This is a genomic window from Proteiniclasticum sp., assembly GCF_032054185.1.
Taxonomy (GTDB): domain Bacteria; phylum Bacillota; class Clostridia; order Clostridiales; family Clostridiaceae; genus Proteiniclasticum.
In genome coordinates this window covers 1-57,671 of record NZ_DAMBTF010000003.1, presented here as the reverse complement: position 1 = coordinate 57,671, position 57,671 = coordinate 1, and the positions used below count along the sequence as shown (strand labels likewise).

Here is a 57,671-nt window from a genome sequence, read left to right as displayed (position 1 = left end):
GATTAACTGCTCTCATTTCCACTAGAAAACTTCGTTTTTCATCGTCGAACATGGCTCTTCCAAAACCTGTCATGCTTTTAATCATCATAAGCCTCCAATTTATTACTCTTCATTATATGCTTTAAACCCGAATCTAATCAAGCATTATCGGTATCTTCAAGATACAGGTCCTTTTCGAACCATTCTCTTACATCAAGCGGATCCTTATAGATGGATAATGCAACCATAAGCTTGATCCTTGCTTTCTGTCCGGGAAGACTGTCGCCGAAGATTACACCCATATTGCGCAGGTGCTTTCCTCCACCTTCATACCCGTAGCTGCCATAAACCCTTCCTTCGTAGCATCTTGAAACAATCACCACATGGATATTTCTTGATAGTGCGTAACGGATTCCTTCCACCATCTGCGGCGGCACATTTCCGCGCCCGAAAGCTTCGATGACGATACCCTTGGAGCCTTTGTCAACAAGGAACTTAAGGTAGGACGAGTCCATACCGGCAACCGTCTTGATGAGATCCACATCAGTGACCAGCTGCTCGATGTTGTGCACCTGCCTGACATCATTGCTCCTGTAATAGATGACACGGTTGTTGTCGACTATACCCAGCGGTCCGAAGGATGGCGTGCGGAAAGCGTTGAGGGATAACGAATTTGTTTTTGTGACTTCCTGAGCGGCATTGAGTTCACCATTGAGGCATACAAGAACGCCTCTGTTCCTGGATTCAGCTGACGAAGCCGTTACTATGGACTGTGCAAGATTTGAAGGCCCGTCATAGCCGAGTTCGGAACCTGAACGCATGGCTCCTGTAAAAACGATGGGAATCTGGGTATCTATGGTGAGATCAAAAAGAAATGCGGTTTCCTCCAGTGTATCGGTACCATGAGTAATGACTACACCATCAGGTTTATCCTCTTTTATGATATTCAACGTGAACTTCCTAAGATCCATCATTTTTTCCATGGTCATGTGAGGACTTGGAAAGGAGCTGAAGTTATACGAAATGACCTCCGCATGTTTCTCGATTCCAGTGACCATGTGCATGATTTCTTCGCCTGTGAGTGAAGGAACTGCCGCTTTGATTTTGGGATCCACTTTCATGGAAATGGTTCCACCATTGAAAATAACTACAATTTTTTTCATTGCATCTATCCTTAATCCTCTTTCTTTTTTTCTGCAAAATACTGATAAAGATAAGTCAGGATCCTTCCGTTATAGAGCTTCCTGTTCTTATGCGATTTTCTGCCGAACGCTTTTTCAAATCCTTCAACAGCAGATAAGACATACATATCAAAATCTTCATGTACCGCCTTGTCACGCCCCATCTTCTCCATGAGCATTCTTATGGTTTCAAGCTCTCCAAGACGCTCACCATAAGGCGGGTTCGTGATGATGGTGACATTTTTCTCCGTATATTTCAGATCCATAAAATCAGAATGCTTGAAAAAGATGTTATTGAAAACTCCAGCTTTCTTTGCATTCATCTTTGCGGTTGACAGAACATAGGTGTCATTGTCATATCCGGTAATAGAAGTGTTCAGGGATTTCACCTGATTTCTTGCACCGTCTCTGACCTGGGGATAGATGTCCTTAGGAAAGCTTGGCCAGGATTCCGAAACAAACTCTCTGTCCGCATTTGGTGCGATATTTCTGGCAATCATTGCCGCCTCGATAAGAATTGTACCTGAACCGCAGAATGGATCGATAAGCGGTCTAGAACCGTCATATCCCGAAATGAGCACAAGTGCCGCGGCCAGTGTTTCCTTGAGAGGTGCAGCACCTGAATGCTCTCTATAGCCTCTTCTGTGGAGACCTGCTCCAGAAGTATCTACCGTAATCGTGGCGATATCTTTAAGCAGAGCGATTTCGATCTTGTACACTGCACCGGTTTCCGCGAAAATTTCACGGTCATAGGTTTTTTTCATGGATTCGACTACCGCTTTCTTTACGATACTCTGGCAGTCGGGTACACTGTGCAGCTGACTTTTCACGGATTTTCCCACTACGTGCATCTTTCCGCTTATGGGAATCAGCTCTCCGAAATTAATAGCCTTTGTACCTTGAAAGAGTTCTTCGAATGATAACGCTTTAAATTCTCCAAGTTTTATGAGTACTCTTTCTGCTGTTCGAAGATGAATATTGCATATGGCGATATCCATCTCATCCCCATCAAACTCCACTTTACCATTTTCCACTTTCAGGTCTTCATATCCCAGTTCTTTCAGTTCATTGGATAAGATTTTCTCTATACCGAATGCACAGGTGGCGATGAGTCTGTAATCCATTTAAACTTCTCCTTTGAGTGTCAGTGAGAGAGGACAGTGGTCCGAACCCATGATTTCGTTGTATATGGCAGCATCTTCGATGTCTCCCAGCACATTCTCGGAAACCACAAAGTAGTCGATTCTCCAGCCCACATTCCGGTCACGTGCACGGAATCTCTGATCCCAGTATGTGTAGATCACCTTTTCGGGATTGGCAGCTCGATATACATCGACAAATCCATGACTCAGAAGTTTCGAGAACCAGTTTCTTTCTATATCCAGAAATCCGGAGGTCTTTCTGTTGCTTTCAGGATTCGCAAGGTCTATCTCATTATGCGCCACATTGAAATCTCCGGTGATGATCACCTTTCTGCCTGCTTCTTTCAGTTCATTGAACTTCAGAAGAAGATCATCATAGAACTTCATTTTATAGGCGAGTCTTTCTTCTCCTCTTCCGCCGTTGGGGAAGTAGATACCGAATATCGCATAGTCACCCACATTCACCTGAAGGACTCTGCCTTCCACATCATAGATTTCGATTCCGCAGCCCTTTATGATTTCATCCACAGCGATGCGGCTGTAGACCGCAACAGAGGAATAGCCTTTTCTAATGCCTGAGTGCATGGTCAGGGTATATCCCAGCTCCTTCAGCAGAATCTCCTCTACGAGCTGGTCCTCCTGCATTTTTGTTTCCTGTATAAAAAGGATGTCCGGATCAAGTGCGATCACACTCTCTTTGAATCCCTTCTTCATTATTGCTCTTAGTCCATTTACATTCCATGATACGATCTTCATTCGTTACCTTCCTTTGTATAGATATCCACTGCATTTCTACCATCGATCTCTTCAAGCATCACTTTAACCAGTTCGTTTCTGGAAGTGGGTACATTCTTCCCGACATAATCTGCTCGGATAGGCAGTTCACGATGTCCTCTGTCGATCAGGACCGCCAGCTGTATGCTTTTGGGTCTTCCGTTTTTGGTGACAGCATCCAGTGCAGCTCTTACTGTACGTCCGGTATAGAGCACATCATCGACCAGAATCACCTTCTTATCTTTGATCGGCACTTCAATCAGCGCATTCCGGATAAATGGCGTATCATAGTCCTCTTCCAGATCATCACGATAAAGTGTAATGTCGACACTAGCGACAGGAAGCAGAACGTCTTCAAACTTCAGTATGTTCTCTCTGATTCTTTCTGCAAGAGGTACACCTCTTCTTTTGATTCCTATAAGTACGAGATCCTCAACACCTTTGTTTTTCTCTACAATTTCATGTGAGATTCTGACCAGAGCTCTTTCAATTGCTTTTTCATCTAAAAGTCCAGCTTTAAAATCCATAAACACCATAGAAACGCAGTTTCTATGTTATGACACCACCTTTCCATTTTTTATATAATCACTGATATTTATTGAAAACACTATTCTGATATCATTTTATTATACTAAATAATCCTAGCCATGGGCTAGGATGTGTTCATTATTTGTTAATATTATTCATTTATTGTTCTTATTCTTCTCCATACGATGCAGCTTTATCAGGAACTCTCTGAACTCATCATGCACCGGTGCGGAAAACTGAAGGTAACCCTTCAAAGGTGTCTCAAACCCCAGAGTTGCTGCATGCAGAAGCTGCCCTTTTATGCTTTCCTTCTTATGACCGTAAACATAATCTCCTGCAAGCGGGTGATGTAAAGAGGCCATATGCACTCTGATCTGGTGGGTTCTTCCCGTTTCTAGCTTTGCTTTAATCAGGGTATAATCCTTATATCTTCGGACGACCTCATAATGTGTAACAGCTCTTTTACCGTCTTCACTGATTGCCATCTTCAACCTGTCCTTTTTCGATCTTGCAAGAGGTGCATCCACTGTACCTCTGTCTTTTTTTACATTTCCATGGACTAGAGCATAGTACTCCCTCTTCATGGAATGATCTCTCAGCTGGCAGGAAAGATAACCGTGTGCCAGGTCATTTTTAGCCACAACCAGAATCCCAGTAGTGTCCTTGTCAATTCGATGAACGATTCCCGGTCTTAAGATACCATTGATTCCGGATAGGTCCGAAATATGATAGAGAAGCGCGTTCACAAGCGTATTATGGTAATTTCCTTGAGCAGGATGAACAACCATACCTTTATTTTTATTGACCACAACGACATCCTCATCCTCATAGAGAATATTGATGGGAATATCTGTCGCAGTGACTTCAAGTTCTTCAAGTTCGGGAAGTTCCAGAAGAATGCTGTCCTCTTCATGAACTTTAAAAGAGGGCTTTCTGACTTTCCCTTCAACCGTGATGCATTCCCTGTCGATGAGCTTTTGTATGTAAGAGCGGGAGAGGTCAGGCAGATTCTCGCTGAGATATACATCCAGCCTTTTCCCGTCCGCTTCTTTTTCTACCAGATACTGCAGTTCTTCCAAATTAATCCACTTCCTTCAGGATATAAATAATGAGCAGGCCCGTTCCGACAGTCACGCAGATATCCGCTACGTTGAATGTCGGGAAATAGTATGCCTCTTTCCAGTGCCATGAAATGAAATCAACAACAAATCCATAGCGCAGACGGTCAATGAGATTTCCGACGGCTCCTGTAAGAATCAGTGCATTACTTAGCGTAAACAGCAGTGTTTTCTTTTTTGTCTTGACGTAATTGACAAAGAGGACAACAAGAACGAGGAGTGTAACAGCGGCTAGAAGATATACTCTGCCCTGAAAGATTCCGAAAGCTGCTCCCCTGTTTTCCAGATAGGATAAATCAAAGAAACCTTTAATCACCGTAATATCCGGTTTCCCCTTTAAGGTGTCTATCGCCCAGATCTTTGTAAGATAATCTAGTATCAGTCCGATGATGAATATGATGTATATCATGTTAGCCTCCATATTTCACTGGTATTTTTCATAATCTCTCTCAGGGTATCCATATTTATGGTCTGCTGACTGTCGGAGCAGGCGCTGTCCGGATCAACATGGGTTTCGATCAGCAGGCCGTCAGCTCCTGCCATGATCCCTGCAAGGGCCATGGGCTTGACGAGTTCCCTGACGCCGGTTCCATGACTTGGGTCCACAATGACAGGTAAGCGGCAGTTCCTGTCAAGATAAGCCACTGAATTCAGATCCAACGTATTTCTTGTGGTGGTTTCAAACGTTCTGATTCCTCTTTCGCATAAAATCACCTGATCATTTCCGATGTTCAGGATATACTCCGCGGCATTTATCCATTCATTGACTGTAGCGCTGAAACCGCGTTTCAGGATGACGGGTTTGCCAAGCTTCCCCACCTCTTCAAGCAGTACATAGTTATACATGTTTCTGGAACCGATCTGGATGATGTCCACGATATCAGCTGCCTTTTCGATATCTCTCAGATCAAGGATTTCCGTGGAGATAACCATATCAAATTCTTTTTTGATAATTGAGAGTATCTCGAGACCTTCATCTTTCAGGCCCTGAAATGCGTAGGGTGAGGTTCTTGGCTTGAAGGCTCCACCTCTAAGCACATCCACGCCCATTTCTTTGAGATCACAGGCAATCTTTCTCATGGTGTCCAGATTTTCCACCGAGCAGGGTCCCGCAAAGAAAACAGGATCCTCCATAAGTGTCTTGTTACCGATTTTTATTTTTACTTTCCCGAGGGAAAGATCCATTGTCTTCTGTATCATTTAATTACTCCAATATACTGGTCAGAGCCTGCAGAATCTCTTCTTCCGCAACCTGTACCTTTATTACGGGTTCACCGATCTTCTGAAGCAGTGTGAACCGCATATGTTCATCATTTTTTTTATCTTTTTTCAATGCATCCATCAGCTTTTCTCTGCTGACGCCGCTCAGCTTTTCTTTCATTTCATATTTCTTCAGAATCGCTATAACCTGCTTTCTCACAAAAGGGTCGAGATCATTCTTCATTTCGCTTAATGCAAGCTCAGCGATCAGCCCAAGCCCCACAGCTTCACCATGGGTGATTCCACCGGAAAGCACACTTTCCACGGCATGGCCGACATTATGACCAAGATTGAGGATGTTTCTTATCCCTGTATCTCTGAAATCTTCTTCCACAACCTTTATCTTGATGCTCAGTCCGCGTCTTATGAAGGATTCAAGAGGAAGCTCAGTAATCTCATTATTGTATGCGCTCAGTTCTTCTAAAATAGAACCTGTCTCATCCAGAAGCCCATACTTGATGATTTCACCCAGACCGCTTTTCAGATCTTCATCTTTCAGAGTATCCAGAAAATCCGTACAGATCAGGATTACATCAGGCTTTCTGAAGGTACCGATGTAGTTTTTGATTCCCTGGTAATTCACACCGCACTTGCCACCCGCCGAACTGTCACACATGGAAAGAAGTGTGGTGGGCACAAGTATGAACGGAATGCCTCTTTTAAACGTCGCGGCTGCAAAACCTGCGACATCTCCAGTGATTCCTCCTCCGATTCCGATCAGCGTTTCTATTTTCTGGTGTTCCCAAAGAAATGCATAGATTTTTTCCACTTCACTGAGTGTTTTATTTTCTTCAGTGGCTTCGTATAGATAAACGTTTTTGCTTTTCAGTAAACCACAAAGCTGAGGAGAAATTCCGAAGAGTTTTTTATCCACGACAAAAAGCGCATCTTCAGGCAGTATTTCAAAAATGCGGTGAATCTTGTCTATAAAACTGATATTCTCTTTTTTGAACCTAATATCATCCATATCATTTCCCTCATCAGATATCTTATCATATGCACACTGGCTTCACAAGAAAAGAGACTCTCAATAGAAAGCCTCTTCGATCCGTCACGACTATCCCTTAATCTCCAGCTCATCATCCAGATAGTCATCCAATTTGATTATTTCTTCGTCGGTTTCTTCACCCTTAATATCACTCATCTGATTCAGCCCGGAAACCTGAAGTGAACGAGTGCCTAAAGTTCCTCTTTCGATTTCGTCAGACGATGATGTGAATGAACTCATCTGACTTTCCATGAAGTTCAGCACTCTCATCTTGAAGTTCATGAATTCCATTCTGTACTTTTCATATTCCCGTTTGATTCTCTCATTCTCCTTATTGGAGTTTTCAATGATCCCCTGGGCTTTGGCATGGGCATTTTCAAGGATATGTTCCGCTTCCTTCTCCGCCTGATTCTTAGTCGCGTCAGCGGTATTCTGTGCGAGAACCAGTGTGCTCTGGAGTGTTTTTTCAAGGCTCGCATAATGCTCGAGCTTTTCGTTGAAGCTTTCAATTTTATCCCTAAGGCTAGCATTTTCACGATATAACGCTTCGAAGTCCTCAACAATTTCATCTAAGAATTCATCTACCTCGTCTGTGCTGTAGCCTCTCATTGTTCTTTTGAAATCTTTGTTTGTAATCTCTACTGGTGTTATCTTCATGAACTCTACCTCCTACACTAAATTGAACCTACTCGAACTGATAGAATGCGATCCTCAGGTTTCCCTTCTGAGTTGTTCCTACGATCTGCCCTATCTTGAATTTACCTTTTTTCCTGATGGTGACGGTATCACCGTCTTTTATTTCCTTAGCCTTATCCCTTGTTTCGTGATAGTTTAGAAGAACCAGTCCTCTCTGGATCATTTCAAGGGCCTTGGTCCTTGAAGTTTTAGCCAGTTCCGCCACGACCACATCAAGTCTCAGTGAAGCAATAACGGCTTCTCTTCTGATCAGATTGGGCTGAAGAAACAATACTTTTTCGTCATAATCAAATTTTGTCACACTGACACTTGTCCGTCCGATCTGACTGAGGTTGTCCCTGATATAGTCCGCCATGGAATCAAGAACAATGAGATATGCTTTTCCGTCTTTCAGAAAAATATCCCCGAATTTCTCTCTTAAGATGCCGAGACTCATCACTGCACCCAGATAGTCTCTATGGGTGAGCACAATGTGAGTGTCCAGACCCTCTATTTCAAGAATGGACAGCGGATTGTTTCCATCGAAGTTCACAGCAAAAATCTTCCGTTCAAAAAAATCTTCTCCCAGAATATCAATGTCTCTGTACTCTTTCATCTGTGCGATTCTATTCCATACGCCCGGTGTATAGAACTCATCTGTATAATAGAAATAGCTGAAGCTCTTTGCTCTTTCAAGGGATTCAAAGAGCTTTGCCATTCTATAGGAATCTTCATCGTGAAAGGTTTTGATAAAACCTGCTTTATCCATTATTTCCAGTTCAGAAAACCTTTGAGTGTGTTTTCTTCCTTAGTTTCTCTTGTCACTTCAACGATTGAAGGTGAAAGGACGTATACACCATGCTCAACCTCCTGCAGATCACCTGAAAGTGCATAGGTGGCTCCGGCAATAAAATCAAGAAGTCTCTGAGCTGTTCTAGGCTCCAGTGCAGAAGTATTGACCACAACGATCATATTTGCTTTCAGACTCTCACAGATTTGAGGTGCTTCATCAAAAGTGCTGGGCTTGATGATATGAACTTTAGTATTATTCCCATGAAGATTAACGATTTTATTCTGTTCTTTCGCTTCTTTTCTTCTGCTCAGGATACTGTAGTTTTCCTTGGGTTCCATTGTTTCTTCCTCTTCCATTTCTTCCACTTCATAGTCATCGTAGATGTCCTCATCTTCAAATCCCATCATATTCTTGAACGATGTCATTATTTTACCCATTGTCTGTTCCTCCTCATATATTATTTGTTTCTTGATCCGAAAATCCCGGTTCCGATCCTGACCATATTGGAGCCTTCCTCCATAGCGGTGATATAATCCGTCGACATGCCCATGCTAAGAATCTCCATCGTCAGTCTTTCCCTTTCCTGCTCTTTTAACTCTGCAAACACTCCTTTCATTTTCCTGAAGTAGAATCTGTTTTCATCTTCATTCCCTTGGGGGATGATGGCCATGAGTCCTCTTATATTGATGTTTTTCAGCGGCTTCAGAAACTCGATGAATTCCGGAAGGTTCTTCAGCAGTATTCCAGCTTTCTGCTCTTCTTCACCGATATTGATTTCGATCAGTGCATCTACTGTGATATTCGCCTTCTCAGCCCGTTTGTCTATTTCCAGTGCAAGGGCTTCTCTGTCGAGAGATTGAATAAGGTAAGTCTTGCCGATGATCTTCCGGACCTTATTGGTCTGGAGACCGCCGATAAGATGCCATCTGATATCTTTTGGCAGCGCATCGAATTTCACTTCGAGCTCCTGAACTTTATTTTCACCGAAGTCTCGTATTCCGGAAGCATAGGCTTCCATGATTGCTTCATGAGGCTTTGTCTTTGATACAGCAATGAGGGTCACCCCATCAAGCAGCGTATCATTTACCTTTTCGAGATTATCTTTTATTGTGTTCAAAAAAGTCACGACTCCTATTTCTCTATTTCCTGAAGATAGCGTGGTGTTATCGGCTCTATGGAACCTTCGAGGATAATGATCGGCATTTTTTCCAGTTCCATTCTGATGCCTCTGTTTTTCATATTCCTCAGCTGATTGAACTCGCTTTCCACATAAGCTTCAAGCTTTTCATGATTGCCTACAGCCTTTATGACAAACGGGGCCGGCAGTTTTTTCCTGTTTATGGAAATGAATGCCCAGCTGCAGTAGATCTCAGAGGTCTCTGTAACTCTCTCTCCATTGATGGATATGGCATCGGCACCGTTCTGTTTAAGTTCGTTCAGGATCTTCAGCATATCTTCATTATGGATGATTCTAAGCCAGCTGTCTATGGAGTTTTCAGTTTCATCGACCTTCGGTTCTCCATCTGACATGGTTATGATATAACCCGAACCTCTGACTTCTTTATAGCCGAGGAGTTTCTCATTCCTCTTTAACTCATTGTCCAGCTCTTCCATGATGGATTTTGTGTCACTGCTTTTTTCTTCATAATCTTTGAGTTTCTCTTTCAGTTCATCCTGTGTTTTGCCAAGCCCTGCAATATCTGTCTTCAGTTTTTCATGATAGTTGACTGCATCCTGATAATCGCTCTGAATGAGGATGACATTGATTTTTCCGGTGGCCAGCTGAGCCCCCGTTGCAAGACCGATCCCCATGATCACCGATCCCATTAATACCATGATTTTATTAAATCGTATCATTTCTCTTTCCCTTATAGTATTTCTCAATGGCCAGTCTTCTGATCACCGCAAAGTTATTGAATATTCTTCCTCCGAAAACCACGACCGCTGCCAGATACATCGGCAGACCGAGTCTGTCGCCTAGAAAGGTCAGGGCTACCGCAATGATGGCATTCCCGAAAAACCCGGATATAAACACTATGTTGTCAAAAGTCTTACCCATATGAGCCTTCAGTGCACCAAGTACCGAATCCAGGCAGGTGAGAATGGCTACGGTCAGATAGGTGGTATAGGCATCAGGAATTCTGATATCAAGAAACAGCCCAAGAAGAATACCGACAAGTAATCCGATTACGATAATCATATGCTATTCTCCCTCCTCGATAAATGATGATGAAAAAGCCTTGTCATATCTCCCGATAATCAGATCATCAACCGGCTGAAACCGGATATCATAATACTCTAGTGCGCCATAGGACATGGCACCATGAAAAGCCACTGCACCGGACAGCTTTGCCTTATCACCGATCGCTTTGATCGTGATCTCTTCTCTTGGAGAGACTTTTTCATCATTGACCAGTATGAAGCTGTTGTTGGAACTTGATTTGATTCCAGTCTGTATGGAAATCCGCTTATCATTGATACTGATGGCTTCAGCACCTGCGAACTTCAGTTCATTAACGATATACACCAGTTCCGCATCTGTCATATAGTTGAAATTCTGAGGATCAAGTAGAGGATCCGTAGGTTTGAGACTGATGGTCAGTCCCTGCCCCTTGACATCTACGAGTCCCAGAAGCATTCTGGACTTGTCCAGTTCATCCTTGAGGAGAAGATTGGCCTCATCTGTTGATGAAGCGAAAGTCTCATAGTTTTTCAGATCCGCAGTCAGCTTGTCGTTCAGTTCGATCATGGCAGCTTTCTCTTCCTTGAGCATTTCTATTTCCTGTAGAAGATCTTCAGTTTCCTGAACCGTCAGTTTCTTCACCGGGTTCTGAATCTGTTTGTACTGGTATGCCAAGAGGAATCCCAGAACAACAAAGACCAGTGCCAGTACCCATTGTTTGCTTCGGCTATTCTTATTTCTTTCCATCTTTATCCTTTTCTTTAACCATCACCGTTAACAGGTGATTCCACATCTTCGGTAGGCTCAGCCAGCTTGGTTTCATCAAATACAACAGGTTCATCTACATAGGAAATATCCACATACCCTTTTACTGTCGAAAGATTCCCTTCAGAAATGATATTTATTGCCGCATTAAGTTTTTCTTTCAATGAATCCGTGTAACCCAACCGGATTTCCAGATCATTGTAATAGGTTCTGATGTTTGTCATATCACTCAGATCAATCTTTGTAAAAATGATTTCACTGATGTTTCTTTCCTGCAGATACCGGAACTCTTCAAGAACCTTTATCTTATCCTGTGATTCCGGATACAGGTTTTCACCGAGTTTCGGCAGCTCCACCTGATCAATCAGTGTCACACCTTCCACCGGGTTTGTCCCAGTTTCCAGAAGCACCCCTTCACGGGTCAGAAGACTTGTGATGCCATCCTTGTAATAATTGACTTCAGCTTTCTTTTCACTGATCTTCACAACTAACGTAGAAGGAAACTTCCTTGTTATTCGCATATCTTCAAGATAGGGCTGCTTCCCGATACTCTCTTCCATCTCATCCGAGGAAAAAAGAAAAATGTTCTCACCGGTCAGCTTCTTCCCTTCTTCTTCGATAAGTGAGGAAGGAATCTTTTCATTCCCTTCGATGATGATACCGCTGATGTTGAAATATGGTGCATTGGTGACAAATATCCCCAGCGAAATCATGACTATAATCAGAAGTAATAAGGTTATCCTTCTTCTTCTTTTTTTCTTTCTCTTTCTGATTCGTTCCTGAACTTCTTGTAAGCCCATTGTTATCACTTCCCTCAGGTATCACTATCTTCTGTTTCCGTTATGATTCATTTTCTCAGTCCGAGGATCAGATTCCTCTCTGGACTGTCTTGAGATATTCAGGAGAACACCGACAGCGGCAAGATTAACCACAAGCGATGTGCCTCCAGCACTGATAAATGGCAGTGTGACACCTGTTACAGGAAATGCACCGATAACAACTGCAATATTGATGAGAGACTGCAGAGCAAAGACCGCTGTAATCCCTATGGCTAGAAGCTTTCCGAAACTGTCCTTGGCATTGAGTGCGATTCTGATGCCTCTCCAGATGAGTACCATGATCATCAGGATGAGCATCATCCCCCCAATCAGTCCCAGTTCTTCAACTACTACTGCAAAGATAAAGTCGTTCTGAGCTTCAGGAAGCCAGAATGCCTTTAGTCTTGACATTCCGATCCCCTGGCCGAATACACCTCCGCTGGTCAGTGCGTAGAGTGACTGAACCAGCTGATGTCCAGCACCCTGAGCATCTGCAAAGGGATCGCCGAAGTTCAGAAATCTTCTCATTCTATAGGGTTCCAGCACCATTGCACCGATAAGGCCTGCAGCACTCAGTGAAATGTAGGCGGCATTCTGGAGAAGAGTGGCTCCTGAAAGGAAAATCATAATCAATGAGGTGATCATAAGAATCGCGGCAATGGAAAGGTTACTCTGTATGAGTATGATAACGCCGACAAAAACCACCGCCATGATAAACACTTTCCTTGAAGGAGCAACAGGCTTCTTTGGATGGGTTTCGAGTCTTTTCAGTGTATTCGCAGCATAGAGCACCATAACGAACTTGGCGAGTTCTGAAGGCTGAAGTGACATCGGTCCAAGTCTGATCCATCTGCTCGCACCTTTGGTCGGGTCAAACAGAATAACAGCTACATTCAGGATGAGTATTACAAAAACAGCAAGTTTTGTGAGCTGCATGGAATACCTGTGATAGTTGAAATTACTGAACCCTACGATCATCAGTGAAAGTCCCAAAGCAGCAAAGAAGCCCTGTCTCATGACATCACGATATGCAGCGAATCCCTTGGCGACATTCTCATAGCTTGAAGCACTGTAGACCATAAGCAGTCCGAAAAGCACGAGGGCAATGGTCACAGCAAGCAGAACGAAGTCTACTTCCCTATATTTCACTTTGTTTTTTTTACGTCTCTTGCTCTTAGAGGGCAAGTCATTTCTTTTTGTCATCTGCTTTGCATTATTCATGACTTCCTCCTACTAACATTCTGTACTGACCCTACATGAGCAGATAAGTTATGATGACCATCATCAGCGTCACGAGTCCAAATACCAATACTACTTTATTCTCTTTCCATCCTACCGCTTCAAAATGATGATGTATGGGCGCTATTCTGAAGAATCGCTTTCCAGTTTTCTTGAAGTAAAGGACCTGTATAATCACCGACAAGGTTTCCACTACATAGATGAGCCCTACAAGAATGAGCAGCAGTTCAGTTCTTGTCATAAGTGCCATAATCCCTACAGCACCACCAAGCGCAAGGGATCCCGTATCACCCATGAATACTTTTGCAGGGTATCTGTTGAAGTAGAGAAACCCTAGAAGCCCTCCGATGAGTGTCAGAGCAAAGAAGAATACTTCCTGGTCCCCTGACCTCCACGAGATGAGTGCATAAAAAATCACTACAATAATCGTCACTGTTGAGGAAAGACCATCTATACCATCCGTCAGATTAACCGCATTGGTTGCAGCTGCAAAGAAAATGACAACGAACAGGATATACAGTAGGCCCAGATGAATCTCATATCCGAGGAACGGAATCATAAGACTTTTATAATCAAACCCAAAATAAAGAGTGCTTCCCGCAAGAAGTCCGAAAACGAGCAAATAGAGCATCTTATGCTTTGCACTGAGCCCGTCGGATGATTTCTTCTTCACTTTGAGATAGTCATCCAGAAAGCCGATGAGTGAAAAACTTAAAGTGACAAGAATCATAAACATGACCTTGGGATTGAATCCCGAAAGCACAAAGCCCATAAGTGTAAGAACACTTAAAAATATGAACCCGCCCATACTGGGAATACCCTGCTTTGTCAGATGAGATTTTGGTCCGTCCAGTCTGACATTCTGACCGAACTTGAAGCTTCTCAGCTTCTCGATGATATAGGGTCCGATCATCAGGGCAGCGACCATACTTAAAACCAGAGAAATCAGTGCAGTCTCCATCAGTTTCTACCTCCAAGTTTTTCTAGGACTGGTATAAAACGCTCAAAGTACATTCCCCTTGATGCTTTGATCAGAACTGTATCATCTGCTCTTAGAAGTTCTCCGATTTTTTCTTCTGCTTCTTCGTATGTTCTGAATCCAACCGCATCACTGCCATAGGTTGAAACCATCTCATCCATATATTCACCTACTGCAACAAAAAGATCGATATGCTTGGACTTCGCATGATAGGCAACGGATCTGTGCGCTTCTTTTGATTCAGTACCGAGCTCTTTCATGGTGCCGATTATCGCAACTTTTCTACCTGAAAAATTATCCAGATAATCAAGAGCTGCTTTAGTCGAATCGGGATTGGCATTGTAGCAGTCATTGATCAGCGTAAGTCTGTCCATTCGGATAAGATCCATTCTCATGGAGCTTTTCATGATTTCAATATGGGCAAGATCTTCGTCTTTCAGACCCAGTTCTCTTGCTACTGCATAACATAAAATACCGTTCTGGATATTGTGTCTGCCGGGAATTTCAAGATGGATGACTTCCTTATTCTTATTCACGGTGAATTCTATACTGTCTTCATTCACTTTAAGGTTTCTTGCGATATAGTCACCCCGTGTAAGTCCTCCATAAAGAATACGATATGGCTTATTCTGTACAGATTTCAGGTACTCGTCATCTCCATTTAACACAAGAAGAGACTCCCTGCTGAAAAAATCCGTAATTTCCATCTTCGCCTTCAGAATATTTTCCTGTGATCCGAGATGCTCGATATGGGACAGTCCGATATTTGTAATTACGGCAATATCAGGCTGTGCGACTCTTGCAAGATTATGAATCTCAAGGGGTGCACTCATCCCCATTTCCAGAATCGCGTAATCATAGGAATCATCCAAGGAGAAAATCATAAGTGGAAGACCCAGCTCATTATTATAGTTCCCAGATGTCTTGAACACCTTGTATTTTTTAGACAGCATACCATGCAGGATATCCTTTGTAGATGTTTTACCTGTAGATCCGGTAATTCCAATGATCTTTAGATCCAGTGTTTTTCTGTAGTAATAGGCAAGATCAAGTATAGCTCGATAAGTGCTGCTTACCTTAAGCACTGCTTTTCCCTGGGGAACTTCCCCTACTTCGATATTCTCAACTACGGCAACGCTGGCGCCTTTACTGAAAGCATCCATATACAGCTCATTACCATCAAAATGCTCACCCTTTATTCCGATAAACAGTGAATTGTCCGTAACAATTCTGGAATCGATGTACACAGCATCGAAACCGGCTTCCGGGCTGCCGTATAGTGTTGCGCCTAATTTTTCAGCAATATCTTTGACTTGTATGGTTTTCATAATATCCTCATCTCTTCCTATGGTTCATTTTTAAAATCAGTATAAAATTTCCTTATCAAATATATCATATTCCCTAAGTTTATGGAGATGTTTATACGAAAATAGCATGTGAATTCACATGCTATTACTCATCATTTTAAGGAAAGATATTTGTCCATTTCCAAGATGATTTCCTTGGCCCATGGCGCAGCAACAACATTACCATAAATAGCATCTTTTGGATTATTAATGATGACAAGGACCGTCACCTTGGGATCCTGATAAGGTGCCCCGCCTATGAATGAAGAGATAAATTCATCATCTGAATACCTCTGTTTTCCATTTTCATCTTTGATGATTTTCTGAGCGGTTCCTGTTTTACCGTATACTGCAATGTCTTCAATATAGCCTGCACTTCGATCATTGCCTCCAACAACGCCAAACAGAAGCTTAAGCATCCTGTCTGCTGTGTTCTTGCTTATGATTTCCTTGTCTTCCGACTCATTCAGCACTCTTTCTGTAAGATTGCCGTTCACATCGAGAAGTGTAGCTTTCTCGCCTAAATGAAGAGGAATCATCACCCCACCGTTGGAAACTGTATTGATCGCGTTCATCATCTGTACAGGACTCACTGTCTGCGCCTGTCCGATGGCAGAAGTTGCAAGATCTACTGGCGTCATACTGTCTTTATTGAACACAATTCCGGTGGTTTCTCCAGGAAGATCGATTCCGGTTTTCTGTCCGAAAAGGTAGGAACTGACATATTCGTTGAATCTGTCTGCTCCCAGTCTCTGTGCGATCATGATCGTTCCCACATTACAGGAGTTCCTGAGCACATCACCAAGGGACTGATCTCCATGACCAGATCGGTTGACACAGTTGATCCTTACTCCATTGACCATAATGTAACCGGGACAGAAGAAATGATCATCCTCGCTGACAACGCCTTCTTCGATGGCTGATGATACGGTAACAATCTTAAATGTTGAACCCGGTTCATAAGCGTCATTCACAGAAAAATTTCTCGTTATGGCATCAAATTCATCCTGAGTTCTATCTTCTCTTGGATTACTCGGATCAAAATCAGGAAGATTGACCATTCCAAGAACGCCTCCGGTCTTCGGATCTGAAACGATCATGGTCACGCTCTCCGCTTCATGCTTATCCATAGCTTTCTGAGCCAGATTTTCAATAAAGTACTGCACTTTTTCATCGATGGTCAGGATGAGATCACTGCCGTCAATGGCTGATGTCTGGATCACTTCCGAATAAGGCAGTTCACGATTCTGTTTGTCCACCTCAGCAATCTTTATTCCGCTTATCCCTTTTAATGTCTCATCGTACCAGTACTCTATCCCCATTACCCCAGTACCGTCGATATTGACGGATCCGAGAACATGTGACAGAAAACTGTTATTGGGATAATATCGGATGTTATCATATCCGATGAGAAGAAAATTGACTTCATTTTCATCGATATACTCTTTCAGAAGATCTATGGTGTCTTTCTCTATCTTTCTTTTGATAATGATTCCGTTGTTCTCGGCAGTCAGCTTTGCAAGGAGTTCATCCTTATCTTCTCCAAGAATTTCAGCAAGAGGTGCTGCATATTCTTCTGCAGTCTTATCTTTTGACTCCAGCAGTCTTCTGAACGTTTTCAGATCTGCGTCGACACGATAGGCTTCAGTTGTGGAAGCAAGTATGGAACCGTTACGATCTAATATATCCCCTCTCTTTGCCGGGATGGTGATTTCTCTTACAATCTGACTCTGGGCTTTTGTAAAAATCTCATCTTTTGCAATAACTGTGACATAAAACAGTCTTGCACCAAGCCCTAAAAACAGGAAAAATGTCAGTGCGGTTACCCACAGATATCTTTTGTTATACATCATACACCTCTATGTCTCTCGATCAGTTTGAAATATTCAAGTTAAGCATAGAGAAGATCTTATCTGTAAAATTCGGTTCATCCTGAACAGCTTCAGTTTCCATAAAATTATTCTTCGTCAGGTCAACTTCAATATAGTCAGATTTATCCACAGATACGAGCTCCAGCGCGACGGATTTTTCTGCGATGTCACCGATGGAAGAAGCCTGAATCATTTTCGCCTTAAGTGCTTCATTACTCTTGATGGTTGCACGAGTGTCGTTCTGCATCTGAACATACTTGTTCTGCATATTATAAATCATACCGCTTCTGAATATCGTTACAAATAGACCTGTAGCCATAAAAAATATGGTGAGCACAGCGCTCATCTTCATCTTATTGTTTCGCGCTGCATTCTTTCTATGAAAATCCTGTCTTGATTTTTCGAGTCTTCTTCTTTCCTCTTCCTGCTCTCTCTGTTTCTCTCTTCTGATTTCAGGATTCGGAGCCGTACTTAAGTACTGTACTCGGTTTGGTAGTGCCATCATCATCACACCTTTCTAAATATCCCGTAACCTATATTTTTTCCAACACCCTCAATTTAGCGCTTCTTGACCTGGGGTTTTCTTCTATCTCTAACTCACCAGGTAAAATGGGTTTCTTGGTCAAAATTTTTACTGTTGCTGTTTTCCCGCATATGCACGGCATGTTGCTTGGGCAAGTGCAGGGATACATCAGTTCTTTATAAGTGTTTTTTACAATCCGATCTTCAAGTGAATGAAAAGTGATTATTGCCAGTCTTCCCTCAGGCTTTAATCCATCCACTGCATCAAGAATTGTGTTTCTTATGATCGTCAGTTCTCTATTCACTTCTATTCTTATGGCCTGAAAAGTTCGCTTTGCAGGATGAGGTCCTTCTCGTCTTGCCTTCGAGGGAATCGCCTTTTTTATGATTTCCACAAGTTCAAGGGTGGTCTCAATAGGTTTCTCTCCCCTTGCCTTGACAATAAATTCTGCGATTCGCTTAGCCCAGTTCTCTTCCCCATAATCACGTATGATTCGGTAAATATCTTCTTCCTCATAGTTGTTGATGACCTCATATGCAGTTAAATCATCTTCCCTGTTCATCCGCATATCAAGTGGTGCATCCTTCATGTAGGAAAACCCTCTTTCACCTTCATCAAGCTGATAGGATGAAACACCTAAGTCCATGAGTATTCCGTCTACACCTTCTGGTGCATGTTCCTGGATTATCTTCCTGATCTCTTCAAAATTTGAATGTACCAGAGTTACGTTGTCATATTCCTTCAAAGCTTCTTTGGCATTATTCAATGCATCAGTATCCTGGTCTATCCCTATGAGCTTCCCACCCTTTAGTCTTTTCAGGATTTCCTTTGTATGCCCTGCACCACCAAGAGTACAATCGACATAAGTGCCGTTTTCTTCGATATTCAGCCCTTCAAGACATTCGTCCAGAAGAACAGAGACATGTTTAAACTCCATAACTTCACCTATATTCCCAGTTCATTCATTTTTTCAGCGATAGCATCCATATCCATTTCACTCTCGTTATACGCTTCCCACTTCTCCTTGGACCACACTTCAACTCGATCCATCATACCAACGCTCACGACTTCACCATCTATTCCGGCATAGCTTAAAAGTGACTGCGGAATCAGCACTCTCCCCATCTTGTCAGGTTCCATTTCATTGGCTCCTGAAAAGAAGAATCTCACAAAAGATCGGACATTTTTATCCGTGAGAGGCAGTGATTTCAGTTTCTGTTCAAAAATCTGCCATTCGTTCTTAGGATAGATGTATAGACAGGAATCAAGACCTTTAGTCATGATAAACTGCTCTCCTAATCCTTCTCTGAGTTTAGAAGGAATGATTATTCTGTTTTTCTTATCCATTCCATGGCTAAACTCACCGATCAGCATCATTATTCACCACTTTCTACCACTTTTTACCACTTATAGGTCTATTCTACACAAAAAAATATAACCCTTCAATAGTTTGAAGGGTTATAAATGAATTATATTTAAAATTTACACAAATTACATATTATTTTATTAATGAAATACAGTAACTTTCTAAAATGAATAAAAATCAATACGCAAGCTGCAAACAGGTCATCACAATTGTGACATTTTTTCACAGAATTTGCATAAAAACATATACTACCCGGATGCTATTCACCTTGAAAATATTGAAGAATGGATGTTCTATTTGATGGTCACTTTCGTACTGCGGTCCTTGCTGAATATTTCATAAAATTTAATTTCCACATCATTTATGCTGATATTCTTAATTTTTTCTACATAACTGAATAAATCTTCTCCATGCAGCAGTAGCCCAGTTGTGGAGACTCCAATCCTATCCACAGAATTGAATATGTTTACGAATTTACCCGTCATGGCTTTTTTGATTCTCTTTAAGTCTGATTCCATTTTCCGGAAAAACTCTTTGTCTTTTTTAATGCTCTCGATATATTCTTCAATCAGGTTCAGAACCATTTCAGGATCTCTTGATTCTCCCCCGATGAAAACTTCACCGTGGTCTTCCTCAAGACTGATTTCACTTGAAAAACTGTCATTGATTCTGCCGTTTTGGATATTCTCCTCATAGAAACGAGAAGTGGATCCGAAGATGAGTTTCATGGCCATTGAACCGACCAGAGTATCTTTGAGAAGATCGTTTCCGGTTCTTCTGACTTTGACACCATAGATATAGTTCGGCACCTGAAGATTCATTTCCAGAACGGATTCCTTTTTTACTGACTCTTCAGGTTCCAGGTATTCTTTTTTCACAAGGGTAAGTGGCAGACCTGGCTCTACATTCTCTTTAATGACTTCTTCGAATTCGGTGATATCCAGATCTCCTACTAGAACAAGAATCATGTTTCTCGGATTATAGAATGCTTCATAACATTCTATAAGATCCTTAGCCGTCAGACTATAAATCGAATTCACACTTCCTGCGATATCTTCTTTTACAGGATGGATATGATAGAGTGCCTTCATGGCTTCTATATATCCTCTGAAGCCGGGATGATCATCATACATTTTTATTTCTTCTGCAATGATTCCTTTTTCCTTCTCCACATTCTCATCGGTCAGATGAGGTGTGAATACCATTTTAAGGAGCAGCTTCAGATTCGGGAGAAAATGATCAGTTGTGCTGAAATAATACGAAGTCTGGTGGTTATTCGTAAAGGCATTTACTGAAGCGCCGAGTTCTGTGAATCTGTTGAACACATTCTCTCCATCAGGCATTTCAAAAACCTTGTGCTCAAGAAAATGAGCAATACCATCTGGATATTTCCTGAAGCTTACACCACCATCGACTGAAAACTCCACATCCTTGCTTCCATAATCAGAAGTGAGAATCGCATAGGATTTCGTGAATCCCTTCTTTGGAATATAGTACACCTTCAGCGTATTGATTTCTGTTTCATATATTTTTTCATCGATAAATTTAAGCTCTTTGATCGTTCCCATTTGCGCCCTCCTCGTCGAGATAATGTGCGCTGATGAACTCCAGTCCTTTAGCCACTTCCATTATTCTCTCTTTTGTTACACTTTGTATTCCTTCAATAACTTCCTCAATGGTATAGTCGATACCGAAAACCCTGAGTGCGATCAGATAGCTTGAAGTGCTGTACATGGAATCCTCCATGGACTTCAGTGAGCTGATCACTTTTGCTCTTGCAGTTTCAAGCTCATCTCTTGTGAATTCACCGATCTTCATTTTATCGACTTCCTCATCAATCAGAACACGAGCCTTTTTGAAGTTCTTGAAATCAAGACCTCCTCCGATGGTCAGTACACCCGCGAATTTGTCAAATGAGGAGTAGATGGAATAGGCCAGAGAATGCTTTTCTCTGACTTCATTGAATAATTTCGAATGAGCTCCTCCGCCGAAAATCGAGTTGAACATGACCAGAGCAAAGTAATCCCCACTGAAAATTGAAATGTTAGTATTATAAAGGAGAGACATCTTCCCTTGATTGATTTTCATCTTTTCATAGACTTCTCCAGATTCGCGGTTAAAGTCTCTTTCCCCAGGTGATTTCAGGTTGTCTCTAGTGATACTGTTATCAAGAATCTTTAACGATGAAAGCTTTTCTAATACGTCTTCTTCCTTTTCGATATTACCAGACGCATAACAGAAAGCCTGCTTCATATGCATTTCCTGCCATAAGTTCTTCAGAACATCCTTGTCAAGCTTGTCCAGCTCTTCAATGGTGCCATATTCAGGAATACGATACGAGTCGTTCAGTCCGATTTCCATGACCCTGCCCATACTGTAGTGACCTTTATCGTCATAGATCGATTCAATATACAATCTATGATTCATTATTTCCTGTTCGATGATCTCATCATCGAAGTCTGATTCTATGAATACAGGATGATAGATGATTTCATTTAAAAGATCTATCGCTTTCTGCCAGAGATCTTCGTTATATAAGGTAAACCTGTTATCCAGGAAACTGACATAAAAAATGATGAACAGTTTATTCCCGATTTTGCTCATTCCGATATCAAAGTTTGCACCGTACATCTCCTGCAGGTATCTTGCAATCTCCGATGACGTACGGAAAGACCTGGTACCTCTTTTCAGCACCTGGGCAAGAACATTAAATCCCGTGACATTTTCTTCCAGGCTGACTGGAACCACAAGACTGATGGCGTTGTTTTTAAATTTGGCTGTTTTTATTATTCCGATGTTCTGCATTATTCCTCCATAGATATGCCATAAGGCATACCTTTCACCTAAATTGGTTGTATAAAATATATTATCACATATTTATCTGAAAATCTTCTTAAGGAAGCAGGTTTCCAAAAGAAGAAGTATCTTCAATCAGAAACCTGCAGATTCAACTATTCGGTTTACATCTTCGAATCATCAACTGAGTCGAGATAAGCTTCGATTTCCGGTAGAATGGATGGAATGGTTTCTGGAACGAACGGGTTCTTGAGACCGGCAAGTTCTACCAGCTGAAGGAATGGTTTGCTTCCACCTTCCTTACAAAGTGCAACATAATCATCCCATGCTTTATCACCCTCATTTCTGCTTCTTATGAAATACTGTAAAGCGCAGACCTGGGCAAGTGTATAGTCGATATAGTAGAAAGGCGAAGTGAAGATATGGAGCTGTTTGAACCAGAATCCTCCTCTGTCGTAGAATTCATTGTCATCATAGTTCTTCAGAGGCAGATATTTCTTTTCGATTTTTCTCCACATGGTCTTTCTTTCCTCTGGAGTCGCGTCCGGATTCTCATAGACAAAGTGCTGGAATTCATCCACGGATACGCCATAAGGCAGGAACAGCAGTGTTCCCTGAAGATGTGAGAACTTGTACTTCTCTGTATCTTCTTCAAAGAAAAGGTTCATCCAGGGCCAGGTGAAGAATTCCATGGACATGGAATGGATCTCGCAGGCTTCATAAGTCGGGAAGCTGTATTCAGGCACTTCGTAGTGTCTTGAGGAGAACACCTGGAAGGCGTGGCCAGCTTCGTGTGTCAGAACATCAATATCTCCTGATGTTCCATTGAAGTTCGAGAAAATAAACGGAGATTTGAAATCAGCGATATAGGTACAGTAACCTCCGGCCTGCTTTCCCTTCTTGTTGACAAGATCCAGCAGGTTATGTTCAACCATAAAATCAAAGAATTCTTTAGTCTCTCCTGAAAGTTCTTCATACATTTTCCTGCCGTTGTCGATGATCCACTCAGGTGAACCCTTAGGTACAGCGTTTCCTGTTGTGAATTCGATGGCTTCATCATAATACTTCAGCTCATCAAGTCCAAGTCTCTTCGCCTGTCTCTCTCTTAGCTTGACCACCAGCGGTACGATATGCTTAAGAATGGCTTCTCTGTATGTCTTTACTTCTTCTGGTCCGTATTCAGTTCTTAACAGGCCGTCATACGCCATCTGTACATAATTGTCATAACCCAGCTTTCTGGCCATCTTATGTCTGACTTTAACCAGTTCATCATAGATACGGTCAAATTCTTTTTCGTTTTCTTTGAAGAAACCGGAATAAGCTTCATACGCCGCCTTTCTGATTGATCTCTCGGGATTTTCCATAAACGGCACAAGAGCTGAAAGGTTGCGTTCCTCTCCTTCAAAATTTATGCTCGCTGAAGCGACCAGTTTCGAATACTCTGTTGAGAGGCGATTCTCCTCCTGCATGTCTTCGATGATTTCCGGTCTGAACGCCTTAATCGAAAGCTCCGCCAGATTAAGTAGATGTCTTCCGTACTTGTCTTCAATATCGTTTCTGAATGGAGTATTCAGAATGACATGATAGAACCTGGTTGTAAGATCCTGCATTTCAGGCATAGACATATCCACATATTCGGATTCCTTATCATAGAATTCATCCTTTGTATCGATACTGTGTCTGATCTCAACCAGCTGGAACATGGATTCCACATGCAGTCTGATTTTTATGAACTCATCCATCTTTTTCAGGAAATCATCTTTCGACTGTGCTTTTTCCATTTCCTCAAATATCTTAAGAACCTCTTCCTTGACCTCTGCCATTTCAGGTCTTACATACTTGTAATCATTAAATTTCATAAAGTCCCCTCCTACATATTATCAATATATGTTTCCTCCTGAATAAGTTCGATATCGAAGTTACTCAGAATAAAATCCGCCACTTTCTTTATGGTTTCCGCTGCAATGTCCTTACTGGACGAAACGGCAGACAAACCCAAAACGATACTCTTGTGATTATCCAGCTCCTCAGCTTCGATGACCGAAACATTGAATCTGTTTTTCACCTTGGCTTTAATGCTGTTTACTATGCTTCTTTTCTCTTTCAGAGAATGTACATAGCTGACCCTAAAATTCATCCTGGCTGCTGCCACGTAAATCATCTATAAGCACCACCCTTGCTGGAGCTGCTTCTGCTCCATCAATTTTGAGCGGAAAAGCGGACAAGGTATATCTGCCCTTTTCCACTGCGTCTGCATTAAGGTTTTCCATAATAATTATATCATTCTCCAACAGAGTTTTATGCACCTTGTAAGGAGAATCTTGTTCTATTGAGTCATTAACTGTACCGACCAGTCTTATCCCGCCTGCAATAAGCGCCTCTGCTCTTTCATGAGTCAGATATCCAGCCTTGGCAATCACTCTTCTGGTTCCCCGTGGAAGCAGATCTTCGAAGGAGTCGGTAACTATGACCTCTCCATAGAACAGCCCAAGATCCATGTCATTCAGATTTTTCCCCTCATCTATGAAATGACTGGGGAAATCAAGATGAGTTCCAGCGTGAGTATTCAGACTTATACTGTGTACGGAATATCCATCATCAGGAACGCTACGGACTTTTCTGATTTTCACTTCAGGATCGCCCTCGTATACAGGCATATCATTAAACAGCGCCTTTGAGATATCGATTATTCGGACAGGTGAAGGGGCGGTGTACGCAGGTACATATCCTGTTTTTTCATCAAGGCTTACATTCTGATCCGCTCTGCCACCCTCGGCAGCTCTATACATCGGTGCGTCAAACTTCAGGAAGTGCCTGTTTTTCATGTAGTAATAGACAAAGTAGATTGTGAAAATGATATATAAGGCAACCAGTACGAGTCCAAGTATTTCATATCCGGATCCCAGCATGTCATTGTCACCGATAATGAGCGGCAGAGAAAACGCGATAAGATTGTTGACCATATGTCCTGCCATGACAAGCAGTAGACTTCCGGTTCTATGATAGATAAAGCAAAGCACAAAGCCGATCACCGCTGTAGGCACCATGGTCTGAGCGTGGAGAAGTCCGAAGATCAGAGAGGAAACAACCATAGCAAACAATGTGCTTCTCTTTCTGTTCAGAAGGTTGAAGAAAATTCCTCTGAATACTATCTCCTCCACAATGGGGGCAAGAATGACAACAGAGATAAAAAGCAGAATCAGCTCCATCTTATTCGTCTGAAAACTGATGCCTTCCATAAGCTCCGACGCTTCCATATAGGATTCGTAAAGTCCAGGCAGAAAATTCTGAAGGATCAGCACATAGATTATCGTGACGAGCCCACCCACGAGAAATGGAAGAAATGCCAGATGAAGCGATTTCTTCTCTTCTCCGCCATCCATCATAATCCTTCTCTCCATCTTGGTAAGTCCCAGATAGTAGAATGCGATAAACATCAGGACATAAAAAAGAATCTGAATGTAGTATATAGCGTAACCGGTAGTATCGTTAAAAGCGAATGCTGCAGCGCTGAAAATGAGCAGTGCAAAAACCGCAAACAGCATCAGAACAAATTTGGTGATACTGAGCTTTTCAAATTTCAAAGTCATGATTATCCTCCTGCAGACCTTATTAGTTTTTATATTACTATGAATTATCGATATGTTCTTAGTATACCAAAACCAGTAATAAAAACATAATTTTTATCATGAACCAGCAAAAATACCCCCTACTCTGAGAATCGCAGGAGAGAGCAGTTCAAATGAAAAATCTCCATACCTCATCAGCATGGAGATTTTTCTCATATTTTACACATTGAATCTGAAATTGACCACATCACCTTCACGCATGATGTATTCCTTACCTTCAATTCGGTATAGACCTTTTTCCTTAGCATGTGCCTCAGAACCCGATTCCATGAGTGCGTCATAAGAAATCACTTCAGCTCTGATAAATCCTCTCTGAATGTCAGAATGGATCTTACCCGCAGCAACAGGCGCTTTGGTACCGACCTTTATGGTCCAGGCTCTTACTTCCTGCTGCCCTGCAGTAAGGAAGCTCATGAGACCCAGAAGTCTGTAGCTTTCCCTGATCAGGCGATTGAGTCCTGTTTCACTGATACCGTATTCCGCAAGCATTTCCAGTTTTTCATCATCTTCAAGACCAGAGAGTTCTTCTTCAAGTCTTGCACATATGGTCACCATACCCGCATTCTCATCTTTGATGTATTCTCTTACTCTCTCAACAAGCTCATTCTCTTCACCTGAAATCAGATTTTCTTCTGAAATATTTGCTGCATAAAGCACATCTTTAGACGTCAGAAGAAAGAGGCTTCTGATGATTTCCTTTTCATCTTCAGTTGCTTCGAATGTTCTGACCGCTTTACCTGCTTCCAGGTGAGCTTTGATCCGTTCCATGAGGTCATACTCAGCCTGAGCTGTCTTGTCTCCTGAGCGCTTCAGCTTCTGCGCCTTGTCCATACGTTTCTCCAGTGTTTCCAGATCGGAAAAGATCAGTTCAAGATTGATCGTCTCGATGTCTCTTATAGGATCGACACTTCCCTCCACATGAACGATGTTGTCATTTTCAAAACATCTGACCACATGGACGATGGCTTCAACTTCTCTGATATGGCTCAGAAATTTGTTTCCGAGACCTTCTCCCTGTGATGCCCCTTTGACAAGACCGGCGATATCATAGAACTCGACATTGGCAAAAACCTTCTTCTTTGAATTATACAGTTTCTCCAGGTGGTCAAGTCTCTCGTCAGGTACTGCCACAACTCCGACATTCGGCTCAATGGTGGCAAAGGGATAATTTGCCGCTTCTACTCCGGCTTTTGTTATTGCATTAAATAATGTACTTTTCCCTACATTGGGAAGTCCAACTATTCCTAATTTCATTCTTATTCCTCACTTTTCATTCATCTACATCTAATCAATTATACAGATGAATGGGTAATTTATCAAGGAATTGGCATCGAATTAATCTAAACCTACAATACCCAGATGCAAGAATATCCTCACTTCGATAATAACCAGAAATCAGAAGGCCAATCAGGACAGGCTACTTCACAAGTCTATACCACTCATCATTGCCGACTGTCTGGTATTTCATCATATTACATTTCTGTGCCACGCGTCGCGAAGCGGTATTCTCTTTTTCGATTTCTGCGATTACAGTCTTCACGCCATCCTGCTGCAATATCCATTCAGATAGGACACTTACAGCCTCTGTCGTATATCCTTGTCTTTCGTATTTCAGGTTGATTCCGTACCCGATTTCAATGTCCTCACTATCCGATGGTGCGTTTTTGCATGAAATGCTGCCGATAATGGTTTTTGTGGATTTCAGTGCATAGACCCACATGGTATAGAAGTGCAGATTCTTAGATGGATCTTTAAGAACATTCACGCGTCCGGAAAAAATATGATATAGAATTCCTTCCATCAGCTCCCCATCATAGCTGTACCCTGTACTTTCTTCAAAATCCGATCTTCTGTTTAATAGTGCATCAAGCTCTTTGGCTGTTAATGGGAAAACAACAAGTCTTTCTGTTTCAAACATTGATTCAACCCTCCATACAGTCTGAATTTACGGGAATATGTCATTTCAGTATTTATCTTTCTTTCATTAGAATATCATACTATATTAATATATTATATGATATTCTAGTTTTTTATCTTCTATAAACTTTTGTGTCTTTATCTGCCATCTCATAGGAGTGAGTCCTTGAGTCTCTATCACATAAAAAATGACTGCTTTAAGATATTTCGAAAATCCATGCATATATAAAAAAAAAACCCTTCTCATAATGAGAAGGGTCAATATTCTATACTAAGGTGGAATTGAGCATCCAGAGTTCTTTCTGGTAGTATGCGGTGATTTCATTCATGATATCCACCGTCGGATCATCTCCAGCCTTTTCAGCTTCTTCCTTTACTTCCAGTGTCAGTCTAAGAAGATATTCGAAATCGGTCTTCACAAGCTTAACCAGATCAATATCCTTGCCGAACTCTTCACTTCTTTCTTCAATCTTTGTTATTTCCAGTGCTTTCTTTACTGTTGCAACAGGCTTATATCCCAGCTGAAGCATTCTTTCAGCTATTGCATCCATGTCCTCAGTAGCCTTGTCATAATAACCTTCAAAGAGTTCATGCATTCTGTAGAACTGCTTGCCCTGTACATACCAGTGCACATTATGAAGTTTCGTGTAGGATACCATTAGATCTGCAACATACTGATTCAGTTTATTTTCTAAATTTGTCATAAGTTTAGTCCTCCTGAGCGTGAATGTTCATGCGAAATTTAATAAAGAACCCCCCAAGTTCTGGGGGGTGCTGTGTTCAATTATGCTAATGTAGCCTTGATCATCCAGAGCTGTTTCTGATAATAGGCAGTAAACTCGTTCATGATATCCACTGTAGGGTCATCACCTGCTTCCTCAGCAGCTTCTTTGACTTCCAGTGTAAGCTTAAGAAGATATTCGTAATCTTTATTTACGATCTGAACAAAATCAAGATCCTTTCCGAATTCTTCAGTTCTTTCTTCAATCTTTGTCATTTCAAGTGCGCTCTTAAGGTTAGCTACCGGTTTCATGCCAAGCTGCAGCATTCTCTCAGCGACAACATCCATATCCTCAGTAGCCTTGTCATAATACATCTCGAAAAGTTCATGCATCGCATGGAACTGTCTTCCTTCTACATACCAGTGCACATTATGAAGCTTTGTATACATCACCATAAGATCCGCCACATACTGATTTAACTTGATTTCTAAATTTGCCATTAATATCTACCTCCAAATACTTTATAATTGATTTAATTTATAATGATTATAAATTAGCTTATCTCTACTATAACCCAATTCATAAGCACTTTCAAGTGTTAATTATGTCTAATTAGTAAATAAATTATAACTATTACAATTTATTTATTACTGCCTGCCATATATCTTGTCGATGACAATTGAAAGGATATCTTCCTTGATGGTTCTTGATTTCTCAACAAGTTCATCTGTCTTGACTTTAAGCCCGATGTTCTCTTCATTGACTTCAGAACCTGCCAGATTGATGAATACATTAAGTGCTGCGCCTTCGATGGCACCATGAATCAGGATAGCCGCAACCCCTGCATCGGAGATGGCATTCTTGTTTCCATATTCAGTGGCCACTCTTAAGGAATCGTACATCTCAAAAGCCTCTTCAGCGAGCATAAGAGGTACTTCCAGAACACGTTCTTTCGCTTTATCGATCTTTTCTTTTCGAACCGCTTTCTCTTCATCCGTATTCTTCGGCAGTCCAAATCCGGCCATAAGCTCATCAAAAGAACTGGCGTCATCCACCATAAGTTCCAGATAGCGTTCTCTGAATCTGTCTGTTGCCTCCCTGGCTTCTTTCATGGAGTCTACAACGGACTCAGGACAGTCCTTAGCCGCTTTTTTGTCTATGGTCAGATTGAACACCATAGAGGTCAGAGCTGCCGCGAGCGATGCGCTGAGTGCTGCAGCTGCACCACCACCAGGAGTTGCTTTACCTTCAGCAAGTACACTTGTAAAATCATTGACAGTTAATTCTCTTAACATGTTTTCACCTCTTACTTAATATTTTAACGCTTTGATTGTATTAATACAGACTTGTTGTCATATATTAATCAAACATTATCATAATCTTAACATAAACACAGATTAATATCTATTTTTAACATATGCAGGTATCGAGAATATCATAGACTTTATTCATTTCTTCATACATAATCACATCTTTTTCGATGAATCTCACTTTATCCCTGATTGCAGAATATATTTTGCCCGTTTCTTTACCAAGCTTGAAATCTTCTCTGAAATCGATCGCCTGACAGGCTGCAAATGCTTCAATCGAAATGACTCTTCTGGTATTTTCCACGATTTCACGAAGTTTTCTGGCAGCAGTATTCCCCATGGATACATGATCCTCCTGATTTGCAGAAGACGGTATGGAGTCCACCGATGCAGGATGGGAAAGTATTTTATTCTCCGAGACAAGCGCAGCTGCAGAATACTGCGTGATCATGAATCCTGAGTTCAGTCCACCAGAAGGAGCAAGGAATGCAGGCAGGTCGTTCAGCTGGTAATTGACAAGTCTCTCAAGTCGTCTCTCGGATATATTCGCAAGTTCAGAAACCGCAATAGCAAGAAAATCAAAAATCAGAGCCATGGGTTCGCCATGGAAATTGCCGCCTGAGTATATTTCATCCTGATTGAGGACAATAGGATTGTCTGTCACAGCATTGATCTCGATATTGATTTTATCCAGGGCATAGTCCAGCGTGTCTTTGATCGCTCCGTGAACTTGAGGAATACATCTTATGGAATAGGCGTCCTGTACCCTCAGATCGTTCTGTCTGGTCACAAGCGTGCTGCCTTCCAGATTATCCAGTATTTCCCTTGCAACGGCGATCTGCCCTTTATGTCCTCTGACTATATGCAGCCTCTCATCAAATGCTGTGGTGATTCCTCTAAGTGCTTCCATGGTAAGTGCCGCGGATAAATTTGCTGTCCTTAACGCTCGGACTGCATCATAATAAGCCAGTGTGCCAATTGATGTGAGTGCCTGAGTTCCGTTAATGAGTGCCAGTCCTTCCTTCGCTTCCAGCTCTACCGGCTTAATGCAGGCTTTATTCATCGCTTCTTTTGAAGGCATGACTACCCCTTCAAATTCCGCATTTCCCTCACCTATTAGTGTCAGCACCATATGCGCAAGAGGTGCCAGATCCCCGGATGCACCGAGTGAACCTTTTACGGGAATTACGGGATGCACCTTCTTGTTCAGCATATCCGTAAGTGTTTCAACGGTCTCAAGTCTTATTCCTGAGTATCCCCTCGACAGTGCATTGATTCTAAGGAGCATAAGTCCTCGTACTTCTTCGGTTTTCATGGGAGATCCTACACCGCAGGCATGAGAGATGATCAGGTTTCTCTGCAGATCCTTCAGTTCATCATGCCCGATCTTCACTTCGGAAAATTTACCGAAGCCTGTATTCACGCCATATACCGCCTGTGAGCCTTCTGCCGCTTTCTCAAGCATCTTTCTGGACGCAGTGATTCTGTCTTTTGTTTCCTTACTTAATGATACTTCCTCATATCCTCTTGCAGTCCTTATAAATTCTTCAATCGTCAGCTTTCCATTTTCTATTGTAACCATATGCTACCTCCTAATATCTCTATCATAATATGAAATCGTTTATATTTAAAGAGATGATTGAGAAACTCATGGAATTTCGGCATAATAAACACTTCATTTTTTGAATCTGTTAATATTATAGGAATATTCAATCTATTATAAAGTAAAAGAAACAGCGACTTATAATCGCTGTTTCATAAGGTTTATTTGATTTTATTGTCGATGATTCCGATACCCAGCTCATCCAGCTGTACACGGTCAACTGTATTTGGTGCTTCAGACATCGGATCATATGCATTCTGATTCTTTGGAAATGCGATAACATCCTTGATGTTGTCTGTTCCTGCAAGGAACATGACCAGTCTGTCCATACCGAAAGCCAGTCCGCCATGTGGTGGTGGACCATACTTGAACGCTTCAAGCAGGAATCCGAACCTTTCCCATGCTTCCTCTGTACTGAAACCAAGAAGTGAAAACATTTTTTCCTGAAGCTTGGAATCATGGATTCTTATTGAACCGCCACCTAGCTCTTCGCCATTAAGGACCATGTCATAGGCTTTGGCGCGGGCTTTTCCAGGATCGGTTTCAAGAAGATGCAGATCTTCCTCCATAGGACTTGTGAACGGATGATGCAGAGCGACAAATCTTCCCGCTTCTTCATCTTTCTCCAGCAGCGGGAATTCTGTTACCCACGCAAACTTGAACTCTTCCGTACCTTCAAGTAGACCATATTTTTTAGCCAGGTCAAGTCTAAGCGCGCCCAGTGACTGGAATACCACCTCATCCTTGTCTGCAACGATAAGAACCAGATCTCCGGTCTTCGCTCCGGCTTTTTCTGCGACTGCTGCCAGCTCATCATCACTGAAGAATTTGGACAGTGCTGATTTCATGCCGTCCTCTTTCATCTGAATATAAGCCAGTCCCTTTGCTCTGTATGTCTTCACAAATTCGCCCAGTCTGTCGATGTCTTTTCTGCCCATGGAAGCACCACCTGTTAAGGTGATGGCTCTCACGCTGCCACCCTGCTCTATGGCATTCTTGAATACCACGAATTCTGTATCCTTAACGAGCTCAGTGAGATCCTTAAGCTCCATTGCGAATCTCAGATCAGGCTTGTCCGATCCGAATCTCTCCATGGCATTCTTATAGGTCAGTCTCTCGAACGGCACTTTGACTTCCTTATCGAGGACTTCTTTGAACACTCGCTGGACAAGTCTTTCATTCAGTTCGATGATATCCTCTACACCCACAAAACTCATTTCGATATCGATCTGAGTAAACTCGGGCTGTCTGTTTGCTCTCAGATCTTCATCTCTGAAGCACTTTGCAATCTGGAAGTACTTGTCAAATCCTGAAACCATCAGAAGCTGCTTGAATATCTGAGGGCTCTGTGGAAGAGCATAGAAGCTTCCAGGATAGTTTCTTGAAGGTACGAGATAGTCTCTTGCGCCTTCAGGTGTGCTCTTGTTGAGAATCGGTGTTTCCACCTCAAGGAACCCTTCTCCATCCATGAAATTTCTGATGGAAATATAGGCTTTACTTCTCAGCTTGAATATTCTCTGCATGTCCGGACGCCTGAGATCCAGATATCTGTACTTCAGTCTGATGTTTTCAGCAGCATCCAGATTCTCTTTGATGTAGATCGGCGGAGTCTCAGATTCTGAAAGGATCTTAAGTTCCTCTGCAATCAGCTCCACCTGCCCTGTAGGCATGTTGTCATTGACAGACTCTCTTCTTGCCACTGTTCCTCTGACAAGGATACAGAACTCATTACGCAGCCTGTCCGCTTTTTCGTAAGCTTCCTTTGAAGATTCTTCCTTGAAGACAACCTGAAGGATACCCTCTTTGTCTCTCAGATCGCAGAAGATCAGAGACCCGAGATTTCTTCTTTTTGCAACCCAGCCGGTTACAATAATCTCTTTGCCGATCAGATTCTCATTCACAAGACCGGCCATGTGTGTTCTTCTTAGTTGACCCAGCATTTCACCCATTATCATTCACCCCTATTGACCAGCTGCAGAATATCCTCTGCAGCCAGTTTTACTTCTACTTGTTCTCCGCTCTGCATTTCCTTAAGTGAGGCCTTGTCATTTACAAGTTCATCATCACCCAGAATCATGGTGTAGCGTGCACCGACTTTATTGGCATACTTCATCTGTGCTTTAAGCTTTTTGCCCATATGATCGATATCGACTTTCAGTCCCTTTATTCTCAGCTCATGAGCCATGGACGCCGCCTTCAGCGCTGCATCATCTCCCATGGAAGCAATGAAGATATCGAATCTCATGGGTTCAGGAATAACGACTCCTTCATCGGCCATGGTCATGAGCAGTCTTTCAAGGCCCAGCCCAAATCCTACTGCAGGCATCTGCGGTCCACCGATTTCTTCGATAAGATAATCGTATCTTCCTCCTCCGCAGACAGTGATGGATTTGTTTACAATCTCAAACACGGTCTTGGAGTAGTAATCAAGACCTCTTACAATTCCCTTATCCACTTCATATCCGATACCCATGGCATCAAGATATTTCTTCAGCTTGCTAAAATGGTCGCTGCATTCGTCACAGATATGGTCAAGAATAAGCGGAGCATCCTTAACGATCATCTGACAGCTCTTTTCCTTGCAGTCAAGGATTCTCATAGGATTCTTATGGAATCTTTCCTGACATACAGGACAAAGCTCCTCATAATGTGGAGCAAGGTATTCCTTAAGCTTGAGATTGTATTCCATTCTGCATCCAGGATGTCCTATGGAATTGATCTTCAGTGTAAGTCCGGTTATACCCAGCTCCTCAAAAGCTCTCATGGCAATGGATATGACTTCAGCGTCAGCTGAAGGTTCCTGGCTGCCGAAAAGTTCCACTCCGAACTGATGATGCTGACGAAGTCTTCCTTTCTGCACATTTTCATACCGGAAAACAGGTGTGAAGTAATAAAGCTTTGTGGGCTGAGCATCCGCATACATTGAGGATTCGACAAAAGCCCTCACAGCGGGAGCTGTTCCTTCCGCTTTCAGCGTGATGCTTCTCTCCCCCTTATCCAGAAATGTGTACATTTCTTTCTGGACGACATCCGTAGTTTCACCTACCCCTCGTATAAAAAGTTCAGTGCTCTCAAACATCGGCGTTCTGATTTCTCGGAATCCATATTCATGGGCGATTCCCTTTAGTTTTTCTTCAATATGATGCCATTTATATGCATCCATCGGCAGCATGTCCTTGGTACCTTTAGGTGCCTGCAAGTCCATAATCTTTCCTCCTTATTCCTTCAGGAAGCTCATTTTATTTTCCATCATTTCCTGAAATCTTTCTGTATAGTCATTCAGCCCTTTGAAATTGGCGAAACGTTCGATCTTTCCGTTCTTCACTTTTTTGGTGACGCCGTCTGCGCCTACTGCGATGATGGTCTTGATTTCTTCGATCATCACCATATTGTAAAGATTTTCCATGCCTTCTTTTGCATAGCCTACATTCTCAAGATTCCCGACCATATTCTTCTGCCTGTACATGTAGTAAGGCATAAGACCGAGATCTCTTGCCATACGATCGGTTTTTTCATACATAAGGTTCATCTCTTCCTGTGAAGGCAGGGCATATTTCTTCTCCATAAGAAAATCCTCATATAGTCTTGAAGCTCTTTTCAGTGCCAGACCATGAACGGTGATGCTTTCAGGAGAAAGCTTTCTGACCGCATCTATGGTATTCTCCACATCAGAAAGATGCTCACTGGGGAGACCTAAAATCATATCCATATTAATATTATCAAAACCCATGTCCCTTGCCAAATTAAATATCTCAATGACCTTATCATGGCTATGATTTCTGCCGATCAGCCTGAGTGTATCATCATTCATGGACTGAGGGTTGATGGATATCCTTGTGGCATTGTATCTTTTCATGCTCTCCAGTTTGGTTTCTGTTATGCTGTCCACCCGCCCAGCTTCGACCGTGAATTCAAGAATATCTCTGTCTTTTATGAAACAGTCAGAAATGGTCGCCATGACATCTTCGAACTCTTCATCTGATACCGCTGTAGGTGTTCCTCCCCCGAAGTAGACATTGTTGATTTTCAGGCGGTTCCCGTCGATGTGCGATCTGATGATGTGCATCTCCTGCTTCATAAGTTCCAGATATCTGTCTTTATACTGATTGCCCCGATATACATTGGAAGCGAAGGAACAGTAGAGACATCTTGATGGACAGAAAGGCATTCCGATATAGATATCCACGGAATTTTCAGTATCCACAGTCTTAAGGAGCATGGATTCCTTCAGTGCCACCTCGTATGCCAGAAGAATCTTGTCTTTATCCGCCAGATACTCTTCCTGAAGCTCCTGAACGACTTCATCGCGGTTTCTGCCTTTTTCGATGAGTTCCCTTACGATCTTGGAAGGTCTGATGCCGATGAGGATACCCCATGGAAGATGTTTCTCTGTTTTCTTCTCAAGGAGAATAAACAGGGCTCTGCGCATGACATTAAGGTCTCTGTCCGGATAAGGGGAGGAACTGATTTCTCCGAAGAAATCTATGGTCATCTCATTTCCTCTGACCTCCACATGAATATCCGCCTTTGTTACATCTGCTTCATCCAGAAATTCAATCTTACCCGCAGGATAAAAAAGCGTTACGATATGGTAGACGTGATACCTGAGGGAATTATTGCTTTTAACTTTGATCATTGTTCTCCCCTATCTCAGATAACCATTGAATGCTTTTTCCATCCCGATTGTCGTTTCCGGGCCATGCCCAGGCATAACTCTTGTATTTTCAGGTAAGATCAGCAGTTTATTTCCGATGGAAGCAAGAAGCTCAGCCATATCTCCACCTGGAAGATCGGTTCTACCTACTGAATTCTGGAAAAGAACATCTCCTGAAAAAAGAACACCCTCTATGAGAAAGCTCAGACTGCCTTTGCTGTGGCCGGGTGTTTCAAGAATCCTGATTTTTTTGCCTGCAAAAAGGAATTCATCCCCTTCTTTGAGAAAATGATCTGCTTTTCTCATTCTTCCAAAGGCGGTCTTTCTCTGCTCGATGTATTTCATATCAATCTCAGAAATATAAACCGGAATGGAAAAGGCGTCTCTTACAGCATCAACCGCTCCCACATGGTCCACATGACCGTGGGTAAGAAGTATGGATTTAAAGTTCACCTTATGATTCTTCAGATAAGCAACCAGTTCCGGCCCTTCATCACCCGGATCGATGATGAGCGCATCTCTTGTATCTTCATCTATGACTATATAGGCATTTTCCTGGTATACGCCCAGGACTGTTTTTTTAATCTGCATAATTCCTCCTTTATCTGAATCAGTTACCAGATGGGAGCAGCATGTTCAGCATTTCGCTGTCACCTGACATATAAAGCGGCATCTTACCGTCCCATTTTTCAAGAAACATCTTGGACTTCATGTTGTCGTCATAAGTCTGTGAGAGGATCTTGTTGGTTTCCGCCTGAATTTCGGCTTCCTGTCTTGCGTACTCTGCAGTCTTTACCTTCTCCTGCGCCACAATCTTCGCTGTAATGGCACTTTCATACTCATCACTGAAATCATGATTTGTAATCTGCATGGATACGATATTGATTCCGTATGGTTCCAGCATGGTTCTGGCATTTTCCGTCATAGATGAGGCCAGTTCCACTCTGTTGCTCACAAGTTCACTGATGCTGACCGTAGATACTCCATCCTGAACGGTTGTGGCCAGTGCAGGAGCAATCAGGCTGCTCTGGTGATTACCAAGAAACTTCATATATAAGTCCATGACTTTAGAAACATCAACAGAATATAGTGTTGTAACATATTCTGTAGTTGTCTGCATGTCTCTTGTGGATGTTTCATAAACCCCTTCTACCGTCTTTGTCGAGGTATCAATCTTTGTAACTCTGCTGATGAGTGGCGCCACCCATGTGACTCCGCTCTCCGCCACTCTGGTGACTTTACCAAGTGTTGTGATTACGCCTACCTGTGAGGGTTTGATGACTCTGACTCCAAGTAGTCCGATAATCAGCACTAATGCTGCCAGTCCTGCAATGATTTTTGTTTTCATAATTTTTCCCCTTTGCTGCTCATCATATTTTGTCATGCTAAGAATTATTTTGATAGCTGTTATGTCATTTTCAGGATTTCATGAAGATCCTCTGGACTAGACTAAAAACCTTTCCTGCTGTCCAGAAGAATGGTCACGGGTCCATCATTTTCAATGAGGACTTTCATTTCGGCACCGAAAATTCCCGTTTCAACTTTAAATCCGCTGCTGCGCAGATTATTCACCATGGTATCATACATACTTTTCGCAGTATCACCCTTGGCAGCCTGTATGAAACTGGGTCTTCTTCCCTTTCTCGCATCTCCATAAAGTGTAAATTGAGAAATGAGGAGAATCTCCCCAGACACTTCATTCAGAGAAAGATTCATCTTCCCCTCACTGTCCTCAAATACACGAAGTCCCTTAATCTTTTCTTCGATATAATTCATGTCCTCCCGGGTATCATCATCTTTGATTCCCAGAAGGACATTGAAACCTTTTCCGATCCTGCCCACAGCATCACCACTTACGATGACCTCTGAAGACAGTACTCTCTGTACTACAGCGCGCATAATTCACCTACCCATTTCCGATTCTGAACGCATCCGAAACATTGGAGAGTTTTCTCAGCCTCTTCAGACTCTCTTCGAGAAGATTGATGTCCTTTATGAGAAGCGAGAGATGGAGCGTAACAGTGCCGTCTTTCTTTGTTTCCACATTCATGGCATTAAGTGGTATCTTCAGATCGTTGATCAGAGATATGATGTCCGAAACAAGATTCGGCCGGTCAAATGCATTGATCTGAACCCTGGCGCTGTATAGTTCCTGACTTTCTTTTTCCCACTGAACATCCACGATGCGATGAGTTTTGTCATTTCTGATTTCTTCGATATTGGTACAGTCTGTCCTATGGATGCTGATTCCTCTGAAATTGGTGATGAATCCGATGATTTCATCTCCAGGAACAGGGTTACAGCATTTGGCGAATCTGACCTGGACATTGTTCATACCCGATACGATGACACCGAAATAGGACTTCTTCTTGGCTTTTTCCTTCTTTCTTTGAGCCTCGATCATCTTTTCCGCCTCAAGCAGTGAAGCTTTGTTGTCCTCATTGATTTTTGCTTTCTTTTCTTCTTCAATGAAATCCTTCAATGCTGTGACGATGGTCGACGGCAGTACCTGACTGGCACCTACCACTACATAAAGATCTTCGATGTTGTTTCCGTGATACCTTCGTATCAGACGGTCAAGCATCTCTCCCTTGGCGATATCCGCAAAATTACGGTCCTGCTTCTTAGCTTCTTTTTCAAGAAGCTCCTTGCCTCTCTGTATATTTTCTTCTCGTTTTTCTTTCTTGAACCAGGCTTTGATTTTGGTCTTTGCCTGATTGGATGTTGCAATATTCAGCCAGTCGATATTGGGCCCCTTCGGTTTGGACGAGGTGATGATTTCAACGATTTCCCCTGTTGCCAGCTTATAGTCGAGGGTAACCATGTTCCCGTTCACTTTCGCACCTATGGTCCTGTTTCCGATATCCGTGTGGATGCGATAGGCGAAATCGATAGGTGTCGCTTTCTGGGGAAGATTGATGACTTCACCTTTTGGCGTAAACACGAATATCTCATCCCCAAAGAGATCAATCTTGAATGCTTCCATAAACTCTTCGGCATCGGAGGTCTCCTTCTGCCATTCAAGCATATCTCTAAGCCACACAAGCTTCTGATCCATGGTGTCTTTTGGCGCTTCCTTCGATGAACCCGTTTCCTTGTACTTCCAGTGTGCAGCAATACCATACTCCGCCACTTTATGCATCTCGTAGGTTCTGATCTGTATTTCGAAGGGCTTACCCTGAGGTCCGATAACTGTGGTATGAAGACTCTGATACATATTGGGCTTCGGCATGGCGATATAGTCCTTGAATCTGCCAGGAATCGGCTTATAGATCGTATGCACGATACCCAGTGCCGCATAACAGTCCTTTATGGAATCCACAAGAACTCTTATTGCAGTAAGATCGAATATCTGATCGATGTTCTTGTTCTGCGCCATCATCTTCTTGTATATCGAATAGAAATGTTTAGGCCTACCATCAATATCACACTCGATGCTTGCTGTTTTCAGCTTATCGACAATATCATCCATGACCATGGCGATATAGGCTTCTCTCTCCTTACGTTTCTCGGCGATCTGGTTGACGAGATCATAATACTCCGTCGGATACATATATCTGAAAGCAAGATCTTCCAGTTCCCATTTGATTCTGAACATTCCCAGCCTGTGAGCAAGCGGTGCATAGATATCAAAGGTCTCTTTGGATTTTTCCTTCTGCTTATCCGGCTGCATGTATCTCAGGGTTCGCATATTGTGGAGTCTGTCCGCAAGTTTGATGAGAATGACGCGGATGTCTTTTGCCATGGCAAGAAGCATTTTCCTTACATTGTCAGCCTGCTCTTCCTCTTTTGACTTATACTTGATTTTACCGAGTTTTGTCACGCCATCCACAAGCTCTGCGATTTCTTCATTAAAAATTTCAGCAATCTCTTCATAGGTATACTTGGTGTCTTCAATGACGTCATGAAGGATTCCGGCTACTACTGTGTTGGTGTCCATACCCATGTCAACCAGTATTGAGGCGACCTCAACAGGGTGAGTCACATAGAGCTCACCAGATATTCTTCTCTGTTCACCATGGGCTTCGGCAGCAAGATTATAGGCCTTGATGACAAGTTCCTTATTGATGTTGCCTGCTTTATCAATTTTTTTCATCAGATCGTAGAGCATAAGAATTCCTCATTTCCATCAAAATAACATTTACCAGTAAATAACGCATAGGCTGGCATTACACCAGCCTTCATATCTTCCTATGGCAAGTTGAATCAGAGGTCGTACTGCACCATGGATTCAACATGATATCCTTCAAGTTTATCTCTTCCATGAAGCTCTGTCAGTTCGATCATGAAATCGATGGATACCACTTCCCCACCAGCCTGTTCGATGAGTTTCGCACATGCAGAAATTGTTCCTCCAGTTGCCAGAAGATCGTCCACAAGAGCTACTCTATCACCTTTTTTGAATGCATTCTTATGTATTTCAAGTGTATCCTGACCATATTCCAGGTCATAGCTGATTGATACTGTCTCTTGAGGCAGCTTTCCAGGTTTTCTTATCGGAATGAACCCGATTTCCATGGCATAGGCCAGAGGCACACCGAAAATGAAGCCTCTAGCTTCAGGTCCGGCAATGTAATCCACATCAAGCTTTCTCAGCTTCTCAGCCATGGTATCGATCAGAAGTTTGAAAGATGGTCCATCTCCGATTAAAGGAGTAATATCTTTAAAGCTGATTCCCTTCTTGGGAAAATCTTCTATTATCGCTATCTTTTCTTTAAAATCCATAATAACCTCCAAAGTTATATACTATTGACTATTTAAGAGATACTTTGCAATCTGCTCTGCACGGTTCTTATCTTCCGTTGTGAGTAGTTCAATGATGATCCTTGCATTATCCACCATTGACCAGGGATTGTCTTTTGGCGTAAGAACTTCTCTGAGTTCCATTTCGTTACATGGATTCAGTTTCTTCAAAGAACGGATTCCATAATTTGTGGATATTTTCAGCCGATTCAGTCCCATACTGAGGATTTCATCATCATCTGTGCTTTGTTCATCCGAACCCAGATAAACCAGATCGATATATCTGAAAATATTCCGCGTATCGTAATTTATGGACAGATCTTTGGCAAACACAAAAACATTCTTGAGAAGTGTTTCATCACTGGAGTGAAAACCGTATTTCACGTAATCACTTCCATGACCGATGGCGATGAGATCCGTCTCATTTTCGTTCAGCGTATCATACACACTTTCAGTGAAAGTTTCATCCAGCGAAAGCATCAGGCCTGGATTGAAAAAACTCAGATGAGTTCTGACATCAGCAATAAGACTCTCTCTATTTCCTCCCTTTGGGAGCAGAAAATAGTCGAAGTCTGCATTGAAATACCGAAGTACAAGAATCAGTGTGGCGATACTGCATATCCCCTCACGATCACCCCTACCATATATGATAATTTTTTCGCGATTATTTACAGCTTCCATGATTCTGGAAATTGTTATGTGGGTATATTTCGGGGTGTTAATCGATTCTGTCCCTTTAAATATTGCCCTGATATATGCACTCACCATATCCATCCCTCACCTATTTGAAACAACTCTTATTATAATACAAAACAGTGCTCATCACAATGAATGTGAGCATCCGCTTTTTTTCTGAGGGACGTAAAGGCCGCTTAAAAGCGGCCTTATTTGATCCCATTTAAATCGGTTTACTTTCTGTTTTTTTGTGCTCTGTCTTCCAGGAAAATCCATGATGGACCTGCGATGAAGAAGGTCGATAACCCACCCACCATGACTCCGATTGAAATCGGAAGCGCAAAATCTCTGATCTGTGGTACGAAAATCGCAACAGACAGAATAGTGAACAATGTTGTAAGGAGTGTACCCACAGATCTTGAGAACGAGTCGTTCATCGACATGTTTACAAGAACCTTTGAACTCAGTCCAGGATGGAGTTTCTTGTTTTCTCTCAGTCTGTCAAATACGACGATGGTATCGTTGATGGAGTAACCAAGAATCGTCAGGATTGCTGCGATAAATGGTGTGTTGATCGAGATACCCAGTATTGAATATACTGCTATAAGGAACGCGATATCATGGATCAGTGCGATGACCGCCGCAAATCCGTAGTTCTTTTTGAAGCGCAGTGTAATGTAGATCAGCATAAAGATTGTTGCCAGAATCACTGCCTTGATTCCACTCTGTGTCAGTTCTTTACCTACAGAAGCACCAATTTCATCAAGAGTGATGATACTGTCATCTTTCAGTGTATACTTCTCCTGAATGTCATCGACAAGATCATCGATGGTTTCTGTGGAAAGCGCCTGACTTCTCACTTCAATCTGTGTTCCGTCTATTTTCTGTGTGACGGCATTGGCATCATATGTTTTTACGATTTCATCTATTTCGGCTTTATCGAAATCTTTTCCGACTTCCATCACGAGCCTTGTACCACCTGCAAAGTCAAGTCCGAGATTCATTCCCCTGGTTGCGATGAAGAACAGCCCTAAAGCTAGTACTGCTGCAGAGATGATTCTCCAGAATTTCGCCCCTGAAATGAAGTCAATATGCTTCTTCACTGGAGGAGTCTCAGATACACCGAAATGGCTAAGCTTACTCAGGAATCCCATTCGCACACCCAGCCACAGAAGATGCTTTGTGATGAATAGTGCGGAGAACATGGATATCACAATACCGATCATAAGGGTAAGCGCAAATCCTTTTACAGAACCTGATCCTACAAAATAAAGTACGAGACCGGCAATGATTGTTGTAATATTAGAATCGATGATGGAACTCATGGCATTGCCAAATCCAGCTTCGATGGCTTTATGTATATTGCTTGTTGTTCGAAGTTCTTCCCTGATTCTTTCAAAAATAAGAACATTCGCATCAACGGCCATACCTATGGTCAGAAGGAAACCTGCAATACCCGCAAGGGATAAAGTGGCATCTATTCCGTAGAAGACAAACAGCAGGAGCCAGACATAGAAGCCCAGTGCTACCGATGCCAGGAAACCTGGTCTTCTGTATTTGATGATCATGTAAAGAACGATCAGTGCCACACCGATAATTGATGCGGTCAGGACATCGCTCATGACGCCTGCACCAAGGCTTGGTCCGACAGTCTGAACCTGAACAGCCTTAACAGGGTAAGGAAGGGCTCCGGAATTGATGATTCCTGCAAGGTTCTGGGCTTCTTCAACAGAACCCATACCCGTGATCATCGCTTCACCACCTGTGATGACATCATTTACCATTGGGGAGGACAGCACTTCATCATCCATGTTTATGGAAATCTGCTTACCTCTGAAGTCTGTAGTCGCCTTCTCGAATTTTTCTGCACCTACTTCATTCAGTACAAGAGACACAATCGGCTTGTTTGTTGAATCCAGCATAGCAGTTGCTGATGTTACATCGCTGCCTGACAGAATCACATTCCCATCCGGATCTTCAAAAGTCAGTTCACCGGTCGTCTGAAGACTTGTAACGATATCACTTGAGTTATAAACACCTGGAATATCGATTCTGACTCTCTTTTCCCCTTCGGTTGTAGAGACAGTTTCACTAACTCCGATCTTGTTAACTCTAAGATCTAGAAGTGTTTTAATGGAATCCAGCTCATTCGCTTCCAGTTGTTCAGCCTGAACTTCCATAACAACCGAAACGCCGCCCTGCAGATCAAGTCCTCTGTTGATGACTTCTCCGAATGACTTGAATCGGTATCCACCGAGTGTCAGTCCGTTTACTGCAGTAACTGCAAGAAAGGACAAAACAAATAATATAATGACGAAAATGGTAGTATTTCCTCTTCTCTTCATTTCTGAAATAACCTCCGATTTTGATTTGTTATCAGTTTCAAGAAACTGAAATGGCTCTGCTTATGCAGACAGAAATCATTTTTTCATAAATCAGAGGGCAGAGCGTTTTGCGCTGCCCTCTGATTCCTACACATAATAATCGGCGTATAATATTATTCTGTAACGCCTGTTCTCACTGTAGCAATCGCACTCTTAGCGAACTTTATCTTAACTCTATCTGATCCGGTTTCCAGTGTAATGGTCTCTTCATCCATCTTAACAATTTTACCTATGATCCCGCCTCTTGTTGTGACTTCATCGTTGACCTTGAGTTCACTGATCATTTTAGAAAATGCACTTTTTCTCTTCTTTTCCGGAAGAAACAGCATGAAGTACATGAGTGCGAGCATTAGGATGATTGGCAGTGTCTGTCTAATGATTTGTTCCATTATTTGTGCCTCCAATGTTTAATACTACTATTATAGTGAATTTTATATGAATAAGGAAGATTTATTTATCAACTTCTCTCCTGAAGGTGCTAAACAGATTTCTAGACCTCCTCTATAGCAGGTTCCTGACCCCTTGACCAGTCTGCCAGCTTCTGTGCCTTGAACTCATGGAATCTGTCTTCATCGATTGCAGTCCGGATATCTTCCATCAGCTTGTTGTAGAAATAAAGATTATGCAATACACAAAGTCTAAGTGCAAGCATCTCCTTCGCTTTGAACAGATGCCTGATATAACTTCTTGTGTAGCTTCTGCAGGCAGGGCATTCACAGCCTTCGTCAATAGGCATCGGATCCATCTCAAACCGCTTGTTGTTCAGATTGATCTTACCTCTTGATGTGAATACATGTCCATGCCTTCCGTTTCTTGCAGGAAGCACACAGTCAAAGAAGTCTACTCCTCTTTCGACCGATTCAAGAATGTTTTCCGGTGTACCTACACCCATAAGATAGATAGGCTTATCCTCTGGAAGGTGAGGTACGACAACATCGAGAACTCTGTACATCTCTTCATGGGATTCTCCTACTGCTAGACCCCCGATAGCATAACCGTCGAGATCCATTTTTGATATCTCTTCAGCATGTCTGATACGGATATCCTCATAGGTTCCACCCTGGTTGATCCCGAAAAGCATCTGTTTCTTGTTTATGGTCGTTTCATCCTGGTTAAGACGGTCCAGCTCGTTTTTGCATCGAACAAGCCATCTGGTCGTACGGTCTACCGAACGTTCGACATATTCTCTTTCCGCTGGGAGTTCGATACATTCGTCAAAAGCCATGGCGATGGTAGAAGCAAGATGAGACTGGATACGCATGGATTCTTCTGGTCCCATGAATATCTTGCTACCATCGATATGAGAGCTGAAATATACGCCCTCTTCCTTGATTTTCCTGATCTTAGCCAGGGAGAACACCTGAAAACCTCCTGAGTCCGTGAGGATCGGTCTATCCCAGTTCATGAACTTATGGATTCCCCCCATTTTACGGACCAGCTTATCGCCAGGTCTCAGATGAAGGTGATAGGTATTGCTGAGCTCCACCTGGCATCCGATCTCCTTGAGATCCATAGAGGAGACTGCTCCCTTTATGACTGCAAGCGTACCCACATTCATAAAAACCGGAGTCTCTATGGTACCATGAGGTGTTTCAAATCGTCCTCTTCTTGCTTTTTTTTCTTTCTTCAATAATGTATACATAATCTATTCCTTTATAAACATGGAATCGCCGAAACTGAAGAAGCGATACTTCTCTTTTACTGCAGTTTCATAGGCATTCATGATATTGTCCTTTCCTGCCAGCGCTGAGACCAGCATGATTAATGTTGATTCTGGAAGATGGAAGTTTGTGATGAGACAGTCGATACACTTAAAGTGATATCCGGGATAGATAAAAATCTTAGTATACCCGGAATCCTCTTTAACCATTCCTTTATCGTCTGCAATGGTTTCAAGGGTTCTTGTGGATGTAGTCCCAACTGAGATGATTCTTCTGCCTTCTGTTTTAGCCCGGTTGATGATTTCTGCATTTTTCTCATCGAGGCTGTAGAACTCTGAGTGCATATCATGACTTTCCACAGATTCCACCTTTACCGGTCTGAAAGTGCCAAGACCCACATGAAGTGTAAGAAATGCGATTTCAACACCCATATCTGTAATCTTCTTCAACAGACTTTCGGTAAAATGTAATCCCGCAGTCGGCGCTGCAGCTGAGCCTTCCTCCCTCGAATATACGGTCTGATAACGCTCCTTATCTTCCAGCTTCTCCTTGATATAAGGCGGAAGAGGCATTTCTCCCAGTCTGTCGAGAATATCTTCAAAGACACCTTCATGGAAGAACTGAACAATTCTGTTGCCGTTATCCAGCACTTCAATGACTTCAGCCTTCAGAAGTCCTCCCCCGAACGTGAATCTTGCGCCCACTTTAGCTCTTTTACCCGGCTTAGCAAGGCATTCATAGGTATCCAGCTTTTTTCTGTTCAGCAGAAGAAACTCGATCTTTCCGTCAGTATCCTCTTTCATGCCAAGAAGCCTTGCAGGAATGACCCTTGTGTCATTTAATACCAGGACATCACCTTTTTTCAGGTAATCGACAATATCGTGAAAATGTTTATGCTTTAGCTCCCCGGTATTTTTATCTACGACCAGAAGCCTCGACTGATCTCTTTCCTCCAGAGGGTGCTGCGCTATCAGCTCCTCCGGTAAATCAAATTTAAAATCTTCTACTTTCAAAATCATAACCTCTTTTACTAGAATATGGTCTGCTGAGTGTCCGTTTTTCTTTGAACACCCAGATGTTCATAGGTTCTGTCTGTAGCAACCCTTCCTCTTGGGGTTCTTATGATGAATCCCTTCTGAAGAAGATAAGGCTCATAGACATCCACGATGGTATCAAGCTCTTCACCGATGAAAAACGAAAGTGTTTCCGCACCTACAGGCCCACCGTTGAAATTGATCACGATGGCTTCAAGGATCTTTCTATCGATTCTGTCGAATCCTTCATCGTCCACATCAAGCAGTTTCAGTGCGCTGAGCGCTGTAGTCTCGTCAATGACCGATTCGCCTTTAACCTGAGAAAAGTCTCTTACCCTTTTCAGCAGGCGGTTGGCGATTCTCGGTGTTCCTCTGCTTCTTCGAGCAATACATAGTGCACCTTCATCACTGATTTCAAAATCAAGGATGCTGGCACTTCTTATAATGATTTCTTTCAGTTCCTCATGTGTATAGTACTCCATGGAAAGCTGAACACCAAAACGGTCTCTCAATGGAGACGTCAGAAGTCCGATTCTTGTCGTCGCACCGATAAGTGTGAAATGGCTAAGATCAAGTCTGATGGATTTTGCCTGAGCACCCTTTCCTATGACGATATCCAGTGAATAGTCTTCCATTGCGGGATAAAGGATTTCCTCCACTGTTCTTGATAGACGGTGGATTTCGTCGATGAAGAGCACGTCATTGTCATTCATGGTCGTCAGTATCGAAGCCAGATCTCCGGCACGTTCAATAGCTGGTCCGGAGGTAATTTTAAGTGTTCCGCCCATTTCCCTTGCAATGATGTTGGCAAGGGTTGTCTTTCCAAGTCCCGGAGGACCATGAAGAATGACGTGATCCAGCGCTTCATTTCGGATCTGAGCCGCTTTTATGAATACCTTGAGATTGTCCTTCACCTTGTCCTGTCCGATATACTCATTCAGTTTCAGGGGTCTCAGCGAGTATTCGCTTTGTATATCTTCCTCCATGAAATCGGAGGTAATAATTCTCTCGTCCATAGTTAATCTCCTAATTCATCAGATACTTCAGGGAATCTTTGATGATGCCTTCGATACTCTGATTGTCATCAACGTGTTTCAGTGCGTTGCTTGCTTCTTTTTCTGTATATCCCAAGGTAATCAGCGCAGCAAGTGCCTCATTTGAAATATTTTCTGACAATGCCTTCTTCCTGCTGATTTCATCCATACCGGAGAAATCTTCTATTCTCAGTTTTCCCTTCAGTTCAAGAATAAGTCTCTGTGCAATCTTTTTCCCTACCCCAGGGGCTTTCATGAGCAGAGTTTCATTCTCATTTACTATCGCGAATTTCAGATTGACAGGAGTACTTGCGGATAATAAGGATAATGCGGCTTTTGCGCCAACCCCATTAATGGTGATGAGGATTGAAAACAGTTCTAGCTCCTCTCTGGTTGTGAATCCATAAAGCCCGATAAAATCTTCTCTTACAATCTGCATCAGATAAAGAGTAGTCTCTTCATCCATTCCAGGCATCATGGCCATGGAATTTCCGGACGTGAAGACTTTATATCCGATTCCTCCATTTTCGATGGATACATAATCCTTGAAAATGCCTTTAAATCTTCCTTTGATATAATCGTACATCAGAGACCTCCTATAATTATTCCTTTACTATCTTATCATGTTTCCACTTAATTTAGAAACATGACTTATTCAAAAAAAAGACTGGAGAAAATCTCCAGCCCTTTATTTCTTGATCTTATCATCTACTTATCTTCATCGTCATAATCAACATCCACAACTTTATGATCCTGTCTGAAAAAAGTGTCATCGTGTACACTCTTCACCTGATTCACTACGGGTGCTTCTTCTTTGTCAACATCAGTCGCATAGTAGTTCTTTTCCTTATACGCCTGCTGGTTTGTCTGACCAAAAAGCGGTCTGATCAGCTTTCTATAGAAATACCATACTACAATCCCTAAAAGAATATAAGGCAGTAATGTTATGGCAAAACTAATGACAAGAAAGATAATGATCATTGTAATTATTCCGCCTATGAAATTCTGTCCGCCCATTAATTCATCTTCTCCAATCAACTCTATCATTATTTATGATTTATGAACCTATCTTACTTGAAGAAGATTAAACAAGGATTAAATTAATCTTGCAGTTCCATGAATTCCACAGCAACCTTAGCTGCAAGTCTTGCATTATTGTATACCAGCTGGATATTCGACTCGAGTGAGTCTCCACCGGTGATTTCCTTGATTTTTGCAAGAAGGAACGGTGTGGTGTCTTTTCCCTTTATTCCATTGGCATTCGCTTCTTTTACTGCCTCTTCAATAACGTTTCTGATGAGATTTTCATCCATTGAATACTCTTCAGGAATCGGATTCACGATAAGCGCTCCGCCTTTAAGTCCCAGATCCCACTTGGCTTTCAGAACACCTGCCATTTCCTTGGGGGTATCGATTCTGTAGTCCACCTTGAACTCGCTCTTTCTTGTATAGAAAGCAGGAAGCTCATCGGTTTCGTATCCATAAACTGGAACACCCTTTGTCTCAAGATATTCAAGGGTAAGTCCAAGATCAAGGATTGATTTTGCACCGGCACATACCACGGCGACATTCGTCTGTGCAAGCTCTTCAAGATCTGCAGAAATATCCATAGTCGTTTCTGCGCCTCTATGCACTCCACCGATACCGCCTGTTGCAAATATACTGATTCCCGCCATTTCAGCGATGATCATTGTAGATGCTACAGTTGTTGCGCCATCAAGCTTACCAGCAACGATATATGGAATGTCTCTTCTTGAAACTTTTGCAACACCCGGTGTTTTACCCATGTAGTCTATTTCATCTTCTGTAAGGCCAGCCTTCATCACTCCGCCGATGATTGCGATAGTTGCAGGTACAGCACCGTTCTCTCTGATGATTTCTTCAACTTTAAGTGCAGTTTCCACATTTCTTGGATAGGGCATACCATGAGAAATGATTGTGGATTCAAGCGCCACCACCGGTTTTCCTGATGCAAGAGCATCCTTTACTTCCTGACTAGTTACAACATACTGATTCATATTATTTTTCCTCCATATCATTTATTGTTTTCAAAATATTGTTTACAGACATCTCCGGATTGATTGTCGAGTATGAACTCATGGCCAGTATAGAAGCAGCCATGGCAAATTTCACTTTATCTCTTATTTCCATCTGATGAAGCTGTGCATGTACAAGACCTGCCTGGAAGGCATCTCCTGCTCCGGTGGCATTCTTAGGGATGATCCTTCTTGCCTTCATGATCCCCTTCTCCTTACCGTCACTGTAGTAGACACCCTTTTCTCCCAGTGTGATGAACACGTTCCTGACACCTTCACCATGAAAATACGCAGCAGCCCGGTCCATGTCTTCACGGTTTTCAATTTCTATGCCTGATAACGCTTCAGCTTCAAGCTTATTGGGTTTGATGGTATGAAACAGCCCTATTACCCCCTTAGCCCTTAAGGCTTTGGTATGAGATACGGTATCGAGGAACAGGATATTATCCTTGAAAAGATCTACACTGTATTGAAAGACATCTTCTTCAAGATTTGTGTCGAATACGATGATCTGACTCTTGGAAATAATCTGTCTGTTCTTATCGATATATTTTCTGTCCAGTTTCCTGAAGATATCCATTGCGGCAATTGCCACGTCCATATCATTATTTTCATTGAGTATGGCAAGATAAGTTCCGGTACCGTATTCTGCGACCTTACGCACATGGCTCATATCCATCCCCGCAGATTCTGATTCGGCGATGATCTTATCCCCATGTATATCCTCTCCAACAACAGTAAACATCTTTGTATGATTCCCAAGCCTTGCAAGATTTTCTGCAATATTTCTCCCTACCCCTCCAACCGACAGGTTTACTTCTCCTGGATTGGAGTCTGATTTTCTCAGAGCCGTGAAGGGATATCCGACAATGTCCATGTTTGCCCCACCGATTACAGACACATGATCTCTCTCATCGATAACGTAGCCTCTACCTCTTATGATTCCCTTTTTTATGAGGTTTGTAATATGTACTGCAACTGATGAACGAGTGATACTGAGAAGATCGGCGATTTCCTGTTGTGATACAAAGGGATCGTTTTTAATGATTTCGATAATTTCCAGTTCTCTCTGTGTTATGACACTCACCACCTTATAAGCAAAAGCTCATTTATTAAACTTATGCTTATATTATACTCAGTATTTTTATTCTTTTCAACCCTAAATCTATTTTTTTAATCATTTATTTCTATCTGCAGATTATCGGACAATAATCGGAAATTCCCTGAACACATCATTTTTCTCCAAAATAAAAAACCATGACCTTTAGTCATGGTAATTATCTTCTGATGTCTGTCAGCAGGTTCTGATATTCTTCACTGAGCTTTTCCAGTTCATTCTTGGTTTCCGATGTCAACGTTCCAGAAATCGTCTCCATGATTCTGTTCTCCACATTTTTCAGCAGACCTAAAGTCTCGTACTTCGCAAGATAGGTTTCCGGTGGGTTGATCAGTTCTCCCACAAGAATATCCAGAGTCTGACTGTTCTCTTTGAGCTCATTGACTTTCGACACATCAAGAACAGTATTGACCAGTTTATTGAATACATCTCCAAGCCCCAGACCTTTAGCGAATCTGTTGATTCTCAGTGTTGTTAGACTTTTGATGTTATTATCGATGAGAATACCCTGCTCTTCATAATTCACGATGACGGAGTTGAATCTGTCCCTATAGTTTTCGAGATGCTTCAATTCTTCTGCCTGAGCCTGCTGTTCCTTCTTCAGCTCAGCTTGAGTGATTCTGTCCTGTTGAGTATTAACAGCAAACTTGATTCCATTGTAGGCAACAAAAACAAAAAGTGCGAGCATGATGACCAGAGTCATCCTCATGACAATCGACTTTTTGGGTTTTTGAGAAACGATGTCCCGATCATAGATACCCTCATCATCATAAGGTGCGACACCCGATGAGGAATTGAAAGGTAGACTCTGATCCTCGATATATTCACGCCCATGGGCATATTTCTTTTCGTATGACACACCCTGGTCCATGTCTTCATAGCGACCAAGGCTGATTTTGCCGGTATTTAAAGGAAATGCACACTGATTGCAGTACTTGCTTCCATCTATATTCATTTGCCCACAATTTGAACATTTCACCATTTATCACCTACCTCGTGAACTCAGTATAATCGATTCACTTTATATCATTCTTTTCAAAGGATTAATTATTGCTTAAATTTGTCCTCACACTCCTAAAATGAAAACCGGCAGTCTGAAGAAACATTTCTCCACACTGCCGGTTTTTATTTAGCCCAGTGCAACATCGAGCACCATCATGATGGTGAAACCGATCATGACGCCCCAGGTTGCATAGTCAGAATTATTATTGGACTGAGCTTCAGGGATAAGTTCTTCCGCTACCACATAGATCATCGCACCTGCTGCAAAGCACAGTGCAAAAGGAAGAAGACTTCTGATGCTCAGAACAAGCAGTGCGCCTAAAACGCCCGCGATAGGTTCAACAATGCCTGATGCCTGTCCGTAGAGAAATGCTTTGCTTCTGCTCATCCCTTCTCTTCTTAACGGAATGGATACCGCAGCACCCTCTGGAAAATTCTGAAGACCGATACCGATAGCCAGGGCAATTGCACCGGCCATGGATGAGGATTCGATTCCAGCGGCTACAGCTCCGAATGCGACGCCTACAGCAAGTCCTTCAGGAATGTTATGCAGCGTAATGGCAAGAACGAGAAGGATACTTCTCTGTAGAGAAGTCTTCGGGCCTTCCTTCTCTTTGGGAGTCAGGCCAAGATGCATATGAGGCAGGGATTTATCCACGATAAAGAGGAACAGTCCACCGCCCATAAATCCCGCAGCAGCAATCATCCAGGGGTTGAAACCCATTTCCTCTGCAAGATCCAGTCCCGGACTGATCAGTGACCAGAAACTGGCTGCAATCATTACGCCTGCTGCGAACCCAAGCATCGTATCGAAAACTTTTTTATTGATGGTTTTGAAGAAAAAAACAAGTGACGAACCTAATGCTGTTACACCCCATGTAAACAGGGTGGCAAGCAATGCTTGTGTTGTTGGCTGAAATCGTTCAAAAAACTCGATCATTTCTTCACCTACTATTAAATATAATTAATCAGTTCTCTTCGAAGTTTTCATCAAACTCCGCATTATGATAGACGTTATCGACATCATCGTCGTCCAGAAGTTTGTCGATTAGTTTCTGGAACTGTTCGGAAGTTTCAAGATCAAGACTTGTAGTGACATTAGGAATCATGGTGATTTCACTTTCAAGCATTTCAATCTTCGCACCCATAATCGCTTCTTTGACTCCGTCAAACGCTTCCGGTTCTGTGATGATCTCATATACATTTTCTTCAGCAATAAAATCTTCCGCTCCGCTGTCCAGCGCCAGCATCATCAGCTCTTCCTCATCGATTTCATCGGTCTTTTCGATGATGATCTGCCCTTTCTTGTTGAACATGAATGTGACGGATCCGGTTGTACCGAGATTTCCGCCGAACTTGTCGAAGCTGTGTCTTACGTTACCTGCAGTTCTGTTCTTGTTGTCGGTATAGGCTTCCACAATAACCGCTACACCGTTTGGTCCGTAACCTTCATACACAATTTCTTCAAAGTCAGCGCTGTTGTTTTCACCTGCAGCCTTCTTGATGACTCTCGTGATATTGTCATTCGGCATGTTTGCAGCCTTTGCTTTGGCGATGACGTCTCTGAGTTTTGCATTGGTGTCCGGATTTGCTCCGTCCTTTGCAGCCATCATCAGTTCCTTGCCGATTTTTGTGAATACCTTACCTCTTTTGGCATCCATCTTACCCTTTTTCGCTTGAATGTTGTGCCATTTTGAATGTCCTGACATGCTTTATCCCTCCAATTTCTTTACAAGAAACAATTATATCACTTCGAAATCTCTTCTTCAAATCACTTTTAGAAGCCGGTTGCCATCCTTATAGAACAGCTCCTCCTGACCCTTGCTGATTGTGACATCTCCTGATGTCAGGTTCTTGATTTCACTTGAAATCTTTTCAGTAAGATCAGATTCCAGATATATTGTCACTTTCACCTTGTCTGTGTACTCCACAGTTATGATTTCGATATTCTTTTCTTTAAAATGATGCTGAATTTTACCCAGCTGATCGTATTCTATGATCAGGTCCAGCTGCCAGCCTGAAACCCTCTCGACGATACCGGCACCGGAAATTGCTTCCGAGGCGCCTTTTACATATGCACGAGTAAGTCCTCCTGCACCAAGCAATATACCGCCGAAATACCGGATCACTACGACGCAGACATTTCTCAGCTCGTTCTTCTTGATGACCTCAAGAATCGGAATCCCCCCAGTGCCCTGAGGTTCACCGTCATCACTGTAGCGCTGAATGTTCATTTCTTCTCCTAAGGTATACGCATACACATGATGCCTGGCATCCTTGTACTTTATTTTCACTGACGCGATGAATTCCTTTGCTTCCTCTTCACTGAATACCCGGCTTGCCAGACCGATAAACACAGACTTTTTTTCAATAAATTCGGTTTCCACTGTTTTGCCTACTGTTTTATAACTCATTACAGACTATACACGTTCTCTTTGATGAGTTCTTTTCCAGTTGGGGTTTTAACTGCCCTGTAGGATCTTTTCAGCAGATTTTTTTTATGCAGAAGGCTTAAAATGCCTTCCATCTGGATCTCGAAGTTATTGAAAAAGTCATCCTCTATAATTTCTCTGGCACTCATGGGACTGGATTTTTCCCTGAAATAAGTCAGTATGATTTCGGAAGCTTCAGTGATTTCCTTATCAATGGTTTTTTTGAGATACTTATTTACACTCTTGATCTTCTCTTCCAGCTCTCCACCTGATACCAGATATAGATATCTTTCGGAGAATTCCTTGTCAAGCCCGGCTACGATACTGATCGTATCTTTTGAAATCAGGTACCCCCTGGAATTGACATAAACCGAAGCATAGAGTTCCATGGATTCCAGCAAAGTGTTGAATGCACCGTACAGGTTTCTGTTGTGCAGAAACTTGTCGGTGGAATCGATGCTCTTGATCAGACGACCCAAATAGGACAGGGTCCATTTTCTCCTGTCCATATCAGGGTAGAATCTTGCATTATTATATCTTGTTGTGATTTCCGGATCCTTGGAAAATACCATTTTTGATGACAGGAAGATGCGATGCAGAAAACTGCCTTTGACTTCCAGCCCTCTAAGTGTCATAAATTCACCTTTGCTCATGATTTTGAAATGAACAGGAACGCCATCCTCACTGGAATAGACATTTCTGATTCCTTTCTCTTCACCGCTGTAGATGACAAAAAAATCGATATCCGAGTTTTCCCACAAATCACCAGTCACCATGCTGCCAAAGACAAACGAAGCCAGGATATCCTTAGTCTCGCTCATCGTCTGGGTCACCTGCTGGTATACTTTCTGATATTCAATGATTAGATTCCTCATCTTCTCCTCCTATAATGTAATCATCGTACTGGTGAAGCTCTCTTTGTGGGACCTTCGCTGTAATTTTCGTACCTGCTTCCTCATACTCTTCACTCATTATTGTTCCTTTTTCATGAATCAGTGAAATGAGTTTCTGCATATCATAGGGTATGAGTGCGTGTATTGTGACCATATTATCGGGAAGTGACAAAGACATGGCTTCCATAAGTCTGTTGAGATTCGTTCCATTCTTCGCGGAAATCTCTACAATAGGATACTTGTCCTTATAAAGCTTCTCCACATCTTCCGTTCTGTAGCTCTTGCCCTTATCCATTTTGTTGAGCGCGATGATCCTAGGAATATCTCCTGCACCGATTTCAGCGAGCACCTCATCAACTGCTATCGCCTGAGCATAACAGTCATCCACAGAAGCATCAATCACATGCACAAGAAGATTCGAATAGATGACTTCTTCTAGTGTGGACTTGAACGCTTCAATGAGATCATGGGGAAGCTTTCGGACAAACCCTACAGTATCTGTAAGTGTAACAATACGCTTATCGTCAAAGGTGATTGCTCTTGTGGTCGTATCCAGTGTCGCAAAAAGCATGTCTTTCTCGAAGACTTTTTCCTTGACCAGTGAATCTTTGGATGCGATTTCCGCAACAGCATTTCTAAGTGTGGATTTTCCGGAGTTTGTATAACCTACAAGTGAAATTCTCGGAATTTCATTCTGATCACGGTTTTCTCTCTGAACCTGTCTGACCGCTACAACTTTCTTCAGTTCGTTTCTCAGATCATTCACTCGGTCTCGGATCTTTCTTCTGTCAATTTCAAGCTGCTGCTCACCAGGTCCCCTGGTGCCTATTCCGCCTCCTGTCCTTGACATGACCGTACCAAGCCCGATCAGTCTTGACATTCTGTATTTCAGCTGAGCAAGCTCCACCTGAAGCTTCGCTTCTCTGCTCTTTGCTCTACGCGCAAAAATTTCCAGAATGAGTGTGGTCCGGTCAATGACCTTCACGCCGATTTCATCTTCAAGATTTCGGATCTGCGAACCGCTCAGTTCGTCATCAGCGATGACGAGATTGCTTCTTGACAGCTGAAGAACATTTTTAATTTCACTGACCTTACCTTTACCGACATAAAAAGCATTATCCTGAGTTGCACGGTTCTGGAAGAGGATATCTCCAACAGAGACATCAGCCGCTTTGGCGAGCTCTCTAAGCTCCACAAGGCTTTCTTCATTATCCAGCCCGATGAGGACAGCACGTTCGTCTTCCTCCTCGAGATCTTCTGCTTCGAGAAGCAGCCCTTCATTATATGTTATGCGATCTATGACGTTAAATCTCTGTGCATCCTCTAAAGACATGGGTTTTGTCGCTTCTACATGGACTTTCTGGTTCTCTACAGTCAGGAAGCCCATGACTACCTGAGGCTCATCTGATACGCCGATTGCTACAATCGCATCCAGCTTCATTTTGACCAGTGCCGAGACATCCAGAGCAGACAGATTGGGATTGCCGTTGGGATGGGTATGAACCACTCTGACTCTTGAAAGCTTGTTGTCTCTCATATCCACAAGAGGCATGGAAACTGTGCTGCTGTCTCCAATAGACACTTCAATGACTTTACCTTTACGATCTATAATGACACTGATTTCTCTATTCGTTTCTCTGGTTGCCTTAAGCATGATTTCGATGATCGCCATATCCAGAAATGAGTATTTGGCAGTCCTTAGTTCAAAAATCTGATCCAGTTCATCCAGTATTCTTTTTCTTACGCCGTCTATATTACCTGTAATCACAAGATTTCCTCCTTTTTTTCAAGGTTCTTGACATATTCACATCAATTATATATTATTTACTTTAATATGTATACTTTGAAAGGAAACGGTGATTTGATCCATGGAAGATAAAGAAAGAAATATTTTGATAACTGAGGAGGAGATTCGTCAGAAGGTCAAGGAGACTGGGGCGCAGATAACTGAAGATTATCGTGGTAAAAAACTCTACGTGTTATCACTTCTAAGAGGAAGTTTTATATTCACCGCCGATCTGGTCAGAGCCATCGATCTTGATACAACTATCGGCTTCATGACCACATCCTCATACGGGCACAGCGAAACTTCACAGGGTGTCTGTCAAGTGGTCTATGATGTTCCTGACAACATCGAAGGATATGATGTCCTGATCGTTGATGATATTATAGATACAGGGATCACCATGGAATTTGTGATCAATTATGTCAAGGAAAAAGGTGCAGCCAGCGTTAAGGTATGTACTCTGCTGGATAAACCTTCAAGAAGAAAAGTGCAGGTTGAAGCTGATTACTGCTGCTTTGAAATCGAAGATGTATTTGTAGTGGGCTATGGTCTCAATTATGGTGACCATTACAGGAATGTACCCTATGTTTTCAACTGGAAATAAGATCTGATGTCCTTATTGCGGATATCACGAAATATCATTGAATCTTAAGAGTTTAATAAAGGGGCTGTTGCAAAATAGCCCCTTTGTCATGCAGATAGTTACCTTGCGGTTT

At 42.4% G+C, this 57,671-nt stretch carries 60 protein-coding genes (1 of these 60 running past the window's edge); 1 reads left to right on the top strand and 59 read right to left on the bottom strand.

What is annotated here, in order from left to right; translation table 11 throughout:
- The 59 genes from RTX25_RS02265 to hflX form a co-directional block, all read right to left on the bottom strand.
- Window positions 1-85, bottom strand: partial view of a YicC/YloC family endoribonuclease gene (locus tag RTX25_RS02265; protein ID WP_312649953.1) — the 5' portion only. It extends 794 nt beyond the left edge of the window; 85 of the gene's 879 nt are visible here — the first part of the coding sequence; it begins with the start codon at window positions 83-85; the stop codon falls past the left edge of the window.
- Window positions 86-137: 52 nt separating this feature from the next.
- Window positions 138-1,142 carry an asparaginase gene (locus tag RTX25_RS02260; protein WP_312649950.1) on the bottom strand — a complete coding sequence of 335 codons (1,005 nt, stop codon included), beginning with the start codon at window positions 1,140-1,142 and terminating at the stop codon, window positions 138-140.
- A gap of 11 nt (window positions 1,143-1,153) precedes the next feature.
- Window positions 1,154-2,284: a class I SAM-dependent RNA methyltransferase gene (locus RTX25_RS02255; protein ID WP_312649947.1), complete on the bottom strand. Its 1,131-nt coding sequence runs from the start codon at window positions 2,282-2,284 to the stop codon at window positions 1,154-1,156.
- Window positions 2,285-3,058 carry an exodeoxyribonuclease III gene (locus tag RTX25_RS02250; RefSeq protein ID WP_312649945.1) on the bottom strand — a complete coding sequence of 258 codons (774 nt, stop codon included), beginning with the start codon at window positions 3,056-3,058 and terminating at the stop codon, window positions 2,285-2,287.
- Window positions 3,055-3,603: a bifunctional pyr operon transcriptional regulator/uracil phosphoribosyltransferase PyrR gene (pyrR, locus tag RTX25_RS02245; protein ID WP_312649942.1), complete on the bottom strand. Its 549-nt coding sequence runs from the start codon at window positions 3,601-3,603 to the stop codon at window positions 3,055-3,057. Before pyrR ends, RTX25_RS02250 begins: the two co-directional genes overlap by 4 nt.
- Before the next feature lie 156 nt (window positions 3,604-3,759).
- Window positions 3,760-4,683: an RluA family pseudouridine synthase gene (locus RTX25_RS02240; RefSeq protein WP_312649939.1), complete on the bottom strand. Its 924-nt coding sequence runs from the start codon at window positions 4,681-4,683 to the stop codon at window positions 3,760-3,762.
- Between the two features lies 1 nt (window position 4,684).
- Window positions 4,685-5,131: a signal peptidase II gene (gene lspA / locus RTX25_RS02235; protein WP_312649936.1), complete on the bottom strand. Its 447-nt coding sequence runs from the start codon at window positions 5,129-5,131 to the stop codon at window positions 4,685-4,687.
- Entirely contained in the window at window positions 5,128-5,922 is a 795-nt protein-coding gene (gene aroF / locus RTX25_RS02230) for a 3-deoxy-7-phosphoheptulonate synthase (protein WP_312649933.1), read from the bottom strand. The genes lspA and aroF overlap by 4 nt, the downstream gene beginning before the upstream one ends.
- A 4-nt stretch (window positions 5,923-5,926) precedes the next feature.
- Window positions 5,927-6,949, bottom strand: a complete 1,023-nt coding sequence (locus RTX25_RS02225) for a 3-dehydroquinate synthase family protein (RefSeq protein ID WP_312649929.1) — start codon at window positions 6,947-6,949, stop codon at window positions 5,927-5,929.
- A 90-nt stretch (window positions 6,950-7,039) separates the two neighbouring features.
- On the bottom strand, window positions 7,040-7,627 hold the full coding sequence (locus tag RTX25_RS02220) for a DivIVA domain-containing protein (protein ID WP_312649926.1): 588 nt from the start codon (window positions 7,625-7,627) through the stop codon (window positions 7,040-7,042).
- A 28-nt stretch (window positions 7,628-7,655) separates the two neighbouring features.
- Window positions 7,656-8,414 (bottom strand): YlmH/Sll1252 family protein, encoded by a 759-nt coding sequence (locus RTX25_RS02215; RefSeq protein WP_312649924.1) that lies wholly within the window; start codon window positions 8,412-8,414, stop codon window positions 7,656-7,658.
- Window positions 8,414-8,875: a cell division protein SepF gene (locus RTX25_RS02210; protein ID WP_312649921.1), complete on the bottom strand. Its 462-nt coding sequence runs from the start codon at window positions 8,873-8,875 to the stop codon at window positions 8,414-8,416. Before RTX25_RS02210 ends, RTX25_RS02215 begins: the two co-directional genes overlap by 1 nt.
- 20 nt (window positions 8,876-8,895) lie before the next feature.
- Window positions 8,896-9,555, bottom strand: a complete 660-nt coding sequence (locus RTX25_RS02205; protein ID WP_312649919.1) for a YggS family pyridoxal phosphate-dependent enzyme — start codon at window positions 9,553-9,555, stop codon at window positions 8,896-8,898.
- Window positions 9,556-9,569: 14 nt separating this feature from the next.
- Window positions 9,570-10,295, bottom strand: a complete 726-nt coding sequence (locus RTX25_RS02200; protein WP_312649918.1) for a DUF881 domain-containing protein — start codon at window positions 10,293-10,295, stop codon at window positions 9,570-9,572.
- Window positions 10,282-10,638 (bottom strand): small basic family protein, encoded by a 357-nt coding sequence (locus tag RTX25_RS02195; protein ID WP_312649915.1) that lies wholly within the window; start codon window positions 10,636-10,638, stop codon window positions 10,282-10,284. Before RTX25_RS02195 ends, RTX25_RS02200 begins: the two co-directional genes overlap by 14 nt.
- Window positions 10,639-10,641: 3 nt before the next feature.
- A complete protein-coding gene (locus RTX25_RS02190; protein ID WP_312649912.1) occupies window positions 10,642-11,367 on the bottom strand; it encodes a DUF881 domain-containing protein in 726 nt (241 codons plus the stop codon).
- Window positions 11,368-11,381: 14 nt separating this feature from the next.
- Window positions 11,382-12,185, bottom strand: coding sequence for an FtsQ-type POTRA domain-containing protein (locus RTX25_RS02185; protein ID WP_312649910.1), 804 nt, complete (start codon window positions 12,183-12,185; stop codon window positions 11,382-11,384).
- A gap of 24 nt (window positions 12,186-12,209) precedes the next feature.
- Window positions 12,210-13,424, bottom strand: a complete 1,215-nt coding sequence (ftsW, locus tag RTX25_RS02180) for a putative lipid II flippase FtsW (RefSeq protein ID WP_312649908.1) — start codon at window positions 13,422-13,424, stop codon at window positions 12,210-12,212.
- 31 nt (window positions 13,425-13,455) lie between these two features.
- Window positions 13,456-14,403: a phospho-N-acetylmuramoyl-pentapeptide-transferase gene (gene mraY / locus RTX25_RS02175; protein WP_312649905.1), complete on the bottom strand. Its 948-nt coding sequence runs from the start codon at window positions 14,401-14,403 to the stop codon at window positions 13,456-13,458.
- Entirely contained in the window at window positions 14,403-15,749 is a 1,347-nt protein-coding gene (gene murF, locus RTX25_RS02170; protein WP_312649902.1) for a UDP-N-acetylmuramoyl-tripeptide--D-alanyl-D-alanine ligase, read from the bottom strand. Before murF ends, mraY begins: the two co-directional genes overlap by 1 nt.
- A gap of 131 nt (window positions 15,750-15,880) precedes the next feature.
- Window positions 15,881-17,617, bottom strand: a complete 1,737-nt coding sequence (locus RTX25_RS02165) for a penicillin-binding transpeptidase domain-containing protein (RefSeq protein WP_312649899.1) — start codon at window positions 17,615-17,617, stop codon at window positions 15,881-15,883.
- Between the two features lie 22 nt (window positions 17,618-17,639).
- Window positions 17,640-18,140, bottom strand: a complete 501-nt coding sequence (locus RTX25_RS02160) for a hypothetical protein (RefSeq protein ID WP_312649897.1) — start codon at window positions 18,138-18,140, stop codon at window positions 17,640-17,642.
- Between the two features lie 31 nt (window positions 18,141-18,171).
- The gene (gene rsmH, locus RTX25_RS02155; RefSeq protein WP_312649894.1) at window positions 18,172-19,098 is read right to left on the bottom strand and encodes a 16S rRNA (cytosine(1402)-N(4))-methyltransferase RsmH; all 927 of its coding nucleotides are present in this window, start codon (window positions 19,096-19,098) and stop codon (window positions 18,172-18,174) included.
- 8 nt (window positions 19,099-19,106) lie between these two features.
- The gene (mraZ, locus tag RTX25_RS02150; protein WP_312650253.1) at window positions 19,107-19,535 is read right to left on the bottom strand and encodes a division/cell wall cluster transcriptional repressor MraZ; all 429 of its coding nucleotides are present in this window, start codon (window positions 19,533-19,535) and stop codon (window positions 19,107-19,109) included.
- A 285-nt stretch (window positions 19,536-19,820) separates the two neighbouring features.
- A complete protein-coding gene (gene yfmH / locus RTX25_RS02145) occupies window positions 19,821-21,095 on the bottom strand; it encodes an EF-P 5-aminopentanol modification-associated protein YfmH (RefSeq protein WP_312649891.1) in 1,275 nt (424 codons plus the stop codon).
- Window positions 21,073-22,332, bottom strand: a complete 1,260-nt coding sequence (gene yfmF, locus RTX25_RS02140) for an EF-P 5-aminopentanol modification-associated protein YfmF (protein ID WP_312649890.1) — start codon at window positions 22,330-22,332, stop codon at window positions 21,073-21,075. The genes yfmH and yfmF overlap by 23 nt, the downstream gene beginning before the upstream one ends.
- A 155-nt stretch (window positions 22,333-22,487) precedes the next feature.
- The gene (locus RTX25_RS02135) at window positions 22,488-24,182 is read right to left on the bottom strand and encodes a M3 family oligoendopeptidase (protein WP_312649889.1); all 1,695 of its coding nucleotides are present in this window, start codon (window positions 24,180-24,182) and stop codon (window positions 22,488-22,490) included.
- Window positions 24,183-24,193: 11 nt separating this feature from the next.
- The gene (locus tag RTX25_RS02130) at window positions 24,194-24,484 is read right to left on the bottom strand and encodes a DUF503 domain-containing protein (protein ID WP_312649888.1); all 291 of its coding nucleotides are present in this window, start codon (window positions 24,482-24,484) and stop codon (window positions 24,194-24,196) included.
- Window positions 24,450-25,913, bottom strand: a complete 1,464-nt coding sequence (locus RTX25_RS02125) for a type II CAAX prenyl endopeptidase Rce1 family protein (RefSeq protein ID WP_312649887.1) — start codon at window positions 25,911-25,913, stop codon at window positions 24,450-24,452. Before RTX25_RS02125 ends, RTX25_RS02130 begins: the two co-directional genes overlap by 35 nt.
- Before the next feature lie 198 nt (window positions 25,914-26,111).
- Entirely contained in the window at window positions 26,112-27,206 is a 1,095-nt protein-coding gene (ychF, locus tag RTX25_RS02120) for a redox-regulated ATPase YchF (RefSeq protein ID WP_312649886.1), read from the bottom strand.
- Window positions 27,207-27,369: 163 nt separating this feature from the next.
- Window positions 27,370-27,870 carry a GNAT family N-acetyltransferase gene (locus RTX25_RS02115; RefSeq protein ID WP_312649885.1) on the bottom strand — a complete coding sequence of 167 codons (501 nt, stop codon included), beginning with the start codon at window positions 27,868-27,870 and terminating at the stop codon, window positions 27,370-27,372.
- A gap of 265 nt (window positions 27,871-28,135) precedes the next feature.
- Entirely contained in the window at window positions 28,136-28,573 is a 438-nt protein-coding gene (locus tag RTX25_RS02110) for a DNA starvation/stationary phase protection protein (protein ID WP_312649883.1), read from the bottom strand.
- An 80-nt stretch (window positions 28,574-28,653) separates the two neighbouring features.
- Window positions 28,654-29,091, bottom strand: a complete 438-nt coding sequence (locus tag RTX25_RS02105) for a DNA starvation/stationary phase protection protein (protein WP_312649881.1) — start codon at window positions 29,089-29,091, stop codon at window positions 28,654-28,656.
- 147 nt (window positions 29,092-29,238) lie between these two features.
- Entirely contained in the window at window positions 29,239-29,886 is a 648-nt protein-coding gene (locus RTX25_RS02100; protein ID WP_312649880.1) for a cyclodeaminase/cyclohydrolase family protein, read from the bottom strand.
- Between the two features lie 115 nt (window positions 29,887-30,001).
- Window positions 30,002-31,483 carry a histidine ammonia-lyase gene (gene hutH / locus RTX25_RS02095; protein WP_312649878.1) on the bottom strand — a complete coding sequence of 494 codons (1,482 nt, stop codon included), beginning with the start codon at window positions 31,481-31,483 and terminating at the stop codon, window positions 30,002-30,004.
- 182 nt (window positions 31,484-31,665) lie between these two features.
- Window positions 31,666-33,453, bottom strand: a complete 1,788-nt coding sequence (gene aspS, locus RTX25_RS02090; protein ID WP_312649876.1) for an aspartate--tRNA ligase — start codon at window positions 33,451-33,453, stop codon at window positions 31,666-31,668.
- Between the two features lie 2 nt (window positions 33,454-33,455).
- Window positions 33,456-34,709, bottom strand: a complete 1,254-nt coding sequence (hisS, locus tag RTX25_RS02085) for a histidine--tRNA ligase (protein ID WP_312649875.1) — start codon at window positions 34,707-34,709, stop codon at window positions 33,456-33,458.
- A gap of 12 nt (window positions 34,710-34,721) precedes the next feature.
- Window positions 34,722-36,140: a coproporphyrinogen dehydrogenase HemZ gene (hemZ, locus tag RTX25_RS02080; RefSeq protein ID WP_312649873.1), complete on the bottom strand. Its 1,419-nt coding sequence runs from the start codon at window positions 36,138-36,140 to the stop codon at window positions 34,722-34,724.
- A gap of 9 nt (window positions 36,141-36,149) precedes the next feature.
- Window positions 36,150-36,749, bottom strand: a complete 600-nt coding sequence (locus tag RTX25_RS02075) for an MBL fold metallo-hydrolase (RefSeq protein ID WP_312649871.1) — start codon at window positions 36,747-36,749, stop codon at window positions 36,150-36,152.
- 19 nt (window positions 36,750-36,768) lie between these two features.
- A complete protein-coding gene (locus tag RTX25_RS02070; protein ID WP_312649868.1) occupies window positions 36,769-37,506 on the bottom strand; it encodes a prohibitin family protein in 738 nt (245 codons plus the stop codon).
- A 101-nt stretch (window positions 37,507-37,607) separates the two neighbouring features.
- Window positions 37,608-38,057: a D-aminoacyl-tRNA deacylase gene (gene dtd / locus RTX25_RS02065; protein WP_312649865.1), complete on the bottom strand. Its 450-nt coding sequence runs from the start codon at window positions 38,055-38,057 to the stop codon at window positions 37,608-37,610.
- Between the two features lie 7 nt (window positions 38,058-38,064).
- The gene (locus RTX25_RS02060; RefSeq protein WP_312649862.1) at window positions 38,065-40,269 is read right to left on the bottom strand and encodes a bifunctional (p)ppGpp synthetase/guanosine-3',5'-bis(diphosphate) 3'-pyrophosphohydrolase; all 2,205 of its coding nucleotides are present in this window, start codon (window positions 40,267-40,269) and stop codon (window positions 38,065-38,067) included.
- Between the two features lie 95 nt (window positions 40,270-40,364).
- Window positions 40,365-40,883, bottom strand: a complete 519-nt coding sequence (locus RTX25_RS02055) for an adenine phosphoribosyltransferase (RefSeq protein ID WP_312649860.1) — start codon at window positions 40,881-40,883, stop codon at window positions 40,365-40,367.
- A 21-nt stretch (window positions 40,884-40,904) separates the two neighbouring features.
- Window positions 40,905-41,669 carry a hypothetical protein gene (locus tag RTX25_RS02050; protein WP_312649857.1) on the bottom strand — a complete coding sequence of 255 codons (765 nt, stop codon included), beginning with the start codon at window positions 41,667-41,669 and terminating at the stop codon, window positions 40,905-40,907.
- A gap of 140 nt (window positions 41,670-41,809) precedes the next feature.
- Window positions 41,810-43,921, bottom strand: a complete 2,112-nt coding sequence (secD, locus tag RTX25_RS02045; protein ID WP_312649855.1) for a protein translocase subunit SecD — start codon at window positions 43,919-43,921, stop codon at window positions 41,810-41,812.
- A gap of 152 nt (window positions 43,922-44,073) precedes the next feature.
- Window positions 44,074-44,349 carry a preprotein translocase subunit YajC gene (gene yajC, locus RTX25_RS02040; protein ID WP_312649852.1) on the bottom strand — a complete coding sequence of 92 codons (276 nt, stop codon included), beginning with the start codon at window positions 44,347-44,349 and terminating at the stop codon, window positions 44,074-44,076.
- A gap of 101 nt (window positions 44,350-44,450) precedes the next feature.
- Window positions 44,451-45,602: a tRNA guanosine(34) transglycosylase Tgt gene (tgt, locus tag RTX25_RS02035; protein ID WP_312649849.1), complete on the bottom strand. Its 1,152-nt coding sequence runs from the start codon at window positions 45,600-45,602 to the stop codon at window positions 44,451-44,453.
- 3 nt (window positions 45,603-45,605) lie between these two features.
- Window positions 45,606-46,634, bottom strand: coding sequence for a tRNA preQ1(34) S-adenosylmethionine ribosyltransferase-isomerase QueA (gene queA / locus RTX25_RS02030; RefSeq protein ID WP_312649848.1), 1,029 nt, complete (start codon window positions 46,632-46,634; stop codon window positions 45,606-45,608).
- A gap of 17 nt (window positions 46,635-46,651) precedes the next feature.
- On the bottom strand, window positions 46,652-47,671 hold the full coding sequence (gene ruvB, locus RTX25_RS02025) for a Holliday junction branch migration DNA helicase RuvB (protein ID WP_312649846.1): 1,020 nt from the start codon (window positions 47,669-47,671) through the stop codon (window positions 46,652-46,654).
- Window positions 47,672-47,681: 10 nt separating this feature from the next.
- Window positions 47,682-48,275: a Holliday junction branch migration protein RuvA gene (gene ruvA, locus RTX25_RS02020; RefSeq protein ID WP_312649844.1), complete on the bottom strand. Its 594-nt coding sequence runs from the start codon at window positions 48,273-48,275 to the stop codon at window positions 47,682-47,684.
- A gap of 122 nt (window positions 48,276-48,397) precedes the next feature.
- Entirely contained in the window at window positions 48,398-48,706 is a 309-nt protein-coding gene (locus tag RTX25_RS02015) for a hypothetical protein (protein WP_312649841.1), read from the bottom strand.
- Window positions 48,707-48,789: 83 nt separating this feature from the next.
- Window positions 48,790-49,707 (bottom strand): pseudouridine-5'-phosphate glycosidase, encoded by a 918-nt coding sequence (locus tag RTX25_RS02010; protein ID WP_312649839.1) that lies wholly within the window; start codon window positions 49,705-49,707, stop codon window positions 48,790-48,792.
- A 1-nt stretch (window position 49,708) separates the two neighbouring features.
- Complete coding sequence (locus RTX25_RS02005) at window positions 49,709-50,815, bottom strand: PfkB family carbohydrate kinase (protein WP_312649837.1); 1,107 nt, start codon at window positions 50,813-50,815, stop codon at window positions 49,709-49,711.
- Window positions 50,816-51,002: 187 nt separating this feature from the next.
- Window positions 51,003-51,797, bottom strand: a complete 795-nt coding sequence (locus RTX25_RS02000; RefSeq protein ID WP_312649836.1) for a hypothetical protein — start codon at window positions 51,795-51,797, stop codon at window positions 51,003-51,005.
- 174 nt (window positions 51,798-51,971) lie between these two features.
- A complete protein-coding gene (locus RTX25_RS01995) occupies window positions 51,972-52,784 on the bottom strand; it encodes a ZIP family metal transporter (protein ID WP_312649834.1) in 813 nt (270 codons plus the stop codon).
- Between the two features lie 28 nt (window positions 52,785-52,812).
- Window positions 52,813-53,553, bottom strand: a complete 741-nt coding sequence (locus RTX25_RS01990) for a YebC/PmpR family DNA-binding transcriptional regulator (protein WP_312649831.1) — start codon at window positions 53,551-53,553, stop codon at window positions 52,813-52,815.
- A gap of 57 nt (window positions 53,554-53,610) precedes the next feature.
- Window positions 53,611-54,258: a YigZ family protein gene (locus RTX25_RS01985; protein WP_312649829.1), complete on the bottom strand. Its 648-nt coding sequence runs from the start codon at window positions 54,256-54,258 to the stop codon at window positions 53,611-53,613.
- Window positions 54,258-55,151 (bottom strand): nucleotidyltransferase domain-containing protein, encoded by an 894-nt coding sequence (locus RTX25_RS01980; protein ID WP_312649826.1) that lies wholly within the window; start codon window positions 55,149-55,151, stop codon window positions 54,258-54,260. The genes RTX25_RS01985 and RTX25_RS01980 overlap by 1 nt, the downstream gene beginning before the upstream one ends.
- Window positions 55,132-56,937 carry a GTPase HflX gene (hflX, locus tag RTX25_RS01975; RefSeq protein ID WP_312649823.1) on the bottom strand — a complete coding sequence of 602 codons (1,806 nt, stop codon included), beginning with the start codon at window positions 56,935-56,937 and terminating at the stop codon, window positions 55,132-55,134. Before hflX ends, RTX25_RS01980 begins: the two co-directional genes overlap by 20 nt.
- 100 nt (window positions 56,938-57,037) lie before the next feature.
- On the opposite strand from hflX, the gene hpt reads away from it, so the two are divergent.
- The gene (gene hpt, locus RTX25_RS01970) at window positions 57,038-57,559 is read left to right on the top strand and encodes a hypoxanthine phosphoribosyltransferase (RefSeq protein ID WP_312649820.1); all 522 of its coding nucleotides are present in this window, start codon (window positions 57,038-57,040) and stop codon (window positions 57,557-57,559) included.
- Window positions 57,560-57,671: the final 112 nt, after the last annotated feature.

Bases quoted from the DNA above. Each gene is read 5' to 3' on its own strand.
- pyrR (WP_312649942.1), bottom strand. From the start codon at position 3,603: ATGGATTTTAAAGCTGGACTTTTAGATGAAAAAGCAATTGAAAGAGCT.
- RTX25_RS02130 (WP_312649888.1), bottom strand. From the start codon at position 24,484: ATGATTTACGTGGCAGCAGCCAGGATGAATTTTAGGGTCAGCTATGTA.
- RTX25_RS01985 (WP_312649829.1), bottom strand. From the start codon at position 54,258: ATGAGTTATAAAACAGTAGGCAAAACAGTGGAAACCGAATTTATTGAA.
- RTX25_RS02135 (WP_312649889.1), bottom strand. From the start codon at position 24,182: ATGAAATTTAATGATTACAAGTATGTAAGACCTGAAATGGCAGAGGTC.
- RTX25_RS02185 (WP_312649910.1), bottom strand. From the start codon at position 12,185: ATGGGCTTACAAGAAGTTCAGGAACGAATCAGAAAGAGAAAGAAAAAA.
- RTX25_RS02125 (WP_312649887.1), bottom strand. From the start codon at position 25,913: ATGACTTTGAAATTTGAAAAGCTCAGTATCACCAAATTTGTTCTGATG.
- RTX25_RS02050 (WP_312649857.1), bottom strand. From the start codon at position 41,669: ATGGTGAGTGCATATATCAGGGCAATATTTAAAGGGACAGAATCGATT.
- RTX25_RS02055 (WP_312649860.1), bottom strand. From the start codon at position 40,883: ATGGATTTTAAAGAAAAGATAGCGATAATAGAAGATTTTCCCAAGAAG.
- secD (WP_312649855.1), bottom strand. From the start codon at position 43,921: ATGAAGAGAAGAGGAAATACTACCATTTTCGTCATTATATTATTTGTT.
- hemZ (WP_312649873.1), bottom strand. From the start codon at position 36,140: ATGATCAAAGTTAAAAGCAATAATTCCCTCAGGTATCACGTCTACCAT.
- mraY (WP_312649905.1), bottom strand. From the start codon at position 14,403: ATGGAGACTGCACTGATTTCTCTGGTTTTAAGTATGGTCGCTGCCCTG.
- RTX25_RS02075 (WP_312649871.1), bottom strand. From the start codon at position 36,749: ATGCAGATTAAAAAAACAGTCCTGGGCGTATACCAGGAAAATGCCTAT.
- RTX25_RS02000 (WP_312649836.1), bottom strand. From the start codon at position 51,797: ATGAATATAGATGGAAGCAAGTACTGCAATCAGTGTGCATTTCCTTTA.
- ruvA (WP_312649844.1), bottom strand. From the start codon at position 48,275: ATGTACGATTATATCAAAGGAAGATTTAAAGGCATTTTCAAGGATTAT.
- ruvB (WP_312649846.1), bottom strand. From the start codon at position 47,671: ATGGACGAGAGAATTATTACCTCCGATTTCATGGAGGAAGATATACAA.
- mraZ (WP_312650253.1), bottom strand. From the start codon at position 19,535: ATGCTGATCGGTGAGTTTAGCCATGGAATGGATAAGAAAAACAGAATA.
- hisS (WP_312649875.1), bottom strand. From the start codon at position 34,709: ATGGACTTGCAGGCACCTAAAGGTACCAAGGACATGCTGCCGATGGAT.
- ftsW (WP_312649908.1), bottom strand. From the start codon at position 13,424: ATGAATAATGCAAAGCAGATGACAAAAAGAAATGACTTGCCCTCTAAG.
- RTX25_RS02160 (WP_312649897.1), bottom strand. From the start codon at position 18,140: ATGGCACTACCAAACCGAGTACAGTACTTAAGTACGGCTCCGAATCCT.
- RTX25_RS02105 (WP_312649881.1), bottom strand. From the start codon at position 29,091: ATGGCAAATTTAGAAATCAAGTTAAATCAGTATGTGGCGGATCTTATG.
- ychF (WP_312649886.1), bottom strand. From the start codon at position 27,206: ATGAAATTAGGAATAGTTGGACTTCCCAATGTAGGGAAAAGTACATTA.
- dtd (WP_312649865.1), bottom strand. From the start codon at position 38,057: ATGCGCGCTGTAGTACAGAGAGTACTGTCTTCAGAGGTCATCGTAAGT.
- RTX25_RS02070 (WP_312649868.1), bottom strand. From the start codon at position 37,506: ATGAAAACAAAAATCATTGCAGGACTGGCAGCATTAGTGCTGATTATC.
- RTX25_RS01995 (WP_312649834.1), bottom strand. From the start codon at position 52,784: ATGATCGAGTTTTTTGAACGATTTCAGCCAACAACACAAGCATTGCTT.
- yajC (WP_312649852.1), bottom strand. From the start codon at position 44,349: ATGGAACAAATCATTAGACAGACACTGCCAATCATCCTAATGCTCGCA.
- murF (WP_312649902.1), bottom strand. From the start codon at position 15,749: ATGAAAACCATACAAGTCAAAGATATTGCTGAAAAATTAGGCGCAACA.
- RTX25_RS02110 (WP_312649883.1), bottom strand. From the start codon at position 28,573: ATGACAAATTTAGAAAATAAACTGAATCAGTATGTTGCAGATCTAATG.
- RTX25_RS02190 (WP_312649912.1), bottom strand. From the start codon at position 11,367: ATGGAAAGAAATAAGAATAGCCGAAGCAAACAATGGGTACTGGCACTG.
- RTX25_RS02210 (WP_312649921.1), bottom strand. From the start codon at position 8,875: ATGGGTAAAATAATGACATCGTTCAAGAATATGATGGGATTTGAAGAT.
- aspS (WP_312649876.1), bottom strand. From the start codon at position 33,453: ATGGGTGAAATGCTGGGTCAACTAAGAAGAACACACATGGCCGGTCTT.
- RTX25_RS01990 (WP_312649831.1), bottom strand. From the start codon at position 53,553: ATGTCAGGACATTCAAAATGGCACAACATTCAAGCGAAAAAGGGTAAG.
- yfmF (WP_312649890.1), bottom strand. From the start codon at position 22,332: ATGCAGAACATCGGAATAATAAAAACAGCCAAATTTAAAAACAACGCC.
- RTX25_RS02165 (WP_312649899.1), bottom strand. From the start codon at position 17,617: ATGTATAACAAAAGATATCTGTGGGTAACCGCACTGACATTTTTCCTG.
- RTX25_RS02255 (WP_312649947.1), bottom strand. From the start codon at position 2,284: ATGGATTACAGACTCATCGCCACCTGTGCATTCGGTATAGAGAAAATC.
- RTX25_RS02195 (WP_312649915.1), bottom strand. From the start codon at position 10,638: ATGATTATCGTAATCGGATTACTTGTCGGTATTCTTCTTGGGCTGTTT.
- RTX25_RS02015 (WP_312649841.1), bottom strand. From the start codon at position 48,706: ATGGGCGGACAGAATTTCATAGGCGGAATAATTACAATGATCATTATC.
- RTX25_RS02100 (WP_312649880.1), bottom strand. From the start codon at position 29,886: ATGTTAAGAGAATTAACTGTCAATGATTTTACAAGTGTACTTGCTGAA.
- yfmH (WP_312649891.1), bottom strand. From the start codon at position 21,095: ATGGGAACGATCAAAGAGCTTAAATTTATCGATGAAAAAATATATGAA.
- aroF (WP_312649933.1), bottom strand. From the start codon at position 5,922: ATGATACAGAAGACAATGGATCTTTCCCTCGGGAAAGTAAAAATAAAA.
- RTX25_RS02260 (WP_312649950.1), bottom strand. From the start codon at position 1,142: ATGAAAAAAATTGTAGTTATTTTCAATGGTGGAACCATTTCCATGAAA.
- RTX25_RS02215 (WP_312649924.1), bottom strand. From the start codon at position 8,414: ATGGATAAAGCAGGTTTTATCAAAACCTTTCACGATGAAGATTCCTAT.
- RTX25_RS02225 (WP_312649929.1), bottom strand. From the start codon at position 6,949: ATGGATGATATTAGGTTCAAAAAAGAGAATATCAGTTTTATAGACAAG.
- hpt (WP_312649820.1), top strand. From the start codon at position 57,038: ATGGAAGATAAAGAAAGAAATATTTTGATAACTGAGGAGGAGATTCGT.
- lspA (WP_312649936.1), bottom strand. From the start codon at position 5,131: ATGATATACATCATATTCATCATCGGACTGATACTAGATTATCTTACA.
- RTX25_RS01980 (WP_312649826.1), bottom strand. From the start codon at position 55,151: ATGAGGAATCTAATCATTGAATATCAGAAAGTATACCAGCAGGTGACC.
- RTX25_RS02220 (WP_312649926.1), bottom strand. From the start codon at position 7,627: ATGAAGATAACACCAGTAGAGATTACAAACAAAGATTTCAAAAGAACA.
- RTX25_RS02060 (WP_312649862.1), bottom strand. From the start codon at position 40,269: ATGCTCTACGATCTGATGAAAAAAATTGATAAAGCAGGCAACATCAAT.
- RTX25_RS02200 (WP_312649918.1), bottom strand. From the start codon at position 10,295: ATGATACGATTTAATAAAATCATGGTATTAATGGGATCGGTGATCATG.
- RTX25_RS02250 (WP_312649945.1), bottom strand. From the start codon at position 3,058: ATGAAGATCGTATCATGGAATGTAAATGGACTAAGAGCAATAATGAAG.
- RTX25_RS02010 (WP_312649839.1), bottom strand. From the start codon at position 49,707: ATGAATCAGTATGTTGTAACTAGTCAGGAAGTAAAGGATGCTCTTGCA.
- hutH (WP_312649878.1), bottom strand. From the start codon at position 31,483: ATGGTTACAATAGAAAATGGAAAGCTGACGATTGAAGAATTTATAAGG.
- tgt (WP_312649849.1), bottom strand. From the start codon at position 45,602: ATGTATACATTATTGAAGAAAGAAAAAAAAGCAAGAAGAGGACGATTT.
- rsmH (WP_312649894.1), bottom strand. From the start codon at position 19,098: ATGGAGTTTAAACATGTCTCTGTTCTTCTGGACGAATGTCTTGAAGGG.
- RTX25_RS02115 (WP_312649885.1), bottom strand. From the start codon at position 27,870: ATGTTTGAAACAGAAAGACTTGTTGTTTTCCCATTAACAGCCAAAGAG.